This window comes from Pelomonas baiyunensis (assembly GCF_043555935.1).
Classification (GTDB): domain Bacteria; phylum Pseudomonadota; class Gammaproteobacteria; order Burkholderiales; family Burkholderiaceae_C; genus Pelomonas; species Pelomonas baiyunensis.
On sequence record NZ_JBIGIB010000003.1, the window covers coordinates 1 to 55255 of the forward strand.

Sequence of the window (55255 nt, forward strand, 5' to 3'; positions counted from 1 at the left end):
GAGCGTTTAAAGTCCGAAGGACCGTCATCAGTCACCTGACAACATCACTTCGCCTCAAACGCCCACGCTTATCGGCTGCTAATTCTTAAAGAACATCCGCATCACTCAGAACTTGCGCCCTTCGTTTCGCGTCGCTGACTTCGTTTTGTCGTCATCAGCGCAGAAGCGAGATTCTAATACGATTTTCGCTTCGTCGTCAACAGTTTTTAAAAATTAATTTCAAACTCTGTTTTGACGTCTTTGCTGTTGGTTTCCGTCGCGTTCGCGTTGGTGGTCAGCAGCAAAGAGATGGGATTCTAGGCGGGTTTTTACGGGGTCGTCAACACTTCTTTGAAAAAAGTTTTGAAGGCCCCGCTTCCCGCGGGGAAGCGCACCGCCGCCGTGGGGCTCAGCGCGGGCGCGCAGTGGAGGTCTCTATATATAGAGGCGGCGTGCGCCCCCGTTCACCGGGCGGGGCCTTGGCGGGACATCACGCGCTGCACGGCGCAGAACACGAACAGCAGGGCGCCGATGACGATCTTGGTCCACCAGGAGCTGAGCGTGCCGTCGAAGGCGATCAGCGTCTGGATCAACCCCAGCACCAGCACACCAGACAACGCGCCGGCCACGTAGCCCGCGCCGCCGGTCAGCACCGTGCCGCCAATCACCACCGCGGCGATGGCGTCCAGCTCCACACCTTGCGCATGCTGGCCATAGCCGCTGAGCATGTAGAACGAGAACAGCAGGCCGGCCAACGAAGCACAGAAGCCGCTCAGCGCGTACACCGCCACCTTGGTGCGGCCGACCGCCAAGCCCATCATCAGCGCGGAGGTCTCGTTGCCCCCGAGCGCGTAGACGGTGCGGCCGAACGTCGTGCTGTGCGCCACCCACAGGCCCACGCCCAGCACAGCCAGCGCGATGACTGCGCCGGGCGACAGGAAGGCGCCCCCAGGCAACCCAAGCTGCGTCTGGGACAGCAACACGAACCACGGCGCGTCGATGGTGATGCTGTCCACACTGATCAGGAAGCACAGCCCGCGTGCCAGGAACATGCCGGCCAGCGTGACGATGAACGCCTGCAGCTTGAACACGTGAATCGCCACGCCTTGCAGCGCGCCAAATGCGGCGCCGCCCACCAGCACCACGGCGACGACCCCGGCCGCCGGCCAGTGCGCCACCTGCAGCAGCCAGGCGGCCACCATGGTAGTGAGCGCCAGCACCGAGCCCACCGACAGGTCAATGCCGCCCGACAGGATGACGAAGCTCATGCCCACCGCGATGACGAGCAGGAAGGCGTTGTCGATGAGCAGGTTGAGCACCACCTGCGCGGAGCCGAAGCCGGTGTAGCTCACCGCGCCGGCGAGGAACAGCAGCACCATCAGCGCGACGCTGACCCAGGCGGTGAACGATGGCGCGGCCATTGCGGAACGAAGTGACTTCATGCCTTCCTCCAGGTGGCCCAGGCGGACGACTGCGAAATGCAGACCGCGAACACGACGACGGCCTTGACGACCATGGTGACCTGCGGCGGCACGCCCAAGGCGTAGATGGTGGAGGTCAGCGTCTGGATGATGAGCGCGCCGATGAGGCTGCCAGCCAGGCTGAACTTGCCGCCGCTCAACTGACCGCCGCCCAACGTGACGGCCAGGATGGCGTCCAGCTCCAGCAGCAGGCCGGCGTTGTTGGCGTCGGCGCTCTTGATGTTGGACGCGATCAGCAGCCCGCCCAGGCCGGCGCTGAGGCTGCAGTACAGATAGACGAAGAACACGATGGCCGCCGTGCGCACGCCCGCCAGCCGCGCAGCCACCGGGTTGATGCCCACGGTCTGGATGAACAGGCCTAAAGCGGTGCGCTTCATCAGCAGGCCCGTGAGGCCGGCCACCAGGGCAACGACGAACAACGACACCGGCAGGCCCAGCAAGTAGCCGCCGCCCAGCCAGAAGAAGCTGGCGGGTTCGTAGACGGTGAGGATCTGGCCGTCGGTGATGAGTTGCGCCAGGCCGCGGCCGGCCACCATCAGGATGAGCGTGGCGATGATGGGCTGCAGGCCCAAAGCGGAGACGAGCAGGCCGTTCCACAGGCCGCACAGCAGCGCGGCCCCCAAAGCGGCCGCGAAGGCGACAGCCACGCCGTGCGAGCCCACCAGCGCACAGGCCACCGTGCCGGCAATGGCCACCACCGCGCCCACCGACACGTCAATGCCGCGCGTGGCGATGACCAGCGTCATCCCCAAGGCGGCGAGCATCAAGGGGGCTGCCCGGTGCAGGATGTCGACCAGGTTGCCGTAGAGGTGGCCGTCCTTGATCTCCAAGTGCAGGAAGCCGGGCACGCAGACGGCGGCCACCGCCACCAGCAAGGCAAGCGCGGCCAGCGGGCGCACAAGGGGATGCTTCCAGGCGCGGGAGGGGGCGGCAGGGGCGCGGGGCGTGGACATGGCGAGGTTCGGGGTGTTCATGCGGCAACGGCGGTGGGCTCCGCGGCGATCACTTCAAGCACGCTGCGCTCGTCCAACTCACCGCGGCGGTAGACGCCTGCGGCGCGCCGGTCGCGCAGCACCAGCACGCGGTCGCTGCAATGCAGGACCTCGGGCAGTTCGGACGAGATGAAGAGGATGGACATGCCGCATTGACCGTTGTCGCCTGCCTTGTGCGCCAGGGCCCGCACCGCGTCCATCAAGTCCTCCTTGGCGCGCACATCGATGCCGCGCGTGGGTTCGTCCAAGATGAGCACGGCGGGCTCGGTGGCCAGCCAGCGGGCGAGCAGGGCCTTTTGCTGGTTGCCGCCGCTGAGTTGCCCGATGGGCGTGTCGGCGCTCGCCGTCTTGATGCCCAGGCGGCGGATGTAGTCGTCGGCCAGGGCCTGCTGCTGCGCCCGGCTCAGCGCCAAGCGCAGCCCGGTGCGGGCCTGCAAGGCCAGCAGGATGTTGTCGCGCACGGAAAGCTCCAGGATGGCGCCCTCGTGCTTGCGGTCTTCCGAGCAAAAGGCGATGCCGGCGGCGATGGCCTCGCGCGGCGAGCGCCACGGGCCGGCCCCGGCGGGGCGCCCCTCGACGCTGATGTGGCCGCCGTCCGCCGCGTCGGCGCCGAACAGCAGCCGCGCCGCCTCGGTGCGGCCGGAGCCCAGCAGGCCGGCCAAGCCCAGCACCTCGCCGCGCTTCAACTCAAGGTCCAGCGGGTGCAGCGCGCCACGGCGGCCCAGGCCCTCGGCCTTCAGCACGGTGGCGCCGGTGGTGGGCGCGGTGCTGCTCAGCCGTGTGGGCTGCTGGTCAGGCGGGGCGCCCACCATCTTGTTGACCAGGGCCAGGCGGCTGAGGTCGGCGGCCGGGTACTCGCCCTCGGTCTCGCCGTTGCGCATGACGGTGATGCGGTCAGCCAGCGCGTAGGTCTGGTCCAGGAAGTGGGTGACGAAGAGGATGGCCAGGCCCTGGTCACGCAGGCGACGCAGCACGGTGAAGAGTCGCTGCACGGCGGCGTCATCCAGGCTGGACGTGGGCTCGTCGAGGATGAGCACGCGGGCCGAGATGCGCAGCGCGCGGGCGATGGCCACCATCTGCTGGATAGACAACGAGTAGCGCGAGAGCGGGGCGGTGACGTCGATGTCGAGGTCCATCTGCGCCAGCACGCGGCGGGCTTCGGCGTTGACGGCGGCCCAGTCGATGCGGCCCCACTTCTTGGGAAAGCGCCCGGCGCAGATGTTCTCGGCCACGCTGAGGTTGGGGCAGAGGTTGACCTCTTGATAGACGGTGCGGATGCCGTGGGCCTGGGCGTCTTCGGTGCGCTTCGGTTGGATGGGTTGGCCGTCGAGCAAGATGGTGCCGGCGTCGGGTGTGTAGAGGCCGGTCAGCACCTTGATCAACGTGGACTTGCCGGCGCCGTTCTGACCCATCAGGGCGTGAACTTCGCCGGGGAAGAGGCGCAGGCTGACGTTGCTGAGGGCTTTGACGCCGGGGAAGGATTTGTGGAGGCCGGAGAGGGCCAGCACGGGGTGGGGGGTCATTGGCGACTTTCCTTTGCCGCGAGAGTGCGGTGCCGGGAGTTCGCCCCGGCGGGCGACCTACTTTCTTGTGTCGACAAGAAAGTAGGCAAAGAAGCGACCCCCGACCGCACCGCCCGCAGCAAGGCTGCGGGTGCCCTGCGCTGCTCAGGACTTGAAGCCCCGCGCAGAACTCGCTTCGCTACGCTCCGCTCAAACAGCTGCGCGGAATCAGTTCTTGAGGCGCGCTTTGCGCGCGGCTTCAAGTCCTTGCGCTGCTCGGCGGTGCTAAAGGGGGCAACCCGAACAGCCGGCGCCAGCCGGCTTGAGGGTTTGGCTGTTGGCTGTTCGGTTTTTAGCTGTTCCGGGGTTCCCCTTTGGAGGAGCCGAGAAGCGCAGGAGCCCGAGGCGTGCGCGAAGCGCACTTCAACCACTGACTCCGCGCAGTTGTCTGACCGCAGTGAGCGCAGCGAACGAAGGGAGTTCTGCGCGGGCCTCGGGCTCCGAGCATCGCAGGGCACCCCGCAGCGAAGCGAAGGGGCGACGGAACAGGGGCGCTTTCTTTGCCTACTTTCTTGCGCGCGCAAGAAAGTAGGTCGCCCGCCGGGGCGAACTCCCGGCATGGGCCTCACGCCACAACCTGCTCCCACGACAAGCGCGCCCAATGCCGCAAGCCAGGATCAGTACTTCCGATTCGGCAGCTCCTTCGCCGCCACCTCCGCCGGGAACACGCCCTCGTTGACCGTGATCCGCTTCTCCACCGCCTTCTTGGCCACCACCTCCTTGGCCAACGCCATCAACTGCGGCCCCAGCAGCGGGTTGCACTCCACGGTCACGTTCAGCTTGCCGGCCTTCATCGCCTCGAATGCGCCGCGCACCCCGTCGATGGAAATGATCACGATGTCCACGCCCGGCTTCAGCCCGGCCTCTTCAATCGCCTGGATCGCGCCAATCGCCATGTCGTCGTTGTGCGCGTAGAGCACGTCGATCTTCTTGTCGCGCTGCTTCAGGAAGGCTTCCATCACCTCCTTGCCCTTGGCACGCGTGAACTCGCCGGACTGGGAGCGGATGATCTGCAGCTTGGGGTTGGCCTTGATCACCTCTTCAAAGCCCCGCTTGCGGTCCAGCGCGGGAGCCGATCCCACCGTGCCCTGCAGCTCCACGATGTTCAGCGCGGCGCTGGGTGTCTTGGCTGCACGCTCCAGCAGCCAGCGGGCGGCCTTGCGGCCTTCCTCGACGAAGTCGGAGCCGATGAAGGTGACGTACAGCGATTCGTCGGCCACCTTCACGGCGCGGTCGGTCAGGATGACCGGGATGCCGGCGGCCTTGGCTTCCTTCAACACGGTGTCCCAGCCGCTTTCCACCACCGGCGAGAAGGCGATGACGTCCACCTTCTGCGCGATGTAGCTGCGGATGGCCTTGACCTGGTTCTCCTGCTTCTGCTGCGCGTCGGCGAACTTCAGCGTGACGCCGGCCTCCTTGGCCGCGGCCTTGATGGAGGCCGAGTTGGCGGTGCGCCATTCGCTCTCGGCACCCACCTGGCTGAAGCCCAGGGTCAGCGGGGCGGCCAGCGCGGTGAGGGCGGGCAGGGCCAGCGCGGCGGCCAGCAGTGTGCGGCGGGCAATACGGTTCATCATGGCTTGTCTCCTTGTGTGAATGGCTTGTCTAACGCAGCAACCGCAGGCCGTAGAGCCCGCCGGCGATGGAACCGGGATGGGCGACGAACTTCAGGTTCAGCTGGCCGCCGGCCGCACGCACCAGCTCGGGCGGCAGCGGGAACTCGCGGGTGTAGATCTCGCCCGGCGTGTCGGGCCGGCCCAGCTCAACCTCGGCAATGCGCTGGCCGTTGACGACGAGGTCGAAACGCCGGCCGGCGTCGCCCTTGGCCAAGCTCAGGCGCAGCACGCGGGCCTCGGCCTGGGGGTCGTTCAGGTCGTAGCTGAACCACTGCGTGGCGTGGCGCCAGCGGCCGGCGGGCGCGATGCCGGTGTCCACACCCTCGCCGCGGAAGCCGTGGTCGCTTTCGGGCTGCTGCTCGCCCGGGGCCACTTGGTCGATGGTCTGTGCGTCCAGCGCAAGGCGGGCTTGCTCGGCCTGGGCCAGCTCGGCACGCAGCAGGCTCTGCTGGGCGGGCGTGCTGCGCGGCCAATAGAGCATGTAGCGCGCGTCGTGCAAGCGGAAGAAGGGGATGAGCTGGAGCAGGTCGGCGTCTTTGCGGCCTTGAATCAACCCAGGCGCGGTGAAGGTCAGCGGCTGGCCGGGCACAGGCTTGAAGCGGCGGATGAAGTCGGCTCGGTCACTGACGAAGACCGGTGCCGCTTCTTGAGGGCAGACCGCGCCCTGCGCGATGTGGCCCATGCGGGAGCCATCGGCCTTGAAGGTCAGCGTCTCGCCCGGCTGAGGCGTCTTGGCGGCCAGCACGATGGGGCCGTGCAGCACGGCCACAAACGCCTTCAGGCCGGGCATGGGCTCCAGCGTCGTGCGCATGGGCAGCTCGACGTCCACCCGGTCGCCCGCCTGCCACGCGCGCCGCAGTTCGACCTGGCCGCCGGGTTTGGCCGTCACCCGGATGGGCTTGCCGTTGAGCTTGACCTTCAGCGCGCCGGGTGCGACCCAGCCGGGGTAGCGGACTTTCAGCGCGAAGGTGCCGGCCGTGTCCACCGTCAGCCGCGTGCGCGGCTCGTCAGGGAAGCGCGTGCTTTGCGTCAGGTGGATGCCACGCTCGCGCCAGTCCAGCGTGGAGGCGATGAAGAGGTTCACGTCAAGCGCATCGCCGTCGTGCGCGTAGATGAACTCGCCGTGGCGGGCATGGCTCTCCAGGCCCGAGCCCACGCAGCACCACATGCCTTCGTGCACCTGGGAGTACACGCGGTAGTGCTGGGGCCGCATCGGCGTGAAGTAAACGAAGCCGCCCTCGCCCGGGTGCTGAGACGCCAGGATGTGGTTGTAGAGCGTGCGCTCGTAATAGTCGGCGTACTGGCCCTGCGCCGGCGACGCCTGCGCCAGCAGCGCCGTCAGCTTCAGCAGGTTGACGCTGTTGCAGGTCTCCGGGCCTTCCACCTCGTTGAGCATGGGCCGGAAGTCGTCGGTCGGGTGGAAGTGCTCCTTCACGCTGTTGCCGCCGATGGCGACCGTGCGCTGCCCGGTGACCGTCTTCCAGAAGAACTCGGCGGCGCGTCGGCCTTCCGCGTCGCCGGTGAGGTGCGCGATGCGCGCGAAGCCGATGACCTTGGGGATTTGCGTGTTGGCGTGCAGGCCGGTCAGCGTGTCCTGCCGGCGCGCCAGCGGCTGCAGCACGGCCTGGTGGCTGAAGCGGCGGGCCAGCGCCAGGTAGCGCGAGTCGCCGGTGATTTGCGCCACGTCGGCCAGCACCTCGTTCATGCCGCCGTGTTCGGCGCGCAGCATGTCCTGCATCTGCGCGTCCGACAGCGGCGTGGTCAGGCGCAGCGCCCAGTCGCTCATGCGGATCAGCATGGCCTTGGCGTCGGCGTGGCCGGCGTGCACCCAGGCGTCGCGCAGGCCGGCCATCGTCTTGTGCAGGTTGTACCAAGGCACCCAGCGGCCGTTGACGGAGAAGTTGTCGACCTGAAGCTCCCCCGCCGCCACCTGGGCCCACGCCTTGGCCCCCTCGGGAATGCCGCCGAGGTAGCCCGTGCCGATGGCATCCTGGCAGCGCTTGAGTTCGGCAACGACATGGTCCAGCCGCTGCTTCACTTGCGCATCACCGGTGGACGCCCACATCAGCGCCAGGGCCGACAGGTAGTGGCCAGCCATGTGGCCGTCCAGGCCCGAGGATTCCCAGTTGCCGTAGCTGGGCACCGGCACGGCCACCCCCGCCTCGCGGCGGAAGGGCGCGAGCAGGCGCTCGGGGTCCAGCGCCATCAGGTAGCGCTGGTCGGTGGCCTGGGCGTCCAGGAAGGGGCCGTCCAGCAGGCGCACCCGGTCGAGCGCAAACGCCTGCGTCGCCGCGCCCGCGCCCTGCACGCACAGCGCGAGGCCCAGAGCGGCCAGCCGGCGTCGCATGGTCAGGCGCCGGTGCGAATGGCCCAGAGCGCCACGCCGCCCGACGACAGCGCCGAGAAGCACACCCCGAAGGCGCCCGCGTTGGGGTTCCACTGCCGCGACAGCACACCCGCGTAGGTGGTGCCGCCGCTGACCAGGCTGACCCGGTTGCTGCCGGCGTGCGTCCACGTGCCGGTGAGGCCACCGGTCACGGTGCCATCGGCGTTCAGCGTCACGTTGACGGACGCCTTGATCGTGGCCGTGATGTCCTTGCCGTGGTTGACCAGCTTGTAGCTGCCGGCCGCCTGCGCCGCGGTGACCTCGGCGGTCTGCGCCGGCGTGGCCAGGCTGAGCGGCGCGTAGCGCAGCGGCGCGACGACGGGCCAGCCGTCGGCATTGAGGTGCATCTCGTGCACGCGCACCTCGTGCAGTTCGCCCGTGCCGGGAAAGCGCGTGTGGAACAGGATGAAGAGCTGCCCGGTGGTGGCGTCCACGCAGGCCGAGTTGTGGCCCGGGGACACGTAGCCCAGGGCCGCGCCACTCTCGCCCGTGGCGACAGCGAACTGGTGCCCACCCATGAGCTTCATCGCATGCGGCGTGATGCTCGCGTCGTCGAACAGCGTGCCGGCGGCGCCCTTGACGGTGGCCATGTCGGTGCCGGCACCGTCCAGGTAGGGCCCATCGGGGTTGCGCGACCGGGCCACCCGCACGTTGTAGCCGCCGTTGGCGTCCAGCCCACCGAACGACACGAAGAGGTAGTAGTACTGCGTCTGCGCGCTGTAGAGCACGTAGGCGCCCTCAATGCGCGCGTGGTTCCCGCCCATCAAGTGGGTGCCATAGCCCTGGTTGGGCAGCGGCAGGCCGGTGGCGGCGTCCAGCTTCAGGATGAAGATGCCGCCGGAGTAGGAGCCGTAAACCATCCAGCCCTGGCCCGCGGTGTCTTTGAACACGGCGGGGTCGACCACATTCGGGTGCTTGGTGGCGTCGTAGACGCTGCCGTCTTCACTCGGCAGGCCCCACTGGCCGGACTTGAGCAGGATCTGCTTGTGGACGTACGGGCCGTCCACCTTGTCGGCCACCGCCAGGCCCAGGGCCGAGCGGGGCGAGTCGCCCTTGCAGGCGCAGTAGTACATGTAGAACTTGCCGTCGGCCCCGCGCGCCACGTCGGGTGCCCACAGGTCGGTCACCTGCGCCCAGGTGAAGGTTTCGGCCAGCGCCGTGGTGACGTTGGTGAACAGCGGGTTGACGTTGTTCACCCCGTCGGCCACGCGGGTCCAGTTCATCAGGTCGGTCGTCTTGGCCGCGGCCAGGTGCGAGCCGAACACGTAGGCCGTGCCGTCCACGCGAATGACCGAGGGGTCGTGCACCGACACGTTCGCAAAGCTCACCGGCGCCTGGCTGGGTGCCGGAGCCGGCGCTGGCGTGGGCGCTGGGGCCGGAGCGGGAGCCGGTGCCGGCGTGGGAGCCGGGGAGGGCGCCGGGCTGGGCGCACTGCTGGTGCCACCCCCGCCACCACCACCACAGGCCGTCAACGCGAGCGCAGCGCCGCCCGCGAGGATTTCGCGTCGAGTCGGTGCCGCCATGGCTCAGCCCTCGATGGCCACGACCACGATGGACTTGGCCGGCAGCTTGAGCGTGAGCTTGCCGTCCACCGCCTGGGCTTCAAAGGCCTGCGGCACCACCTGCGCGGGCTTGCCCAGTTCGTTCTGGGCGTCCATGGCCCCGGCGGTCAGCAGTTGCCCCTTGACCGACTTCGGGGCCGAAGTGCCCACCTGCAGGGTCAGCTCAGCCGGCTGGTTCGCATTCGAGTTGACCAGGCCCACGTAGAGCTTGCCATCCTTGCCGCGGCCGGCGGTGGCCGACAGGCCCGGCATCTCGGTGGCACCCACCTTGTAGACCGGGTTGTTCTCGATGCGGGCGGGCAGCGAGGTGGCGTCCTGGAAGGGCGTGTAGAGCTTGAACGCGTGGTAGGTCGGCGTCAGCACCAGCTTGTCCTTGCTGGTGAGGATCATGGCCTGCAGCACGTTGACCATCTGCGCCACGTTGCTCATCTTCACGCGCTCGGCGTGGGCGTGGAACACGTGGAAGTGCAGCGCCGCCAGCAGCGCGTCCCGCAGCGTGTTGCGCTGGACGAGGAAGCCCGGGTTGCTGCCGGGTTCGGGGTCGTACCAGCTGCCCCATTCGTCGAAGTACACCTCCAGGCGCTTGGCGGGGTCGTTCTTGTCGAGGATGACGCGGCTCTTGGCCAGCGTGTCATCGATCTTCTTGACCTGCGACAGCATGGAGATCCAGTCGCTTTCCGGGAAACCCGCAGCCGGGCCCTTGCCTTCGAAGCGGCCGGTGGGGAAGGTGTAGGCGTGGTGAGCGATGCCGTCGAAGTTGTGGCGGATGTTCTTGCTCAGCACGTCCGTCCACGTGGTGTCGGTGTCGTTGCCGCCGCTGGCGATGAACTTGGGCCGGTTGTGCGCCGGCGTCTTCAGGAAGGTGGCCCAGTGCCGATAGAGGTCGGCGTAGTACTCGGGGCGCATGTTGCCGCCGCAGCCCCAGGTTTCGTTGCCCAGCGCGTAGTAGTGGATGCGGAAGGGCTTGTCGCGGCCGTTCTTGCGGCGCTGCTCGACGATGGTGGCGTTGCCCTCGCCTGTCATGTACTCCAGCCACTCGGCAGCTTCCTGTGGCGAGCCGGTGCCCATGTTGGCGTTCACGTAGGCCTCGGCGCCCAGCTGCTCGACCAGGTCAAAGAACTCGTGCGTGCCCACGGCGTTGTTCTCGGGCACGCCACCCCAGTGGGTGTTGACCTTGACCGGGCGCTTGCTGCGCGGGCCGATGCCGTCACGCCAGTGGTACTCATCGGCAAAGCAGCCGCCGGGCCAGCGCACCAGCGGCACCTTCAGGTCCTTCAGCGCGGCCACCACGTCCTTGCGCCAGCCGCGCACGTTGGGGATCTTGCTCTCCGGGCCCACCCACATGCCTTCGTAGATGCCGGTGCCCAGGTGCTCGGCGAACTGGCCATAGATGTTGCGGTGGATGACGGGGCCGGGCTGGTCGGCGCTGACCACGACCTTGACGTCGGCGGCCAGGGCTTGAACGCCCACCACCAGGGTCGCCGCGAGGGCGAGCAGTTGCTTCTTCATGTTGCTTGTCTCCTTGGTTGTCTATCGGGCCTCTTCGGGCCGAGTGCCGGGTCGAGTGCCGGGCCGCCCCAAGCCGGCCCGCCTTGGCGATGTGCGGGCCGGTCGATCCGGCCTGCGTCGCCGTCCCCTCGGGGGAGCGTCCAGGGCCAAGCCCTGGACGAGGGGCTTCAGTTCCGGGTCAGCACCCCATCGCGGCGGCGCCACACCCCGCGCTCGTTGGGCTCGCGCAGCACGGCGGGCAGCAGCGCGCGCGGCAGGTTCTGGTAGCTCACCGGGCGCAGGAAGCGCTGGATGGCGGCCGTGCCGACCGAGCTGCTGCGGCCGTCGCTCGTGGCCGGGAACGGGCCGCCGTGCACCATGGCGGTGGACACCTCCACGCCGGTGGGAAAGCCGTTGGCCAGGATGCGGCCGACCTTGCGCTCCAGCGCCGGCAGCAGCGCGCGGGCGGCGGCGAGGTCGGCCTCGTCGTCGTCCTGCAGTTGCAGCGTGGCGGTGAGCTGGCCCTCCAGGCCCTCGATGACGGCCAGCAGTTCGGCTTCGTCCTGGCAGGCCACCAGCAGCGACGCAGGGCCGAAGATCTCGGCGGACATCTGGTGGTTGGCCCGGAAGGCCGCGCCCGTGGTCTTGAACAGGCTGGGCGCACCCTGGCAGCCGGCAGAGGTGCCGCGCAACAGCGCGTCAACCTGGCCCTGCGCGGCCAGCGTGTCCTCGCCACGCTGGTAGGCACTGGCGATGCCGGGGGTGAGCATGGTGGCGGCGGGCACGGGCTTCAGCGCCTCGGCAGCAGCCGCGGCGAAGCGGTCGAAGTCCGCCCCCGCCAGGCCCAGCACCAGGCCGGGATTGGTGCAGAACTGACCCACGCCCATCGTCAGCGACGCCGCAAAGCCCGTGGCGATCTCGGCGCCCCGCGCCTTCAGAGCGCCGGGCAGCAGAACGACCGGGTTGATGCTGCTCATCTCCGCATAGACCGGGATGGGTTGCGGCCGGGCTGCGGCCGCGGCCATCAGCGCCGTGCCCCCGCTGCGCGACCCGGTGAAGCCCACGGCCTGGATGGCCGGGTGGCGCACCAGCGTGTCGCCAATGCCGTGGCCGCTGCCGGTCAGCAGCGCGAACACGCCGGCCGGCAGGTTGGATTGCTTCACGGCCTCCACCACCGCGCGGCCGACGAGTTCCGACGTGCCCGGGTGGGCCGAGTGCGCCTTCACGACGACGGGGCAGCCGGCAGCCAGCGCCGCGGCGGTGTCGCCCCCGGCCACCGAGAAGGCCAGCGGGAAGTTGCTGGCGCCGAACACAGCCACCGGGCCCACGCCAACAAAGCGCAGGCGCAGGTCCGGCCGCGGCGGGGTGCGCGTGGGCAGGGCGGTGTCAATGCGGGCGTCCTGCCAGCTGCCTTCACGCAGCAGTTCGGCGAACAGCTTGAGCTGGTTCATCGTGCGGCCGCGCTCGCCTTCCAGGCGGGCACGCGGCAGGCCGGTCTCGGCCATGGCGCGCACGATCAAGTCGTCACCGATCGCCAGGATCTGTGCGGCGATGCGGTCCAGGAAGTCGGCGCGCTCGTGGTCGGACGTTGCGCGGAAGGCGTCAAAGGCGGCGCCGGCCAGCTGGCAGGCCTGCTCGACCTGGGCCACGTCGACGGCATTGAAGTCAGGTCCGAGGGCTTCGTTCTTGCCCGGGTCGAACGCCTGGAAGGGCTTGCCGTGGCCGCGCACGGCCTCGCCGCCGATCAGGGCCAGGCCTTGGATCGTGTTGCTCATGGTTCTTACCTCTTACGGAGTTGTCGGGCCGAGCGCCGGGCCGCCCCAAGCCGGCCCGGGTTGGCGATGTGTTCGCGGCTCGATGCCGCGAACATCGCCGTCCCCTCGGGGGATCGACCGGACTTGCGCGCGTTCAGCGACGCGAGGGCGGGCGAGGGGCATGTCAATGGGAGTGGCGCGGGACAGCCGAGCCGCGGCAGCCGCGCAGGAAGTCGAAGTCGCAGCCCTCGTCGGCTTGCAGCACGTGGTTCACGTACAGGTGGCGGTAGCCGGTGGCGTCGGCCGGGTCCACGGTTTGCGCGGCGGCCCAGGCTTGCAGGCGCTCGGCCAGTTCTTCGTCGGGCACGTCCAGGTGCAGGCGGCCAGCGGCGCAGTCCAGCTCGATGAAGTCTCCTTCCTGCACCACCGCCAGCGGGCCGCCGGCGCGCGCCTCGGGCGACACATGCAGCACGACGGTGCCGTAGGCGGTGCCGCTCATGCGGGCGTCGGAGATGCGCACCATGTCCTTCACGCCGGTGGCGAGGATCTTGGGCGGCAGGCCCATGTTGCCCACCTCGGCCATGCCGGGGTAGCCCTTGGGGCCGCAGTTCTTCATGACGAGGATGCAGCTGGCGTCGACGTCCAGGTCGGGGTCGGCGATGCGGGCTTTGTAGTCGTCGAAGTTCTCGAACACGACGGCACGGCCGCGGTGCTTCATCAGCTCGGGCGTGGCCGCGGAAGGCTTGAGCACGGCGCCGCGCGGCGCGAGGTTGCCGCGCAGGATGCAGATGCCGCCGTCTTCGATCAGCGGCTTGCTGAGCGGGCGGATGACCTCGTCGTCGTAGATGGGCGCGTCCAGGCAGTTGTCCCACAGGCTCTTGCCGTTGACGGTCAGCGCGCCGGGGTTGGGCAGCAGGTTGGCCTCGCCCAGGCGGCGGATGACGCCCGGCAGACCGCCGGCGTAATAGAACTCCTCCATCAGGAAGCGGCCCGAGGGCAGCAGGTCCACGACGGTGGGCGTGCCGCGGCCGATGCGGGTCCAGTCTTCCAGTTCCAGGTCCACACCGATCCGGCCGGCAATCGCCTTCAGGTGGATGACGGCGTTGGTGGAGCCGCCGATGGCCGCGTTGACGCGGATGGCGTTCTCGAACGCTGCCTTGGTGAGCACCTTGGACAGGCGCAGGTCTTCCCACACCATGTCGACGATGCGCATGCCGGACAGGTGGGCCAGCACATAACGGCGCGCATCGACGGCAGGAATGGCGGCGTTGTGCGGCAGGGACGTGCCCAGCGACTCGGCCATGCAGGCCATGGTGCTGGCCGTGCCCATGGTGTTGCAGGTGCCGGCGGAGCGCGAGTGGCCGGCCTCGGCGGCCAGGAAGTCGTGCATCTTGATCTCGCCGGCTTTCACCTGCTCGTGCAGCTGCCACACGGCCGTGCCCGAGCCGATGTTTTTGCCGTTGAGCTTGCCGTTGAGCATCGGGCCGCCGGTGACGACGATGGCCGGCACGTCGCAGCTGGCCGCGCCCATCAGCAGCGCGGGGGTGGTCTTGTCGCAGCCGGTCAGCAGCACGACGGCGTCGATGGGGTTGCCGCGGATGCTCTCCTCCACGTCCATGCTGGCCAGGTTGCGCGTGAGCATGGCGGTGGGGCGCAGGTTGCTCTCGCCGTTGGAGAACACCGGGAACTCGACCGGCCAGCCGCCGGCTTCGAGGATGCCCTTCTTCACATGCTCGGCGAGCTTGCGGAAGTGAGCGTTGCAGGGGGTGAGCTCGCTCCAGGTGTTGCAAATGCCGATGATGGGCTTGCCCTGGAACTCGTGGTCCGGAATGCCCTGGTTCTTCATCCAGGAGCGGTACATGAACCCGTTCTTGTCCTGGGTGCCGAACCATTCGGCGGAACGCAGCTTGACCTGGCTCTTCTTGTCGTCAGTCGTCATGTCTTGTCTCGATGTCGTTCTTCGGGGCCATCCAGCCGCTCGAAACCGATGCTAGGCAGCGGGGGATATGCAATCCAATCAATTCCTGCGGCGTACCGATACCGAAACCGGCATCAGTCGCGGCGGGAGGGCCGGCCGAACCGCGGCATGCCGTCGGCCGACCAGCGCAGCGGCTTCACGAAGGTGTGGCGGTCGGGGTTCCACAGCGGGTCGTCCTCGATCTCGGTGTAGGTGCGGGCGTGGTAGACCAGCAGCACTTCGTCTGGCGTGGCGCCCTCGGTGAAGCTGTTGTGGCCGGGGCCGAACACGCGGTCTTCGGCGGCGCTGCGCATCACCGGCGTGGGCGACTTGTGCCAGGCGGCCGGATCCAGCAGGTCGGCGTGCTCGTCGGCCCACAGCAGGCCCATGGCGTAGTTCTCGTCGGTGGCGCTGGCCGAGTAGCTGATGAAGACGCGGCCGTGGCGCTGCAGCACCGACGGCCCCTCGTTCACGAGAAAGCCCCGGCATTCCCAGTCGAACTCGGGTTGGCTCAGCCGCACCGGCGCGCCGGCCAGCTGCCAGGGCGTCTTCATCGGTGCGAGGTAGAGGTTGGAGTTGCCGGCAATGGCCGGGTCTTTCTGGGCCCACAGGTAATACAGCTGGCCGCGGTGGGTGAAGGTGGTCGCGTCCAGGCAGAAGCTGTCGATGCCCGTGTCGACCTGGCCCAGGAACTCCCACGCGCCGGTGAACGGGTCGGCGGCGGTGTTCCGGATCGCAAACATGCGGTGCTGGAACATGCCCAGTGCGTCCAGCGCCCGGGTGGGGGCCGCAGCGAAGTAGACGTACCAGGCGCCCTGGTTGAAGTGCAGTTCGGGCGCCCAGATGAGTTCGGAATACGGCCCGGTGTCGGGCTTGCGCCAAGCGACGAAGGCCGGGGCGTGGGCCAGGCCTTCCACCGTGGCGGCGCGGCGCAACTCGATGCGGTCGTACTGCGGCACCGAGGCCGTGAAGTAGTAGGCCTCGCCGTGGCGGGAGATGTGGGGGTCGGCACGCTGCAGGATCAGCGGCTGGATCAGGTCAGACGAGGAAGCAGACATGGCAACGGGCAGGCAATGAAAAAGGGCGTTGCCGGGAGGCCCCCCGCAACGCCCTGCGAGCTGAGCGCTCGGGTTACAGCTTCCAGCGCACGGACACGCCCACCGTGCGGTCGTAGTAGCGCACGTCGCGCACCAGCGCCGGGGTCTGGTCGAAGTAGTCGTGGTAGGCCTGGTTCAACAGGTTGGTCACGTCCACCGAGAGGGTGAGCTGCTTGCTGAGGCTGTAGCCGAAGGACGCGTCCAGCGTGCGCAGCGGTGCCACCCACAACTCACGGCCGGTGCTGCGGTACGGCTTTTCGGCCAGGAACTTGGAACGCCAGTTGTAGGCCAGGCGGCCATAGATCGGACCCTGCTCGTACAACGCCACCAGGTTGTAGGCCGACTTGGATTGGCCCAGGAAGGGGCCTTCCACTCCGGTGTTCGGGTCGGTCTGCTTGCCCGTCATGTAGGTGTAGTTGGCTTCCAGGCCAAACCCACTCAGCCAGCCCGGCAAGAAGTCGTAGAACTGGCGGTAGCTCAGTTCGTAACCATGCAGGTTGGCGTTGCTCACGTTGACCGGCTGCGTCACGTTGTACTTGACGCCATTGATGGTGGTCGAGACGGTTTGGTCGAACACGCGGTTCTTGAACTTGTGCTCGAACAGCGTGCCGGTCAAAGACCCGGTGCGGGCGAAGTAGTACTCCAGCGCCGCGTCCACGTTGGTGGACTCGGTCGGCTTCAAGTCGGGGTTGCCGCCGAAGATGGTGCCGAAGGTGACGCCGCCCCCGGGCGGGGTGATGGTCTGGCCAGGGTTGTACGCGTTGAAGCCCGGGCGCTCCAGCGTCTTGCCGGTGATGAGGCGGCCGATCAGCTGCGGGCTGAACTCGGCCTTGAGCGACAGCATCGGCAGTGCGTCGGTGCGCGACGTGTCCTTGTTGACCGGCGTGATCACACCCGTGGCTGCGTTGCGCGAGTTGCCCATCAGCGCCTGGTCGGTCTGCACCACGCGCAGGCCGAACACACCACTCACTGGCACACCTGCGGCGCTGAAGCCGAACTTCAGGCGGCCATAGACGGCCTTGGTCGTCTCGGTGTCGTCGAACAGCGTCATCGGGTCATAGGCCGTGAGCGCGCCGTTGCCGTTGGTCAGCAGCTTGCGGAAGGCCTCGCCGTTGTTCAGCAGCCAGTCGCGGTCGGCGTAAACGTATTGCTTCACGCCGTAGTCGCCCCAGGTCGCGGGCGAGACCGAGAAGATGTCGGCCACGCTGGCATCGGCAGCCGAGCGGCCCACGGCAGAGAAGCCGGTCTGCCAGGGCATGTTCGTGTTGATCGACATGGCCGAACGGCGGGCCAGGCGCACGCCGCCAGTGACTTCGCGGAAGAAGCCGTCGCCGATGTCGTAGCTCGCGTCCGCACGCCAGTCGGTGCTGTGGCCTTCGCGCTCGCCGCGCACGTCCACGCCGCCATTGATCCGGAAGTTGGCCTTGTTGGTCAGGTCCAGCTTGGGATAGTCGATGTAGCCGCCGCCGTCCTGCACCTTGGCGATGGTGCTGGTGGGCGTGTAGCCGCTGTCCAGGATGCGGTTGACCCAGTCGATCTGGCTGTTGGTGCGGGCCAGCTCGGTGGACAGACGCAGGCGGTCGGTCAGATCCCAGTGGCCGCCGAGGGCCACCTGGGCATTGGTGACCTGATCGCGCTTGGCCTGCGTGGAGGTGAAGCCCCAGCCCACGTAGTTCGCATTGGTCACCGTGTCCATGAAGTTGGTGCCCGGCTTGACGGTCACCGTCGACGTGGGCTCGAACACCGGCGCGCCCGCCACCAGGAAAGATTGCTGATAGCGGTGGTCGATGCTGGTGCCGAAGCCTTCCAGGTAGACCTCCTTGTCGGCGCTGGGCTTCCACTGCAGCGCGAAGTTGCCAGCCAGACGCTTGCGGTCGCCCAGGTCGAGCACGCGGCCGACGGCGTCGGAGCCGACGATGCTGCGGCCGGCGTTCGTGAAAGTCAGCGGATCGCCCACCCAGGCGCGCTCGTCGTGGTACTTGCCGCGCTGGTAGGACAGGCCGAACAGCGCCCCCACCTCACCGAGGTCGGTCTTCCAGCGGCTGGACGCCATGCCGGACAAGTCGGGGTTGTTCACATCGGCCTTGTCGCGATGCTCCATGCGACCGTTGATGACGAGCTGCGTGTCCTTGAAGTCAAAGGGGCGGTTGGTGCGCACGTCGATGACGCCGGCGGTGCCCCCCTCGGGCAGCGTGGCCTCCTGGGTCTTGAAGACGTCGATGCGCTTGAGCATGGTGGCGGGCACATCGGCCAGGTACAGGCTGCGGCCGGCGTCCGAGAAGAACTCGCGGCCGTTCAGCAGCGTGACGATGCCGCCCAGGCCGCGCACGATGACCGTGCCCGCCTCGCCGTTGCCACGCTGGATTTGCACGCCGGTCACGCGGCCCAGCAGTTCAGCCACGTTCTTGTCAGGGAACTTGCCGATGTCTTCGGCCACGATGGAATCCACCACCTGGTCGGCGTTCTTCTTGATGGCCTGGGCTGTTTCGGCCGAGGCGCGAGCGCCGGTCACCACCACGGTGCCCAGTTGCTGGTTCTCGCCAGCGGCTTGCTGCGCCAGCGCAGGCAAGCCCAAGGCGGTCAACGCGGCGGCGGCCGTCAGGCGAAGGGCAAAGCAGGAAGCAGAGGCGGCCGCGCGCTGCGGCACCCGGACGGGTTGGTTCATCGTGTCTCCGTGATCGTTATGAAGTTCGGCCGGCCCACCCGAACAGCCTCTGAACGGGCCTGGGGTGGGGGTCTGAATTCATGCTAGGGGGCCGATCGATCCACGACTAATCACATTTTTGGCCGCTTCGATGCTGCTTTTTGCATCCTCACCTCGGGTTACCCCGGAACCCTCTCCCGAGAGACGAGGGGCCACCGCCGCGGCAGGCGTGGCCCCGGTCGGCGATGCGCCCTGCGGCCTGCACGCCACAGCAGGCGTGGGCCACCGCACCGGTCCGTCCGGCTCAGCCGTGGATCTTCAGGGCCGCCTGGTGCAGCCGGACCATGTGGTACGGGTCGGGCTGCTGGTCGCGGCAGCCGCCGCTCTTGCAGGGCAGCGCGTCCGCCAGACGCCAGCCGCCCTGTTCGGCGTCCACCAGCTGCTCCTTGATGAGCGTGAGCGTTTGCTCGTAGCGGCGCCACAGGTCGTTGCGGCTGGTGGCCTGGGCGCCCACCATCAGCGCGTGCAGGCACTCGGCCTGCTGCCACCAGCCCTTGCGCAGGTCGGGCGCACCGCCGTCCGGGAAGCGGCGCAGGTAGCAGCCGCCGTCGTTCTCGTCGTAGCCTGCCGCCAGCGCGTAGGCCAGCAGCCGCTCGGCCACCTGGCTGTAGATGGGCGAAATCACCGCGCCCCGGGTCAGCAGGTGGCTCCACTCGAACTGGTGGCCCAGGTCGATGTAGCCGCCGGCCTGGCGGGTGGGCAGGGGCTTCCACTGCTCGTCGTACCACTCAGGCACGTGGGCGCCGCCGTCGGCCAGGCCTTGCATCAGCTTGTTGGCCACGAAGTCGCCCAGCCGGCGCGCCCCCTGCTCGGCCTGGATGTCGCCGCAGGCGTGGTGCACCGCCAGCAGCGCCTCGAACATGTGCATCACCGGGTTTTGCGTGCGCGCCCCCGCCATGGGTTGCCAGTCGCGCTGGCACTCGTTGTAGAGGCCGCCGGCCGGGTCCAGGAAGCGCAGCTGCACCTCGTGCCAGATCTGCAGCGCCGCGTCGCGGTAGCGCACGTCGCCGCCCACGCGGTACACCTCGGCCAGGGCCAGCATGGCGAAGGCGTGGTCGTAGGCCCGCTTGATCTGCGCGCGGGGCTCGCCGTCGGGGCCCACGCTGTGCACGTAGCCGCCGTGCACCGGGTCGCGGAAGCGCTCGAGCAGGAAGTTCGCCGCCCGCCGCGCGGTTTTCAGGTAACCCGCGTCCGGAAAGAACTCGTGCCCCGCGGCGAAGGCGTACACCAGCCGCGCCTGCCCGGTGAGCTCCAGCTCGGGCTGGGCCAAGGGGCGCCAGCTGCGGTCCATCGCCAGCTGGAAGCTGCCATCCGGCCGCACGGCGTGGCTGTGCCAGCGCAGCAGCAGGGCTTCCAGGTCGTCCCGGTGCCAGCCGGTGTCCACGCGGTTGCGGTAGCTGGCGTCGGGGTCGCTGCAGCCGGCCAGCAGGCCCAGCAACAGCAGGCCGCGCCGCGAGACCCCCGTCGCGCCGGTCACACCCACCCCCGCCACGTCAACGCCCATGCGGCCAGACGGCCTTCTTCGTCGGGCCCTTGCTCGTCTTGCCGCGCGCGGCCCAGGTTTTGTAGGCCGCGGGGGTGAGTTCACGCTTGAGCAGGGCCACCAGCTCGCCATGGCCGATGCCATGCATCAGCAGCACCTTGTTGTAAGGCGGCACGTCTTCGAACGCGGTGGCGATGACGCGCTGCACGTCATCGGGGCTGAGTTTGGGGGCGGACTTGGCCATCCGCGCATTCTGTCAGCCGGTGGGCCGCGCGCACCAGGCAGCCGCACCCCCGGCCAGGGTGCTGACAAAGACGCCCCAGGCCACATCGGCCCAGGCCAGGCTCAAGGGCCAGTGCTGCAGCGTCGCGCGGTTGGTGAGGTCGTACACCCCATAGGCCACCAGGCCCACCAGCGCCGCGCGCAGCACCTGGTGCAGCAGCGGCTGCCCCGCCGGCCACAGCGCCAGCACCACCAGCGCGGCCGGGTAGCCCAGGTAGAACAGCAGCGCCGGCAGCCAGCGCACTTTGTCCGCCATCTGCGCGCCGATGCCCTGTCGGTAGAAGTCACGGGCCAGCCAGCCCAGCCACAGCGCGTCCAGCACACCCAGCACCAGCAGGGCCACGAGGTAGGGTTTGATCAGCGTCTTCATGGCTGCCGCAGTGTGCCGGGTCCGGCGCACCCGCGGTGTCAGCCCCGGCCTCACGCCGCGGGCAGACGCCGCCGACGCCGGACGTCCTACGCGCAAGGCACCGGCCGGCTGGCACGCAAGGCCGGGGCCGCCGGCCAGCATGGGGCCCTGTGTTCCACGGCCCTTGCGCCCCACCCGCCATGACCACGACACCCCACACCGTCACCCACACCGTCACCCACACCGTGCCCCCGCGCAGCCGCGCCCCGGCCACCCGGGCCTTCGCTCCAGCACGGGTGCCCGACGCCGCCGCACCGTCCGGCCACCGCCGCCCGGCCTGGTCGCTGCTGGCGTCCGAGCCGCTGCGTGCGGCGGTGGAGGCCGTGCAGCACTTCGCTGAGCCCGACGCCGCGCTGGCCTGCCCGGGCGGCGGCCACACGGTGGTGCTGTTTCCGGGCCTGGCTTCCGACGGGCTGGCGCTGTGGCCGCTGCGGCGCCACCTGCAGCGCGCCGGCTTTCGGGCGCTGGACTGGGGCGACGGCCTGAACACCGGCCCGCAGGGGGACGTGCACGCCTGGCTGGACGGCCTGGCCGAGCGCATCCAGCAGCGGGCCGCACCCGCGCGCACGCTGAGCCTGGTGGGCTGGAGCCTGGGCGGCCTGTACGCCCGCGAACTGGCCAAGCGCTGGCCGCAGCGGGTGCGGCAGGTGGTGACGCTGGGCACGCCGTTCAACGGCAGCGTGGACGACACGCACGTGGGCTGGCTGTTCCGCCTGCTCAACGGCCAGCCGGCGCCGGACGAAGCCCAGCTGCGCGACCGCCTGGCCGAGCCGCCGCCGGTGCCCACGGTGTCGCTGTACAGCCGGCGCGACGGTGTGGTGGCCTGGCAGGCCTGCCAGCACGACCGGCCCGGGCCGCTGTGCCGCGACATCGAAGTGCAGGCCAGCCATCTGGGCATGGGCTGGGCGCCGGAGGTGCTGAGCCGCGTGACCGCGCTGCTGGCACACCCGGCGCTGCGCGCGGAGGCTGCCCGATGACGCACGCGACGACACCGCCGCCGGCACCCCAACCCGAGCCATCCCCAACGCCGACGCCTTCCCCTGCGCCGCCCCCCGTTCGGGAGGCACCGGCCCCAGCCGGCACGCACGCGCCGATGCAGCTCAGCCGGCGGCGCCGCCGCCCAGTTCCTGCAAGAGGCCGCCCAGCGCGCGTTGCACCGGGCTGGTTTCCGCCAGCTCGGTGGCCAGGCCTTCGCTGCGCAGCCGCTTGAGGGCGCGCCGCGTCATCGAGTGCATGCCGCCGGCCAGGTTGCTGGTGAACATGAAGAACGCGCCGTTGTCGCTGACCCAGGCCAGCTGCGCCGTGGCCCACACGCCTTGCAGGTGCAGCTTGCAGCGCAGCCCGGGGCGCAGCGCGTCGATCCAGCTGCCGGCGGCGTCCTCGCGGCTCGGGTCGTCCAGGCCCATGGGCACGGTGGGCAGGGCGCCGATGTGGGTGTCGCGCGCCTCCCAGCCCGACGCGGGCCGGCTGTCGCGGGCATCGTCTTCGTCGTCGTCATCAAACCAGCCGGGCGCGGCGGCCGGGCGGCTGGCCGGGGCCTCGGCAGGCTCCGAGCGGGCCGAGGGCCGGGCGGCGGCGGGCTCGGGCACGGCCCGGGGCGCCAGTGGCTCAGTAGGTCGGGGGCGGGACGGCGTAGTGCCCGCTGCGTCCGCCTGAGGCGCCGCTGCGGGCACGGAAGCCGGCGTGGGCGCGGCCTCGCTGCGTTCCGCCAGGTGCCGCCGGTGGGTTTGCATCAGCTCGGCCAGCACCCGGGTGCGGTGCTGCTGGGGAAGGTCGATCAGCGCCATGCCCTGTTGCACGCGGCCGATCAGGCCGGGCAGGCGGCGGCGCAGGTCCGCACGGGCCGCCGGCGTTTCCGGGCGCTCCAGGCTGGCCAGCAGTTCGTCCACCGTGCCCACCAGCGCCTGCGACTCGGGCGACTCGGCACCCTCGGCGGCCATCACCTTGGTCAGCACCTCAATCCACGGGCCGCGCAGGAAGGTCTGCACGATGGGGCTCACGTCCGGCGTCTTGGCCAGCTGCGCCTCGACCTGGTCGCGCATCAGCGGCAGCAAGCGCCGCTCGGCCTCGCGCTGGCCCAGCGCATCCATGGCCGGGCGGCTGCGCTCGATCTGCTGCTGCTGTTCGTCGTCGATGAACGACTCCACCGCCTCCAGCGCGGCCGCATAGGCCTCGGGCTGCTGCGGCTGGCTGGTGCTGAGCTGGCTGACCAGCGGGTCCACAAAGCGCTGGAAGGCCGCGCCGCGCTCGGCGTCATGCGCGGGCAGGGCGCCGGAATGGCCGGCGATCTTGTTGATCAGCGCCCAGGCGGGGTGCTGGTCGGAGCTGAGCACGCCGGGGTCGTGCGCGGCCAGGGCCTGCACCGGGGCTTGCAGCTGCGCAATCGCGCCTCGCGCGGGGCTCGCCAGCTGCGGGTCGGCCAGCAGGCGCTCGAACAGGCGTGCCAGCAGCGCATGGCTGACGCCTGCATCCGCCACCGGGGCCGGCGCCGGCGCCGGCGCGGGCGCACCGGCCAGCGGCTCCAGCTGCAAGCGCAGCTCGGGGGCCAACGGGGACGGTGCCGCAGAGGACGCCGGTGGGGCCGAGGCCGCGCGGCCGGCCGCACCCGCCAGGCCCCGCTGCAGCAGCGGGATTTGTTGCAGCAGGGCTTGCAGTTGCTCGGCCGGCAAGGCGGCCAAGGCATGGCTCGCGGCACCGGTGGGCGCCGGGCCCTGCCACGCGGGGGCAACCCCGCCGGGCGGCTGGGCGAACGGTGCCGACGCGGCCGCCTGGGCCATCACGGCGCTGGAGTTGGGCGCGAGGATGGTGCGGTAGCGCGGCGCCTGCACGCCTTCGTCGCGCAGCCGGGCACTCACGGTGCCCAGCAACTGGCGCAGCGGCGCCACCAGCGTTTGCGTGGCCACGCGCATCCACACGGCCTGCTGCTCGGGTTCCAGCACCTGTTCGTACACGGTCTGGCTGATGGCCCGGGCAAACAGCGCCGGGCCGCAGGCGGTGGGGTCTTCGCCGCGCGGCGGGTCGGTCAGCAGGTTGCTGGCCAGGCCTTGCAGCTCGCGCAGCTCCCATTCCAGCTGCAGGTCGGCCAGCTGCACCACGCGCGAGATTTCAATGTCTTTCTCGGCCTGGGCTTCGTCGACCAGCGTGAGCTCGTCGATGTCGAACCCGCTCAAGGCCGATGCGGCCGCGCCCCGGCCCAGCAGGCGGGCTTCGGCGCCTTCAAAGCCGCGCAGCAGGTGGCCGCTCAGGCATTCGGCGATGTGCATGCGCAGCGGCTCGGTGGTCAGCAGCAGGCCGCTCAGGGCCTTGCGGTCCACCGCGCCCAGGCCGGCGTCCACCGGGTCGCGCATCGCCTGCAACATGGCCTCGACCCAGTGGCTGGCGAAGGGCTGCGCCTGGGCTTCCAGGAAGCGCACATGGCGGTCGAACGGCTGGGAGGCTTGCATGGCCGGCGTGGGGTTCCTACTCACGGAACCCCACTCTAGCCGCAGCCTGACGGGCCACGGGCGAGACGTGCCGGGTCAGGCGCCGCGCGTGATGGGCATGGAGATGCGGTCGGTGGGCAGCTTCATGTGGCGCGCCAGCTCCAGCTTGGCCAGCGAGTTGCGGTGCACCTCGTCCGGGCCGTCGGCCAGACGCAACGTGCGCTGGTGCGCCCACATCATGGCCAGTGGCGTGTCCTGGCTCACGCCGGCGCCGCCGAACACCTGGATGGCCCAGTCGATGACCTGCAGCGCCATGTTGGGCGCCACGATCTTGATCATCGCGATCTCGGCCTTGGCAACCTTGTTGCCCACGGTGTCCATCATGTAGGCGGCCTTGAGCGTCAGCAAGCGGGCCTGCTCGATGCTGCAACGCGCCTCGGCGATGCGCTCCTGCGTGACGGTCTGCTGCGCAATCGTCTTGCCGAAGGCGGTGCGGGCAATCGCACGCTCGCACAGCAGCTGCAACGCCCGCTCGGCCGCGCCGATGCTGCGCATGCAGTGGTGGATGCGCCCCGGGCCCAGGCGGCCTTGGGCGATCTCGAAGCCCCGGCCCTCGCCCAGCAGGATGTTGCTGGCCGGCACGCGCACGTTCTTCAGCTCCACCTCCATGTGGCCGTGGGGCGCGTCGTCGTAGCCGAACACGCTCAAGGGGCGGATGACGGTGATGCCCGGCGTGTCGGCCGGCACCACGATCATGGATTGCTGCTCGTGCTTGCCCGCCTCGGGGTTGGTCTTGCCCATGACGATGTAGACGGCGCAGCGCGGGTCACCGGCGCCGGAACTCCACCACTTGCGGCCGTTGATGACGTAGTCGTCGCCATCGCGCTCGATGCGGCACTCGATGTTGGTGGCGTCGCTGGACGCCACGGCCGGCTCGGTCATCAGGAAGGCCGAGCGGATCTCGCCCTTGAGCAGCGGCTCCAGCCAGCGGTCCTTCAGCGCCTCGGACGCGTAACGCTCCAGCGTCTCCATGTTGCCGGTGTCCGGTGCCGAGCAGTTGAAGACCTCAGGCGCCCAGAACACCCGGCCCATGATTTCGCACAGCGGCGCGTATTCCAGGTTGCTCAGCCCTTCCGGCGCGCGGCTGCTCTTGGGCAGGAACAGGTTCCACAGCCCGGCCGCGCGGGCCTTGGGCTTGAGTTCCTCGATCACCTGCGTGGCCTGCCACACGTTGCCGGCGCGGCGGTTGGCTTCGACTTCTTCGAGGTAGCGACGCTCGTTGGGGTAGATGTGCTCGTCGAAGAAAGCGAGCAGGCGTTCGCGCATCTGCGCGACCTTGGGGCTGTAGTCGAAGTTCATGACGCGGCGGGGCTGGTGAGGTGCTGCGAGTGTGGCGCAGCCGGCCTCGGGTACTTGTCACCGAGGCGGCAGCCCGAACGAGACGATGCGCTGCCTACACTGCGCCGCGCCGCAGCAGCGGCCCCTTGTTCCCCGTCAACGCCTGAACCTCGGAGCCCATGAAGCACTACCTCTGGTTGAAAGTCATCGCCGGCCTGATCGGCCTGAGCGCCCTGCTGTACGGCATCCACATCCTCGACGCCGACCCCACGCTGCGCGTGATGCAGCAGGTCAGCATGGCCGACATCGAAGCCGGCCGCGTCCCGCGCGACGGCCAGAAGGTCACCGTGACCGACGTGTGGCTGTTGCCCACCTGGGTGGTGGAGACCTCGCACAGCCGCAAGCGCGGGGACCATGCCCACGTGCATGTGGCCGTGGGCTCGCGCGCCGCGTTCGAGGCGGCCGCCGCCGGCCAGCCGGTGGACATCAAGCTGTGGATGCGCCTGCCGCAAGACTTCCGCACCCGCGAGGGCGCCACCGCCGCGATGAACGCGCAAGACCTGTACGGTCGCCCCCAAGCCCACGAGGGTGTGTTCAACGAACTGCCGCAGCGCGTGCGCGAGCAGTTCACCGCCGACAGCCCTTGGCGCTCGCAAGCCAGCATGCGGCTGGAAGAGGGCGCCACGCCCAGCAGCGCGGGCGACGGCGCCGGCTTCCTGGCCGCCGGCGTGCTCGTCCTGGCCCTGGTGGGCGCCTGGCTGGCCGCCGACCGCCTGACCGAGCAATGGCTGCGCGGCGTGCAGGCCGCGGGTGAATCCGCCTTCCAAGGCACCTCGCCCTGGCTGCTGGGCTTCGGCCTGGCGCTGCTGGTGGCGCCGATGCTGGTGTTCCACGACGCCGGCACCTGGGTGGACGAGCACGAACTCGACGTCGCCCTGGTGGGCGGGCTGGCCGCACTGCTGGCGCTGGCCGCCTTCTCGCTGTGGCGCAACCGCGTGGGTTGGCTGGTGACGCCCGAAGGCCTGGTCCGCGCCGGGCGCGCCGGCCGCCAGCTGCTCGTGAAATGGACCGAAGTGCAGGCGCTGACCCTGGCCGAGCGCCACTTCCGCGGCAACGTGGCCGTGACCTACACGCTGCTGGCCGGCCCGCGCAAGGTGAAGCTGGGCGACGGCCTGTTCGTGGGCGGCGTGGCCCAACAGGCTGCGCTGGGCCAGGCCCTGCGCGAGGCCGTCAACGCCCAGGTGGCGCCGGCTCTGCTGCAGCGCCTGGAACGCGGCGAGCGCGTCGCCTTCGGCGCCCTGGGCGCGCACCGCGACGGGCTGGTCAAGGGCAAGCTGGAAACCGGCGAGCTGCTGCCCTGGGCCGAGATCGAATCCACCACGCTCAAGCAAGGCAAGCTGCGCATCAAGCGCCGCGGCAAGCTGCTGGCCTGGGAGAACCTGGCGCTGGGCAAGCTGCACAACCCAGACGTGCTGCTGAACCTGATCCAGCACCACGGGCCGGCGGCGGCCTGAAGCAACGACTGAAGTGCAAGCGGGGCGTGCTGCCCCGCCTGCTCGGCTAGAACAGCCGCTTGAGGCGCAGCTGGCCTTCGCGGCGGGTGAGTTCCCCCCGCTGACGCTGCGTGAAGCTGCCCACCAGCGTCCAGTCGCGGCCGAGGTACTTGGCCTGCGTCCACTGGAACTCGCGCACTGTGCGTCCCTCGCCCAGGCCGTTGTTCACGGCGCTGAGCGTGATCACCGCCTTCATGTCGAACACCTGGCGCAACACCAGGCCCACGCTGGGCTGCACAAAGACATAGGCCCCATGGCGCACGCCCACACCGGCCGACGCCATGGCGAACAGGTCCAGATCGCGGCCCACGCGCTCGGTCAGCCCGAGGCCCCCCTCCACGCGCAAGCTACCCCGGCTGCTCAGGTCGGCCCCCACCTGGGCTTCGTGGCCGATCTTGAACCGGCCGGACCAGCCGCCCGTGAACCGGTCACGCGGCAGCAGCGACTCCACGGCGTACACGGTCGCCCGCTCCACCCGCGCGCCGCGCCCGTGCATCGACTGCGTGAGGGCGATGTCGAACAGCCGCAGCGAGCTCTCGCTGAAGTACATGTCGTTGCGGTCTTCCAGCCGATGGGAGGCCGGCAGGAACTCCAGCAGCAACGCGTCATCCCCGTCGCGCCGCATCACGCCCACGCTGAGCTGGGAGTCCGGCGGTGCCGCCGCCGGGCTGAACGCGGGGCTGCTGGTCAGGGCCAGGTCGGCCTGCGCGGCGTCTTGCAAACGGCGCTGGTAGGTCGCTGCCACGTCGGGTGACCGTCGGCCGCTTTGCACCACGTGCTGGTTGAGCGCCAAGGCCGCCTGCTGGCGCAGGAAGCTGCGGGCTGCCTGCGGCGCGGCAGCCGGGAGCGACTGCGTGGCCACGGCCTCCTGCACGGCGGCCACATCGGCGGCGTCGAGCGCGCCGTCCAGCAAATGCAGCGTCCAGCGCGGGGCACTCAGCGAGCGCGCCGGCTCCAGCACGCCGGCCGACTGCGCCGCGCGCACCACATCCTTGGGCGTGGTCCAGAGGTCCGGCGTGTCCAGCACCGCCGGCTGCACCACCGCCAGCACCTGCTTCACAAGCGTGGCGCAGTTGTAGCGCTGGAAGTAGTAGGTGAACTGCACCGGGCGCAGTTCCATCAGGTGGGCCTGCAGCAGGCGGCGCTGGCTTGCGTCCACCCGCAGCGGGTGTTCCCACAGGCTGCGGCCCTCGCGGCCGATGTAGCCCTGCACCTGCTCGGCATAGGGGCTCAGCGTGAAGTACCCGGGCATGCCCGCCACCAAGCTGCGCCAGAACAGGCGCGGCAGGTTCCAAGTCACCGGCTCGGTGAAGAACGAGATCGCGTGCTCGCGCGGCTGGCCGGTGGCGTCGCGCCCGCTGAGCTTCAGGAACACGTGGCCCATCATGCTCGAGGGCTGGCTCAGTGTTTCTGAGGCGAACACGAGCGCCACCTCGTCCATGGGCGCCCGGGCATTGAATTCGGTGAGGTCGGCGCAGTGCGCGAGCGAGCGCTCGGGCAACACGCCCTGGCTGTGCAGCCAGATGTAGCGAGCCGGAAAGCGGCACACCGCCTGGGGGTCGGGGCCCTGCAGCAGGGCCAGCGTGGCCTGCAACTCGGCTTGCAAGGAAAACTGCGACAGCGTCAGCAGGAACGCAGGGTCGCGCACCATGGGCTCGCCATCTCGCACATGCAGCAGCGCTGCCCAGGCGGGATGGGTGGCGACCTCGTTCACGTCGGCCACGTCGGCCATGGCCACAGGGGCTGCGGCCACACACAGCCATGCAAAAGCGGCCCGAAGGCCGCTTTGCATGCGCAAGCGCAGGCGCTGGATCACTGGCAGCTGACGACCACCGAGTCCGCGTACTTCCACATGCGTTCGGTCGAGTAGTCGGTCGTGGAGCCGAAGGCGCCGCCGCTCAGGATGTTGATGAAGAACTTGGAGTCCACGGTGCTGGCCACGGTGGTGTTCTTGGCGCAACCGGCGGTGTCGACGGTCACGATCTTGTCGCCCTTGGCGCGGGTGAAGGGCACCACGGCCGGTGCGGTGAAGGCCTTGCCGTCCACCGAGCCGGTGATGGGCTTGCCCGTGGACGAGGTGATGTTCACCGATTGGGTGGGCTCGTTGAGGATGGACGCGCAGCCGGTGGACAGGACAGCGATGGCAGCCAGAGCGGCAGCGTTGAAAAGCTTCATGGTTCTGAATCGTTAGGTTGAATGAACACGGGCCGGCCGTTGCCACCGCCTTCGGGAACGCCAACGCCCGGCGCATGGCTGGCGCCATGCAACCCCGGTGCGTGTGTTTTCCTCCCTGCAGGCCGTTGTGCCACGGCTGGACGCGGCGCACTGTAGCGGTGCGTTTGTCGTGGCCAGCCAACATTTCCTGGGCAACAACCCCTACGCCGCGGGGGGAGTAATCACCTGGGCTCACACCCCGGCCGCGGGCCTGGACGGTCAGCCCACCAGCAGCTTTTTCTCGGCCAGCGCCAGCGCGGCTGGCGTGCCGCTGATCACCAGCGTGTCGCCGCCGGCCAGCACGGTGCTCGACTCCACGAACACGCCCTTGCCGCTGGCGCGGCGCAGCGACACCACGGCCACGCCCAGGGCGTGCAGGGCGAGGTCGTCCAGCAGCTCGCCGGCATGGGCGCTGGCGGTGGGCAGGGTGACGGAACTCAGGCGGGCTTGCTCAACCTCGTCGGCGGTGTCGTCATCGGCGCCGTGGAAGTAGCCGCGCAGCAGGCCGTAGCGCTTGTCGCGCGCGTCGCGGGTGATGCGGATCACGCGGCGCATGGGCACGCCCACCAGCGCCAGCGCGTGCGAGGCCAGCATCAGGCTGCCCTCAATCGCCTCGGGCACCACCTCGGTGGCGCCGGCGCCCTTGAGCTTTTCCAGGTCACCGTCGTCGATGGTGCGCACCACCACCGGCACGCGCGGCGCGTGCGTCTGCACGAGGTTCAGGATCTTCAGCGCCGAGGGGGTGTCGTGGTAGGTCACCACCACGGCGCTGGCCCGCGCCAGGCCCGCCGCCATCAGGCTTTGCACCTTGGCCGCGTCCCCGAACACCACACTCTGGCCGGCGGCGGCGGCCTGGCGCACGCGGTCGGGGTCCAGGTCCAGCGCCATGTACGGAATGTGCTCGCCCTCCAGCAGCCGCGCCAGGTTCTGGCCCGAGCGGCCGTAGCCGCAGATGATCACGTGGGCCTCGCTCTTGATGCTTTTCTTGGCGATGGTGGTGAGCTGCACCGACTGCATCAGCCAGTCGCTGCTGGAGAGCTTCATCACGATGCGGTTGCTGTACATCACCAACAGCGGCGTGGCGAGCATGGACATCACCATGCTGGCCAGCACGGGGCTCACCCACTGCTCGGCAATCAGCCGCTGCTGCGCGCCCAGCGTGAGCAGCACGAAACCAAACTCGCCGGCCTGCGCCAGATACAGGCCGGTGCGCAGCGCCACCCCCGGCGGCGAGCGGAACAGCCGCGCCAGCCCGGCGATCAACGCGAACTTGGCCACGATGGGCATCACCGTCAGCAAGATCACCAGCCACCAGTGGTCCACCAAGGGGTGCCAGTCCAGCTTCATGCCGATGGTGATGAAGAACAGGCCCAGCAGCACATCGTGGAAAGGCCGGATGTCGGTCTCCACCTGGTGCTTGTATTCGGTTTCGGCAATCAGCATGCCAGCCACGAAAGCGCCCAGCGCCAGGCTCAGGCCCGCGTGCTCGGTCATCCAGGCCAGGCCCAGCGTCACGAGCAGCAGGTTCAGCATGAAGAGCTCGTCGCTCTTGCGCCGGGCCACCAGCGTGAGCCACCAGCGCATCAGCTTCTGGCCACCGTACAGCAGCAGCGTGAGCAGCACCGCCGCCTTGAGCCCGGCCCAGGCCAGCGCCTCGGCCATCTCGCCGCCGCTGCTGTTCAGCGCCGGAATCAGCACCAGCAGCGGCACCACGGCCAAGTCCTGGAACAGCAGCACGCCCATCACCAGCTTGCCGTGCGGGCTCTCCAGCTCCAGCCGCTCGGCCATCAGCTTCACGACGATGGCGGTGGAGCTCATGGCCATGGCCGCGCCCAGCACCAGGGCGCCTTCCCAGTTCAAGTCCCACGCGCGCCCGAGCGCGGCAAAGCCGGTCACCAGCAACGCGTTGCCCAGCACCGCGCCGCCCACCGTCAGCACCACCTGCGCCAGGCCGAGGCCGAACACCGCGGTCTTGAGCGCCCGCAGCTTGGGCAGGTTGAACTCCAGCCCGATGGCAAACATCAGGAACACCACGCCGAACTCGGCCAGGTACTGGATGCCCGCCGAGTCGTGCGCGAAGGCCAGCGCGTTCGGCCCGATCAGCACCCCCACCGCCAGGTAGCCCAGCATGGGCGGCAGCTTCAGCGAACGGCAGACGACCACACCCAGCACGGCGGCCACGAGATAGAGGAGGGCAAGGTCGAGCGAGGTCACCGGGCGATGGTATGCGGGCCGCTCAACGCCCCGGGCGGCGTGCCGGGACCCCGTGAATTTCGGCACGGGTCTGCGGGGGCCATGCACGGCTTGCATAAGCGCATGAGCACTTGGCTAGACAAGCTCTGGCAGCGAAGGGATGCTTCGCGATACCGTTCGCCCCACTCAAAGTTACGGAGCATTTCATGCCCAACCTGTCCTTCGTTTCGCCCACGCGCAACAGTCCGTGGGGAACGTACCTGTCGCAGATTGACGCGGTCGAGCCCTACCTGGGCCACCTGAGCAAGTGGGTCGAGACGCTGCGCCGCCCCAAGCGCGCGCTGATCGTGGACATCCCCATCGAGCTGGACAACGGCACCGTCGCCCACTTCGAGGGCTACCGTGTGCAGCACAGCCTGACGCGCGGCCCGGGCAAGGGCGGCGTGCGCTACCACCCGGACGTCACGCTGGAAGAAGTGATGGCCCTGTCGGCCTGGATGACGATCAAGAACGCCGCGGTGAACCTGCCCTACGGCGGCGCCAAGGGCGGCATCCGTGTCGATCCGTCGCTGCTGTCGATGAAGGAACTGGAAAAGGTTACGCGCCGGTACACCAGCGAGATCGGCATCATCATCGGCCCGACGCAAGACATCCCGGCGCCCGACGTGAACACCAACGGCAAGATCATGGCCTGGATGATGGACACGTACTCGATGAACGTCGGCGCCACGGCGACCGGCGTCGTCACCGGCAAGCCCATCGAACTGGGTGGCTCGCTGGGTCGCGTGGCCGCCACCGGCCGTGGCGTGTTCGTGGTGGGCCGTGAAGCCATGCGCCGCCTGAACATCGACATGGAAGGCGCCCGTGTGGCCGTGCAGGGCTTCGGCAACGTCGGCTCCATCGCCGCCAAGCTGTTCGCCGCCAACGGCGCCAAGGTGGTGTGCGTGCAAGACCACACCGGCACCATCCTGAACCAGAACGGCTTCGACATGGCCGACCTGCTGGACCACGTGGCCAAGACCCGTGGCGTGGCCGGCTTCAAGGGCGGCGACATGATCGCCAACGAAGACTTCTGGGGCGTGAAGAGCGACGTGCTGATCCCGGCCGCGCTGGAAGGCCAGATCACCGCCGAGCGCGCCCAGCGCCTGCAGACCCGCCTGGTGCTGGAAGGCGCCAACGGCCCGACCACGCCCGACGGCGAAGCCGTGCTGGCCGACCGCGGCATCGTGGTGGTGCCGGACGTGATCGCCAACGCCGGCGGCGTGACCGTGTCTTACTTCGAGTGGGTGCAAGACTTCTCGTCCTTCTTCTGGACGGAAGACGAGATCAACCTGCGCCTGGACAAGATCATGGTGGGCTCGTTCAAGCACATCTGGGAAACCGGCGAACAGCACAAGATTCCGCTGCGCACCGCCGCGTTCACCGTGGCTTGCACGCGCGTGCTGCAGGCCCGCGAAGAGCGTGGCCTCTATCCCTGATCCGCGTTCCGACGCTGCAAGACAAGCCCGCCTCGCGCGGGCTTTTTTGCGCCTGGGCGCCCGGGCCTCAGCCCTTCACCACCGCGCCGGTGCTGTCCAGCACGCGCAGCGTGACGGGAATCGCGGCGGCGATGCTTTGCGTCACGGTGCAGAAGTCTTCAAACGTGTCCAGCACCCGCTGCAGGTGCGCCAGGTCTGCCGCTGGCTGACCCAGGTGCAGATCCACCGCCAGCGCCTGCACGCGGTTGCGGCCGCGGTCGTTGCGGCCCACGGTGGCCTGCACCTCGGTGCGCAGGGGCGAGGGGTCGTCCTTGTACTTCTGGCAGGCAAACCACAGCGACGCACTCAGGCAGTGGCCCACGGCCGAGGCCAGCAGTTCCACCGGGTCCGGGCCCTGGCCGGTGCCCAGCGGCGGCGGCTCGTCGGCCAGCAGCACGGCATCGCGCGCGCCGTGCCGGTGCTCGAACAGGTAGTTCTGGCGTTGGGTGAGGGTGGCGGTGGGGTGGTCCATGTGGGTGCTCCGGGTCAGCGCAGGTCGTCGGTCTCGAAATACAGCTCGGCCACGCCGGGCGACTGGAAGGCGCGCTGCACCGCGGCGGTGGGGCGGGCCAGGCCGTTCAGGGGCACGGTCACGTCCTGATGCACGCCCGGCGGGGCCAGGCGCAGGATGTGGTCGAAGTCCGGCCGGCGGTCGATGCGCTTGAGCGCGAACCATTCCTCCCCCCGGCCCACCAGCAGGTAGCGGCCGGTGCCGCCGGTGCGCGGCTCGGGCTGCAGGCGGCTGAACAGCAGCACCTCGTCCACCACCACATGCTGGGTGCCGGGCTGCGGCTGGCCGCCGCGCTCGAAGTGGCCCTGGAAGAAGCGAGCGTCGAACTCGCGCAGCGGCTGGGCGTGCGCCGGGTTCAGGCGCAGCAGGTCGAAGGTTTCGGGGTCCAGCGTCCACAGGCGCGGCTCGCGGGCGAGGGTTTCGCGCAGGCGGCGGTCGGCGGCGGCGTCGGCCAGATGAAAGCGCAGCACGACCTGGCTGTCGTGCGGGGCGTGGAACATGGGCAGGTGCGAGGCATACAGGCCCTCGCGCCCGCCGAACACGGCCATGCCGTGCCCACCAATTGCAGTGGCGGTTGCAGTCGCAGGCGCGGTTGCAGTGGCCGGTGCGGTGGCCGGCGCGGCCGGCATCAAGCGGGCTGCCGGCGCCTTCGCTTGCGCCAGCACCGCGCACGGCAGCACGGCCAGGGCCAACGCGCAGGCCCGCATACAGAGGTGAAGGGCAGTCATGCGGGCATTCTCGGCCGCGGTGGGGCCGGGCGCCGGGCTGGGGGCTTGGGCGGCGCGGGTTCTCCCGGTCAGCGCGGTGCCGCCATCGCGCGTTGCAGCACGCCGCGCAGCGCAACAAAAGCGCGACACGACGACGGAATAATCCCGCCATGCCTCGCATCTGCACCCTGCTCCTCGCGCCCCTGCTTGCCGCCCTGCTGGCCGGCTGCAGCGCCCTGCCTTCGCTGCCCGAGAAGCCGCCCAAGGCCGTGTACCAAGGCGAGAAGTTCACCGCCGAAGAAACCTTTTCGCGGCTGTTCGACGCCAACGTGGACGACACCTGCGAAGCCGCCCGCCGGGCGCTGCTGAGCCAGGGCTACGTCATCAGCAAAGCCGGCGGCGGCATGGTGCAGGGCGCCAAGCGCTTCCAGCCCGAGGGCGAAGTGCACGTGGAGATCGCCTTCAACGTGGTGTGCGTGGGCGAGGGCGCCAAGCAGCAGGTGGCCACGGCCTACGTGAGCGCGCTGCAAGACCGCTACGTCATCAAGAAAAGCTCGCAGGCCGCCAGCCTGGGCGTGAGCGCGCTGGGCTCCATCTCGGTACCGCTGTCGTCCACACAAGACTCGATGGTGAAGGTGGCCTCCGAAACCATTCCCGCCGGCGGCTTTTACGACCGCTTCTTCACCCTGATGCAACGCATGCTGCGCGAAAGCGCCGCCGACCGCTGATGCGCCGACTCCCTTGGCCGCTGGCCCTGCTGGCGCTGCTGGCCAGCCCCACCCTGCACGCCGCCCCGCGCGCACCCGACCTCACCACCCACGCCGAGCGCAGCGGCTTCACGCAAACCGGCCGCTACGACGAAGTGGACCGCCTGTGCCACGGCTTCGCCCGCGCCCACCCGCGTGAGGTGCGCTGCACGCGCTTCGGCACCACGCCGCAGGGCCGGCCGATGTGGGCGCTGGTGGCCAGCCAGTCCGGCGCGCTCACGCCCGAGGCGGCCCACCGCCGCGGCCTGCCGGTGACGCTGGTGCAGGGCGGCATCCATGCGGGCGAGATTGAAGGCAAGGACGCCGGCTTCCTGGCCCTGCGCGAGCAGCTCGCCCGGCCCGGCGCCTTGAAGCAGCAGGTGCTGGTGTTCGTGCCCGTGTTCAACGTGGACGGCCACGAACGCTTCGGCGCCTGGAACCGCCCCAACCAGCGCGGCCCCGAGCAGATGGGCTGGCGCACCACCGCCCAGAACCTCAACCTCAACCGCGACTACGCCAAGGCCGACGCGCCCGAGATGCAGGCCATGCTGGGCCTGGTGCGCACCTGGGACCCGCTGGTGGCCGTGGACCTGCACACCACCGACGGCGCGCAGTTCCAGCACGACATTGCCGTGATGGTGGAGCCCGTGCAGTCGGGCGACGAGGCCCTGCGCACCGCCGGCCGTGCCTGGCGCGACGGCGTGATCGAGCAACTGCGCGCCCAGGGCGGCCTGCCGCTGCCGTTCTACCCGTCGTTCGTGGAGGCCGACAACCCGGCCAGCGGCTTCAAGGACTCGGTGTCCACCCCGCGCTTTTCCACCGGCTACTTCGTGCTGCGCAACCGGCTGGGCATGCTGGTGGAAACGCACTCCTGGCGCCCCTACCCCCACCGCGTGCGCCAAACCCGCCAAACCGTGGACGCCGTGCTCAACCTCGTGGCCACCCACGGCCGCCAGTGGTTGGCGCAAGCGCACGAGGCTGACGCCCGCGCCGCGCAGCTCACTGAACTGCCGCTGGCCTGGCGCACGCTGGACGACGCCCGCACCATCGACTTCCTCGGCTACGCCTACACCCGCACGCCCAGCGACATCTCCGGCGCGCTGATGACGCGCTACGACGAAACCCGCCCCGAGGTGTGGAAGCTGCCGCTGCGCGACCGCATCGTGCCCGACCGCCTGCGCGCCGCGCCCCGCGCCGGCTACCTGGTGCCGGCCGAACACGCCGGCTGGGTGGGCGAGAAGCTGGCGCAGCACGGCATTCGCTTCGAGCGGCTGACCGCCGGCCACGACGCGCTGGCTGTGCAAGCCTTTCGCGCCACCGCCGTGAAGCGCAGCGCCCCCAGCGTGGAAGGCCGCCCACGTGCGGACCTGGCCGGCGACTGGGCCACCGAGACCCGCGCCCTGCCCGCCGGCAGCCTGTTCGTGCCCATTGCCCAACCGCTGGCGCGCCTCGTGATGAACCTGCTGGAGCCCGACGCGCCCGACGCCCTGGCCGCCTGGGGCCGGTTCGACGCCGCCTTCGAGCAAAAGGAATACATGGAGCCCTACGTGGCCGAGCAGGTGGCCCGCGAGCAACTGGCCGCCAGCCCGGCGCTGGCCGAGGAATTCCAAACCCGGCTGCGCACCGACCCCGCCTTTGCCGCCAGCGCCGAGCAGCGCCTGGCCTTCTTCCACCGCCGCCACCCGAGCTGGGACGAGCGCTTCAACCTCTACCCCGTGCTGCGCGTGGACGCGCGCCCCACGCCCTGAGCCACGATGCATCGCCATGAATCGCCTTGAGTCCCAACTCCAGCGCCTGTACCGGCTGCCCGCTGCCACGCCGGGCGAGGCCCTGATCAGCGCCCAGGGTGAGGTGCGAGCCCTGGTGCTGGAACTGGCCAGGCCGGCCGACTGGGCGGCGCTGTCGCCCGTCTGGCGCGGCGTGCAGGCCGACCTGCAGCTGCCGGCCCCGGCCATTGCCGTGTCGGGCACCGACGGGCTGCAGCTGTGGTTCTCGCTGCAGCAGCCGGTCAGCAGCACACGCGCTGCGGCCTTCCTGGCGCAACTGCGGGCGCAGTACCTGCCGGGCATTGCCCCGTCGCGGGTGCGGGCCATGCCGACAAGCACGGGGCCAACCTGGCAGGCCCCGCTGGTGCCAGCACCGCAGGCTGGCACCGAGAACTGGTCGGCCTTCGTTGCGCCGGACCTCGCGCCGGTGTTCGCCGACACGCCCTGGCTGGACATCCCGCCCAGCGCCGAGGGGCAGGCCGACCTGCTGGCGCCGTTGCAAAGCATCAAGCCGGCCGCCCTGGACACAGCGATGCAGCGCCTGCCCGCCGGTGTGCCCGCACCGGCAGCGCCAGCAGCGCCAGCAGCGCCAGCGTTACCAGCATTACCAGCCGTTGAGCCCCCGGCGGCCGGCGCTGCTGGCACCACACCCGACGTGAGCCCGCGGCACTTTCTGCAACGCGTGCTGAACGACGAGACGGTGGCACTGGCCCTGCGCGTCGCGGCGGCCACCGCCCTGCTGAAACATCCCTGAGCGCCCCCCGGGCGGTCAGCCCAGGAGCCCACAGCGGCGGCGCGCGGCCAGCGTGCTGAGCAAGATGCTTTCGTTCAACTGACAACCTTGCACTTCGTTTGCAACGCGCCGTGGTCCGCGCGGCATTCGCACCACGGTGGGGCTGCCGCGCTCCGGTACAAACGCACGGCCCGCGCGCGCAGCCAAAGGGCCACCGTTGCAAGTGCAGAGGGTTGTCGGAACACTCCGGCGCCGGAGCTCTTGCGCCGTCAGGCCCAAGCGAGCCTCGCGGCACATGGCTTGGTGCCGCTGATATCGATCGGCATCGGCGGTTCAGCGGTGCCACCACCCTGCGCCCTGCGCCCTGCCCCTGCGCCTTTTTCTGACCTGTCATCCCGCCATGCCAAACCCCTCTGCCCCGCGCGCCATCGCCAGCTCCAACCCCTCAAGCACGCCCCTGTGGGCCCGCCTCGGCGTGTCGTGGTTTCGCACGATGCGCTTCCCGTCCAAGGCGGCGGTGATCCTGGCGTTCCTGCTGGCGCCCATCCTGGTGACCGTGGGGCTGCTGGTGTCAGACCGACGGGCCGAGCTCGCAGCCACCCAGATGGAGCGCCGCGGGCTCAGCGCGATCGAGCTGATGGTGCCGGTCATGGAGGCCACGCAGCTGCTGCGCCGCGCGCTGGTGGACCAGGCCAACGGCGTGGACCGGCCCGATGTGGGCGACCTGCGCAGCCGCTTCAAGGCAGCCATGGACCGGCTGGCCAAGGAAGGCAAGCCGCTGCTGGACGCCCTGCCCAACCCCGGCACCGAGCACTGGCAGGCGCTCACGGCCGCCCACCGGGCGGCAGACCAGCAGCCCGGCGGGCTCAGTGCCGCCGAGGTGCGCAAGCCCTACGTCGAACTCAGCCTGCAACTGGGCGAACTCATCCAGCACTGCGTCGACGAAAGCGGCCTGGCGCTGGACCCGGAAGGTGACACCTACTACCTGATGCTCATCTCCACCGTGAACCTGCCGGAACTGCTGGAAAGCTTTGGCCTGACGCGCGCCGCATTGGCCAACCTGGCCGCAGACCCGCAGAACGGCAAGCTCACGGCCAAGGCGGCCGCCCAACTCGCCGTGGACAAGCGCGCGCTGACGCTCATTCAAGAAGACCTGCAACGCACCGCCGAGTTCAACGCCTCGCTGCCGCTGGCCCCGCTCAAGGCCAAGCTGGACACCGCCAAGGCCTTCGTGGCGCAGATGGAGCCGCTGGTGATGCAGCAATCGGCCGAAATGCCGGCGCCGGCCGACATCGTCAAGCAGAGCACTGCGGCCGTGCTGGCGCTGGGGGAGATGCAGAAGTCGGTGGCCAAGATGCTGGACCAGCTGCTGGAAGCTCGGGAATCGCGCCTGCGCGGCCGCATCGTTGCCGTGGCCACCGTGGTCACGCTGCTGGTGCTGGGCGGGGTGTACTTCTTCTACTGCTTCTACCTGTCCATGCAGTCGGGCATGCGCACCCTCACCAAGCGCATGAAAGCCATGGCAGCGGGCGACCTGACCGACACGCTGCTGCCCAAAGGCAAGGACGAAACCGCCGACCTGCTGCGCTCCCTGGCCGAAATGCAAACCTCGCTGCGCGGCACCGTGCGCGACGTGCGCGAGGCGGCCGACGCCATCATCCTGTCGTCACAAGAAGTGGCCGCCGGCAGCATGGACCTGTCCCAACGCACCGAGCAGGCCGCTGCCAACCTGGAGGAAACCGCCTCCGCGATGGAAGAGATCAGCGCCACCGTGGCCAGCACCACCGACGGCGCCACCCAGGCCGCCAGCACCGCCACCAGCAACGTGCAACTGGCCAACCGCGGCGGCGAAGTGATCGAGCAGGTGGTGGGCACCATGTCCGGCATCGAAGCGTCCAGCCGGCGCATCGGCGAAATCATCGGCGTCATCGACAGCATTGCCTTCCAGACCAACATCCTGGCCCTCAACGCCGCCGTGGAAGCGGCGCGCGCAGGCGAACAAGGCCGCGGCTTTGCCGTGGTGGCCAGCGAGGTGCGGGCGCTGGCGCAGCGCAGCGCCGAGGCGGCGCGTGAGATCAAGCAGCTGATCCTGGAAAGCGGCGAACGCGTGGACAACGGCCAGAAGATCGTGGCCGAGGCCGGCACCACCATCCGCGCCATCGTGGACAGCACCCGCCAGGTGGGCGACCTGCTGCACGCCATCTCCAACGGTGCGCGCGAGCAGGCGCAAGGCATCGCCCAGGTGGGCGGTGCCATCCACGAGCTGGACCAGATGACCCAGCAAAACGCCGCCCTGGTGGAAGAAACGGCCGCCGCCTCCAGCGCCATGCGCCAGCACGCCGAACAACTCGCCCAGGCCGTGGGCGCCTTCCGCCTGCCCTGAGGCCGGGCACCAGCAGACGAAGGCGGGCGCGGCTCAGTGCACGGGCCGCGCAGCGCGCTGCAGCGGCAATGCCCGCTGCACGGGGTGTTCCGTCAAGTCAGCGGTTGGTGCTGCGGGTGAGCGCGCAGAACTCCAACGACGTCATTTGTCCTGCTCTTTCATCTTCTTGGCCTTCTCCTGTTTTTCTCGGTCGTAGTGCCACTTGATGGCGAAAAACATGCCCGTGCCGAACACGATCGCTTTGAAGGCCAAGAGGCCCACGGGTATCCATTCCATGGTGGGGAGCTTTCAGGGGTGAAGAGGCGGGGCCACCTGATCCAGGCGGCACACCCATGAGCGCGACCGACGCCGCCGCGCTGAGGTTGAACGGGCTGCACACCCCGGCGCCGGTGCGAAGCATTCGGCACAGCGCTGCTGTGAGCCGCGCAGTGGACATCCTACGGACGCACCGCCGTTCAGCAACTGGACAAATCGTCCCAGCCCGCGGCGCTGCACCGTGCGGTTAGCGGGGCGCTGGCATCACCAGGCCCGCTGAGGCCAGGGCAGAGAGCAAGGTGGCCACGCCCTGCGCATCGTCAGGCCAGCCCTGGAACTTGTTCAGCAGCCGCCCGGCACGCACCACGTAGAAGGTGGGCGTGGCCCAGTCGTCGATGAAGGCCCAGGGCGCCAACCCGTCAACGTAGGTGAACGCGGTGGACGGGTGCTGGCGGTTCCAGGCCCGCACCTCGCTGAAATGCAGCGGCCCGGGCTCCACGATCCAGGTGCTGTGCTCGCGCATCGCTTGCCGCAACGCCGGGTGGGCCTCGATGGCATCGGCCGCACGGCGGCTGAACGCGCAGCCGATGAAGCTCACCACCACCAGATGCGGCGCATCGCCCAGGCTTAGGGGCTCGCGGCGCAGCACGCCGTATTCGGCATCCACCCGCAGCACGGTGGCCGCTGCAGCCTCAGCGCCAGCCGCCGTCTCCACCGGGGGCAGGTCTTCCAGCGGCGTGTCCATCTCGGCGGCCACCGCACGCGCCGTGTCGAAGTCGCGGAACCCCACCCACGCCGACACCAGCCGCGCGCGCAAGGCCAGCGGCGGCACCATGCCCCGGCGCGCGTACGCCTGCCGCAGCTGCGCGAGCGGGCCCAGCAACGCCCGGTCGTGATGGGTGGCGTAGACCACGAAGCCGAGCAGCCGCCCCCATTCGCCCAAGGTCTCAGCCGACGCGGTGGACAGGTCACTCAGCGCCGCCGCGTGTCGGGCTTGGAACGCCTGAAACGCCGCCCGGATGGCCGATTCCTTGGCCGCGGGCGACAGGGTGGTGTCCCGATCCAAAGCCACGATCCGGTCCACTGCCTGGGGCTCCAGCGCCTCTGCGCGAGCCGCGCTGGCCAGGCCCCCAACCCACGCTGCCGCCAGGGCGGCCACAAACCAGCGACGGGAGAAGGTGGGCATGCAGGAACGAACGGGTTTTGGAGGCCAAGAAGCGCCGCAGGATACGCGGGAAGACGGCATTCCACGCCGCGCTGCGGCGCGAATGCGAACGGCACGATTCACTGGCGCCACACTTGCCACTCAACGGACGTTTCAACCGGCTGTCCGACGCTACGAAGCGCACGGCGGGAGCGAGTGCCCGGTCATGCAGGGCGGGGCATGATCTGACCCACGGCTGGCAATGAGTTTGTGCAGCTTGTCGCGCGGCACCGCCGGAGGGTTCCGTTCGGCTTGGCCAGCCTCGTTGACGCCGTGAACCGAAAAAACGTTCTTGGCGAGCTCAACACCCACGGTCAGAATCGTTAGGAAATTCCCCTTCCGAACGAGTTGACGAGCAGTCGCACTTCCCATCGTGGCTCTCGGTTGCCTTTTGCCGCAGCGCGGCTGGCTCGGGAGGAGAAAGTGCCCTCTGTTCGATAAGCCCAACAAATGCGATTCTCTGCACGCTACGCACGCAAGACCGGGGAGCAGGCGCTGGTCCTCGAAGACGCTCCGAAGCCCACCCGCATCGGGTACATCAAAGGCGTACTGAGCGACTTTGTCACAACCTCCGGAAGGTATGGCCGACGCACAGAACGCCTCGATATCCATGAGACCCACGAGAAGTTCTGTGCACTGATACGGGACGAGGCCGATCCCTCGGACTATGACAACGAAAGTCCATGGGCCGCACTGACGGCTCATCTAAAGGACTGCACTTGGCTCGAGTTCTACGACTTTGTGGAAATGGTCGGCAAACTGATTCTTGAGATCGACGACGATCCGTTCGCCACGTCGAAGCAATTCTGGTTCAAGGCTTACCAGACGCGCCTCAACGCCCTGCTCGAAGAGGACGGAATCGGATGGAGCCTCAACGAAGCGAGTGAGCTTCATCGTCAGATTCCCAAAGCCCTCGCAGATCGAGTCAGTGCGACTGCAACCGGGATTTCAGGCCGATACGACGCCGCACGCGGGCACTACCAAAAGGCGCTGGCCTACCTCTACCAGCATCCGATTGACGAGGCGAACGCAGTCAAGGAGATGGTGAGTGCGCTTGAAAGCGTCGCCAAGGTCGTAGCACCAGGATCGGCTACTCTCGGTGACGCTATCAAAGCACTGCGCAAGCGCCCGGATGTACCGAAGCACCTGATGGATTCTGTAGAGAAGCTTTACGTCTACTCCAACGCAACGCCAATGGTTCGGCATGGGCACGTCACAACCAACAAGCTGCATGTCGCCGAAGCAGAGCTCGCCGTCCATATCGGAGTAGCTTTCATTCGGTACCTCATCGACACAGAGGCCAAGCGGGTCTAACCGGAAATCTGCAACGGTTTGACAACCACCCGACGCGCCGCTGCTCAATTCCCCAACCTCCCCGCCCTCTCCACCAGCATCTGCCGCTGCACCTCGTTGTCCGTCAGCTCCGCCGCACGCAGGTAGGCGGCGCGCGCTTCGCTCGGGCGGCCCAGGCGTTCCAGCACGTCGGCTTGGGCGCCGGACAGGAAGGGGTAGCGCTGCAGTTGGGGCTCGGCGGCCAGCGCGTTCAGCAGGGGCAGGGCCACGGCGGGGCCGTGGGCGAAGCTCACTGCCACGGCGCGGTTCAGTGCGATGACGGGGGAGGGGTTCAGGGCCAGCAAGCGGTCGTAGCCGGCCACGATGGCGGGCCAGTCGGTGTCCTGCGCCCGCGCGGCGCGGGCGTGGCAGGCGGCGATGCTGGCCTGCAGCGCGTAGGGGCCGGGCTCGCCCAGGGCCAGCGCGCGGTCCAGCGCTATCAGGCCGCGGCGAATGAGCAGGGCGTCCCACTTGCGGCGGTCTTGCTCGGGCAGCAGCACGGGGCGGCCTTGCGCATCCAGCCGCGCGGGCAGGCGGGAGGCCTGGATCTCCAGCAGCGCGGCCAGGCCGTGCACCTCGGCGTCGTGCGGCAGCAGGTGTTGCAGCTGGCGGGCCAGGCGCAGGGCTTCGTCGCACAGCGCGGGGCGCAGCAGCGTGGCGCCGCTGCCGGCGCTGTGGCCTTCGTTGAAGATCAGGTACACCACGGCCAGCACCGCGCCCAGGCGCTGCGTGCGCTCGGCCGGGCCGGGCAGTTCGTAGCTTTGCCCGTTCAGCGCCTTCTTGGCGCGCACGATGCGCTGGGCCACGGTGGCCTCGGGCTGCAAAAAGGCGCGGGCGATCTCGGCCGTTTCCAGCCCGCCGAGCAGGCGCAGCGTGAGCGCCACCTGGGCTTCGCGCGGCAGCACGGGGTGGCAGGCGATGAAGATGAGGCGCAGCAGTTCGTCGCCGATCTCGGCCTGGTCACGTGCGGCGTCGAGCTGGTCGGTGAAGTCGGGCACGACGTGGGTGCCGCTGGCGACGTCATCCGCAGCGAGGTGTTCGTGCTCGCGCTCCAGCATGGCGCGGCGGCGCAGGCGGTCCAGAGCCTTGTGGCGGGTGGCGGTCATGAGCCAGGCGGCCGGGTTGGCGGGCGTGCCGTCGCGCGGCCAGGTGTCAATGGCGGCAATGAGGGCGTCTTGCGCGCAGTCTTCGGCTTCGTCCAGGTCGTGCAGCAGCTTGGCGGCCGCGCCCACCAGCCGGCTGCGCTCCAGGCGCCACGCGGTGGCAGCGGCCTCGGCCGGGCTCACGCGGCGGGCGCGGCGAGCAGGGCCGCCAGCCGGTCGAGGTTTTGCTCGTTGGCCGGGCGGCAGATGCCTTCCAAGCCCTGGCGCAGCGCGGCGGTCTCAAAGCACTGCGCCCAGTGCAGGCGGGTGCCGCTGCCTTCGGCGGCCAGCGTCAGGCTGAGCGTGAAGTGCGGCGCCACGGTGTGGGCCAGCGCCCAGTGGCGCTCGGGCTGCAGGGTGGTGAAGCGGCATTCGTTCCAGTAGCGCTGGCCGTCGGGCGCCACCATCCAGAAGTGCCAGGTGCCGCCCTCGCGCAGGTCGCAGTGCTGCACCTCGTTGCTGAAGCCGGCCGGGCCCCACCAGCGGGCCAGCTGGGCGGGGTCGGTCAGGGCCTGCCACACCTGCGCCGGGGCGGCGGGCAGCAGGCGCTGGGTGGCGAGGGTGCGGTCCGCAGCAGTCATGTCAGGGGCGGGGTCAGCGGTCATGTCGGCAGCCTTGCCAGTGGCCGTGCTGTCAGGCGCCGTCATAGGCGCGCTGCAGCGTGGCGATGTCGATCTTGCCCATGGCCCAGATGGCCTGGAACACGCGCTGCACGCGGGCAGCGTCGGGGTCGCGAATCATGTCCAGCCACACGGCGGGAATGATTTGCCAGGACACGCCCCAGGCGTCTTCCACCCAGCCGCAGGCTTTCTCGCGGCCGCCGCCGGCTTGCAGACCAGCCCAGAGGTGGTCCACCTCGGCCTGGTTGTCGCAGGCCACGGCCAGCGAGAAGGCCTCGTTGAGCTTGAAGTGCGGGCCGCCGTTGAAGGCGGTGAACTGCAGGCCCAGCAGCTCCACCTGCTGCAGCATCACGGTGCCGGCCTCGCCGGGGGCGTTTTCGCCCCAGCGCTGGGTGTGCAGCACGCGGCCGCTGCCGGGGCCGAACACGTGCAGGTAGTGGGCCACGGCGTCTTCGGCGCCGCGCTGGTACCAAACGAAGGGGGTGAGCTTGGTGGTGAAGCGCATGAAGGGGTCTCCGGGTCAGGTTTGGGGGGGCAGGCCGCGCATGTGCACGAGTTCCCAGTGGTGGCCGTCCAGGTCCTCAAACCCGTGGCCGTACATGAAGCCGTGGTCTTGCGCGGGCGTGGGCGTGGTGCCGCCGGCCGCCACGGCCTTGGCCACCAGGGCGTCCACCTCGGCGTCGCTGGCGCAGCTCAGGCACACCCAGCCGGTGGTGGCGGTGCGGGGGTCCACCAGGGTTTTGGACGTGAAGGTGCGGGCAAAGTCTTGCGCCAGCAGCATGGCGTAGAGGTTCTCGCCCAGCGGCATGCCGGCGCCCTGGTCGTTGGTGAACTGGGGGTTGAAGGTGTAGCCCAGGGCCTCGAAGAAGGCGCGGCTGGCGGCCAGGTCTTTGCAGGGCAGGTTGACGTAGATCTGCTGGTGCATGGCGGGCTTTCAGTGGGTGGACTCGGCCAGCGCCTGCAGGCGCTGCAGCGCGCGGGGCCAGGTGTCGTTCAAAAACGCGAGGAAACCGTCGTTCCAGGCCTGCAGCTGCACGGCCAGGTGCGTGCCGCCGCCGGGCGCGGGGGTGAAGGTGTAGGTCTCGCGGGCGGGGTGCTGGTGGAGGGGGCTGTCGGCCACGGGCCGGCCGTCCTGCAGCTCGCCCACCAGGCGCAGGCTCAGCCGCGTGTGGGGCGTGGCTTCGTCCACCACGGCTTCCATGCCAAAGCCTTGCGGGTCCAGAAAGCGCAGGCGGTGGCCAGTGGCCCAGTGGCCTTCAAAGTACGAGCCCTCGCAGAAGGCGCGCGTCCAGTCGCGGTAGGCGAGGGGGTCGAACATGCAGTCCCACACGCGGGCGGGCGGGGCGGCGATGTCGATGCTGAACTGCAGGTCGGTCATCGCGGCGCCTCCGCCAGTTCGCGCAGGTGCTGCAGGCCGGCCTCGAAGTCGCGGCCCACCATGGCGTCCATGTTGATGAACAGGCCCATCAGCTTGCTCATGAAGTTGGCGGGGCCGTGCATGGTCCAGCGCACCTCGGTGGCGCCGTCGGGCAGGGGTTGCAGCGCGAACTCGGCCTGGTTGTGGGCCTCGAAGGGCTGGATGAAGTCCAGCTTCATCTGCACCGCCCGGCCGGGCTGCTGGCCGGTGATTTCCAGGCTGCCGGTGCCCACTTCCTTGCTGGCCCAGTCGTAGCGCGAGCCCACGCCGCGCTCGGGGCCGCTGTAGGCGCCTTTGAGCATCGGGTCTTTGCGCTCGTAGGGGTTCCAGCGGTTGAAGGCGCGCAGCTCGCCAATCAGCGGCCACACCACTTCAGGCGGCGCCGCCAGGCGGGCACGGCGCTCCACGCGGAACTCGTCGGGCCGCGTGGCAGCCACCGCCAGCACGCCCACCACCGCCAGGCCCACGGCGCCCAGCGCGTACACCAGGGCGCTCATGCGGCACCGCCAGGCTGAACTTGTTGCGTGCCGGGGCCGGCCATGTCGCCGCCGGGGGCGAAGTCGGCCTCGTCGTACAGGCGGCGCACCTCCACCTCGCAGCCGCCGTGCGGGAAGGGCATGGGGAAGCGGCTGGCCCAGGCCTGGGCTTCGTCCACCGAGCGCACCTGGATCAGCGTGTAGCCGGCAATCAGCTCTTTGGTTTCAGCGAACGGGCCGTCGATGCGCTGCACGCTGCCGTCGGCCGCATAGCGCTGGCGCCAGCCGTCGCGGCTGGGGCGCAGGCCGGCGGCGTCCAGCAGCACGCCGGCGCGGGCCAGTTCCTCATGGAAGGCGCCCATGGCCTGGAAGATGGGCGCGAACTCGGGGCCGGGGGGGGCGCCGCGCTCGCTGGTGGCGGTGGCGCGAACCTGGATCATGAATCGCATGGTGGGTCTCTCCTGGGAAATGGCAGCGCTTGAGGCAGCACTTCGGGCTGCGTTCAAGTCCACGACGATCCAGCCCGGCCGATTTCGACAAACCCGGGGTGCCCCCCTTACCGCGGCGCCCCAAAGTGCGGGTCAGGTGTAGCAGGGCCCCACGCCGCGGATTTCCACCGTGGCCCACTCGGCCGCCGGGCAGCGTTCGGCCCACGCCTGCGCCACGGCGGCGTCGTCGGTGTCCAGCAAAAAGTAGCCACCCACCATTTCCTTGGCCTCGGCGAAGGGGCCGTCCAGCACCTGCACGGCGCCGTCGCGCTTGCTCAGGCGGCGGGCAGCGGTGCCCAGCGAGTTCACGCCCATCAGCAGGCCCTCGGCCTGCAGCTGGCCGGCGAAGTCCAGCATGCGCTGGTAGGCCGCCTCGCCGTCCACACGGCCGCGCTCGGCCCGCTGGCCGATGGGTTCGACGATGAGCAACATCTGAGGCATGGCGGCTTGATCCAGGGCAACAAAAGGGGTGATTCTGACCCTCGGCGCACAGCGAAGCGCTCCCGCACTTGGCAGTCCTGGGGACAACCCGTATAACCCCCCAACTGCGGAGGACTCCATGGACAACCTGGCCCACGTCGCGATGCTGACCGTTCGGCCCGTTTCGGGCCTGCCCATCGTGCAGGCCGCCTCCGGGCGGGCCGAGGTGCTAGGGCTGCCCACGGCCGCGCTGGCCGGCCGGCCCCTGGTGGCGCTGTGCCCGGCCGACGACCCGCCCCACAGCGGCGCGGCGCTGGAAGCCGCGGTGCACGCCCTGCGCCCCGGCCAGACCCAGCGGCTGCTGTGGCCCCTGACCGGCCGGGACGCCCGCCCTCGCCTGCACGAGCTGATGTTGCACCGCTCCCTCGCGGTGGACGACCCGGTCACCCTGTGCCTGGTGGACCTGACCCAGCTGTCGTTCACCAAAGCGCTGAGCGAGGGCGAGAACGAGTTGCTGCAGCTGGTGGCCAGCGGCGAACCGCTGCAAGGGGTGCTGAACCGGCTGACCGAGCTGATCGAGGCGCAGTTCGACGGGCTGTACTGCAGCGTGATGCTGCTGGACACCGACAGCCTGCGCATGCACCCCGGCGCCGGCCCGCGCATGCCGGCGGAGTACCTGCAGCTGCTGGACGGGCTGGCCATCGGCCCAGGCGTGGGCTCCTGCGGCACGGCCATGTTCCATGACCGCACGGTCATCGTGGAAGACATCGACTCCGACCCGCTGTGGGCGCCCTACAAGCACCTGGTGCCGCTGGGCTTCAAGGCCTGCTGGTCCGAGCCCATCCACGCCGCCGGGCAGGGCGTGATCGGCAGCTTTGCGATGTACTACCGCGAGCAACGCAGCCCCGGCCACGACGAGTTGACCGCGCTGCGCGTGGCGAGTCATCTGGCGGGCATCGCCATCGACCAGGCCCGCCGCGAGGAAGAGCGCCGCCGCGCCGCCGAGTGGCTGGAGACGCAGGTGCAGGCGCGCACGCGCGAGCTGCTGCAGGCGCAGGAAGAGCTCATCAGCAGCCGCAAGCTGGCGGCGCTGGGCCAGCTGCTGGCCGGCATTGCGCACGAGATGAACACGCCGCTGAGCAACGCCCTGCTGTCGGCCGACGTAGTGCGCGAACGCAGCCGCGTGGTGCAGGACAAACTCGCCAGCCACTGCGCCCTGCGCCGCCAGGAGCTGGCCGACTGGATGACCCAGGCCAGCCACGCGGCCTTGCTGGTGGAACAGAACGTGCAGCGGGCGCTGCAGCTCATCACCCGCTTCAAGCAACTCACCGAAGACGGCGGGCGCGCGGTGCGGCTGCCCTTCCGGCTGCGCGAGGCCGCGCTGCAGGCCTGGGCACGCGTGCAGGCCCGCATGTCGGTGCGGCATGTGCAGTTCATCTGTGACGTGCCCGACACCCTGGTGCTGGACGGCTACCGCGACGTGCTGATGCAGGTGCTGGAACAACTGTTCGAGAACGCCTGCGTGCACGGCTTCGAGGGCAGCGCCGGGCAGATCCGCGTGGGCACCACGCCCGCGGCGCTCGGCCACCTGGGCCTGGAGGTGCGCGACAACGGCAACGGCATGGACAGCCCACAGCTCAGCCGCGCGTTCGAGCCCTTCTTCACCACCCGCTTCGGGCAGGGCGGCAGCGGCCTGGGCCTGTTCGTGGTGCACAGCCTGGTGGAGAACCTGCTGGGCGGCGCCATCCGGCTGGAGAGCCAGCCCGGCCAAGGCACCGTGGCCCGGCTGGACCTGCCCGTGCCGGTGGCCGAGACCGAACCCCAAGCCGCGTGAGGGGCCAAGCCGGCGCGGCACGCCCGGCGCAACCGGCGGTTGCTATCCTGCCCGCTCCCTTTCCTTGCAAGGACTGACCCCATGAAACACGCCCTGATTGCCAGCGCCTGCCTGCTGGCCAGCAGCCTGAGCCTCGCGGCCGAAACCACGGTGGCCCTCACCACCGCCGAGAAGGCCGGCAGCGGCACCGCGGTGGGGTCGGTGCGCATCGTCGAAACACCGTACGGCCTGGCGTTCTACCCCACGCTGCAAGGCCTGCCGCCGGGCCTGCATGGCTTTCACGTGCATGAAAAGCCCTCGTGCGCCCCGGGCGACAACAACGGCACGCCCGTGCCTGCCGGTGCGGCCGGCGGCCACCTGGACCCGGCCGGCACCAAGAAGCACGGCGAGCCCTGGGGCGACGGCCACCTGGGCGACCTGCCCCCGCTGTTCGTGGCCGCCGACGGCACCGCCAGCGCCCCGGTGCTGGGCCCGCGCCTGAAGCTGGCCGATGTGAAGAACCGCGCGCTGATGGTGCACGCCGGCGGCGACAACCACGCCGACCACCCCGCCCCGCTGGGCGGTGGCGGCGCGCGCGTGGCGTGCGGCGTGATCGGCGGCTGAGGTCGGGCCCGAGCGGTCAGCCCCCGCTGACGAACCACACCTTCGCAATGCCCTGGGGCGTGACCTCGTAAATCGCCGCCACCTCCTGCGGGTGGGGCTCCACGCCGTGCACACGTTCGTGGTCGATCACCTTGTTGCCGAACACCATGCGGTTCACCAGCTCGGCGTGCAGCCCCGGCAGGTTGAAGCGGTGGTCGCGGTAGCGGGCGCCGAACGCGGCCTTGCCCACCAGCTGGGGCGTGGCGTCGGGCAGGCGGTAGGCCACCACGTCGTCGGTGTACTCGGCCAGAAAGCGATCCAGGTCGCGGGCGTTGTAGGCGTCCAGCTGGCGCTGGGCGAAGGCGGCGGGGTCAAAGCCCGCGGGGGTGGGGTCTGCCGGCTCGGTCATGCGCGCCAGCATAGGCTGGGGGCGGAAGAATCCTTCCGGCAAGCCCGGGGCGGGGCTGCCCATAATCGCCCGCCATGCCCCGCATTGCCGTCATTGAAGACGACCCCACCACCAGCGACCAGCTCGCCGGCTGGATTCGCGCCGCCCATGACGGCCTGGTGGTGGACCAGCACTTCGACCGCGCCAGCGCCGAAGCCGCGCTGCGCCGCGAGCGCTACGACCTGGTGGTGCTGGACATCGAGCTCGGCGCCGAGCGCCATGCCGGCGTGGCCCTCATCAACGAGATCAACAAGCAGGGCCTGGGCACGCCGGTGCTGGTGGTGTCGGCCATGCCGGCGGCGCTGTACCGCAGCATCATGCAGGCGCTGGACGCGTGGGACTACCTGCAAAAAACCACCTTCGAGCAGGCCGAGTTCGTGGCCACCTTCCTGGAGATCCTGCGCACCGCGCAGGCCCGCACGCCCCAGCCCGCCGCGGGCGAGCTGCAGCTGGACCCGCTCAAGCAACGCTCGCCCCTGTGGCGCGGCCAGCGCGTGAACCTGCCGCTCACGGCCCAGCGCATCCTGGCCACGCTGCACGCCCGCACCGGCGAGGTGGTGAGTTATGAAGAACTCTTCGACGTGGTGAAAAGCGGCCGCAACCGCGACAACGTGCGCAAGCACGTGGCCACCATCCGCGACGCCTTCCGCGACCTGGACCCCGCGTTCGACGGCATCGAGAACATCCCGATGCGCGGCTTCCGCTGGACCGGGGCCTGACCACCCCACGCACGTGAAGCTCGGCCCGGTCGACGTGACGCTGACCGCCATGCCGCGCCTGGGCGTGGCGGCGTTTCGCAACCGCATCGTCTTCCACCTCGTGTTCGTGGCCCTGGCCCTGGCCACGCTGGCCCTGGCCCTGGCGCTGCTGAACGAAGAGCGCCAGCGCAACGCCCAGCGTTACGCGCAGACGTTTGCCAAGTCCCTGGCCGAGGTGGTGGCCCAGCTGCGCCACCCCTCGGGCCAGCTGGCGCTGATGAACCCCGAGCCCTCGCAGGCCGAGCCCGGCTGGGTGGCGCCGCTGGTGCTGCCGTTTGGCGCCATCGACTTCGACGACGCCAACAAGGCCCGCCGCGCGGTGGAGATGGCCGGCTGCGGCCTGCAATACCCCGGCGGCGCCAGCCTGTGCGCCGCCGTGGGCAGCAACGCCTACGCCGGTGGCTTTGTGTACCTGGTGGCCAGCCTGGACGCCCCGCCCCTGGTGAGCCGCGAGCACGGCGCGCTGGACCTGAGCGACCTGCACCGCGTGCAGGTGCGGCTGCGCCACGGCAGCACCGAGCAGGTGTGGCTCGCCCCCGTGGAAATGCGCGACGCCCAGCGCGGCCAGCTGCCCGGCTTCACCGTGGCCGAGCCCGGCAACACCACCACGCTGCCGCCCCATGCCCGCCCGCAGCGCGACTTCCGCGGCTGGGTCTGGCGCGACGGCCCCTGCCTGACCGGCCCCGAGCCCTGCACGCGGCGCACCACCGTGTCGTTGCGGCTGCCGGTGGAGGCGTTCCGCGAGGCGCTGTTCCACCCGGGCGGCCCGCAGTGGCCCCCGGCCGACCTGGCCCGCACCGGCCTGCGGCTGAGCCTGCTGGGCCCCGGCGGCGCGCAGGTGTTTGACAGCGCCAGCCCGGGCGCCCAGCCCCCGCTGAGCCTGGCCAAGCTGGCCGCCGGCCTGGCCCCGGGCGAAACCCTGCGCGTGACCCACGGCACCAAGCTCATCGCGCTGCTGCAAGGCGACGACGACACCACCGCCCCCGCCTCGCCCTGGCTGATGACGTTGATTCAACAGCTGCCCGCCCCCAACACGCCGCGCACCCTCAGCGCGCACGACGCCGTCACCACGCCGGCCGGCCGGTTCGAGGTGACGCTGACCGGCGACCTGCACGGGCTGGACCGCTCCTTGAGCGCCAGCGCCGCGCGCCTGGGCTGGCCGGTGGCCGCCATGCTGGCTGCGCTGGCGGCGGCGTGGTTCATCATCGAAGTGGGCCTGATCCGCCGCGTGGCCACGCTCACGAAACGCGCGGCGGCGCTGTCGCACCAGATGCAGCGGGCCGGGGCGGGCGGTGGTGCAAACGCTGGCGCCGGTGCCCTGGGCACGCTGGAAGTGGCCGACCTGCGCGGGCGCGACGAACTCGGCATCTTGGCCGGCGCGCTGTCAGACCTGCTGCAGCAGGCCAAAGACAGCCTGCACCGCGAGCAACTGCGCGCCGAACGCGAGCACGACCAATGGCAGGCCGTGGGGCACGAAATCATGTCACCGCTGCAGTCGCTGATGCTGCTGCACGCCGCCGACACCGACCCCAGCCGCCGCTACGTGCAGCGCATGCAGCAGGCCGTGAAGGTGCTGTACGGCCAGGCCTCCCCGCGCGAGGCCCTGGCCGCCGCCACGCTGGCCGTGGGCCGGCTGGACCTGGATGCCTTTCTGCGCGGCGTGGCCGAAAACGCCGCCGACGCCGGCATTGCCCACGTGGCCTACACCCCCGCCGCCCAGCCCGTGTGGGTGCAGGCCGACGAATACCCGCTGGAAGACGCCCTCACCCACGTGCTCACCAACGCCGACCGCTACCGCGTGCCCGGCAGCCCCATCACGCTCACCCTGCGCCTGGACGCCGAACTGGCCACGCTGGAGGTGCACAACCCCGGCCCCCCCATCGCAGCCGACCAGCTCACGCGCATCTTTGACTACGGCGTCAGCGACGCGCCCCCCAACACCGGCCCCCGCCGCGGCCAGGGCCTGTTCGTGGCCAAGACCTACCTCGCCAAGATGGGCGGCCGGATCGCGGCGCGGAACGTGGCGGATGGGGTGGTGTTTGAGATTGGGTTGAGGCGCTAGGGCTGAGAGGGGCAGCACGGGGCATGAGGCCGAATGAATCAGCGGTAGCTACTGGATAACCCAACAATCTATTGCCACATGAACGCCGACGACCACTTAACCCGCCTCATCCCTCACCGCCTCGATGCACTTGCAATCCTTGCGTTGATTCTTGAACTGAGGCTGGGGTGGGAAGAGCCAAAACCCATGCAAATCCTCGTCGATGGTCGGGTTCAGTTCGAAGGGCTGACGAGCCTGTTCACAAACCCGATCATCGAAGTCGGCACGCTCCACATTCGGGCGCTGCTGGAATTCATTGGCCTCAAAGCCAAAGCAGGTGCCTTGGTAGCTGTGCTCCCAGGCCAGAGAAAGTCAGACGATGCAGGCATTGAGCTGCTCGAACTCAATGGAAAGCCGCTGCAACTCGTCACCCCTGTCCAAGCTCGAAATGCTCATCCGGAAAGCCCGGCGCTTGCAGAAGCAAGTTTGGTCGCAGCAATCAATGCTGCAAACAAAGGCATGGCGCATCTGTCCACGCACTATGCGAACAACCCGGTAGAGGCCGAACAGCTACTACTGGCGGCTCGCCTCACCCAGCAGCTTGTGGAAAGACATGTGTACCTGCCGCTGGGTCGTGAACGGCCGGCCATCCCAATTGAGGCAAAGCCACGCCTGTGACGGCCAGCTTCCACCCGAGGGGCATTCCCCGGCAAGCCGGGCCATGCCTCTCATGTCAAACGTCGCCCCCGCCAACTCACCCCCGCCGCACCCGCTCCAACACATCCCGCACCGCCAACTCCGACGCCAGCGACGCCTCCAGCGGTGCGCGCACCAGCCCGGCGTGGCCGTATTGCAGGTTCTCGTAGACCTCCGCCGCGGCAGGCAGGTGATCCAGCAGGGTGGGCAGGGCCTCGTGGCCCTGGTGCGTCAGCAGTTCGGCCGAGAGCTTGCGCACCAGCAGTTGGTACTGGTGCGGGTGGGCGGCGCGGCCCTGGCCTTCCAGGCCTTGCAGCAGCTGCGCCAGGCGGGCCAGAGACAACAGTTCGTGGGGAACGGTGAGTCGGACAACAGAAGCCATGGCTGGGAGATGATGGCCCGCGCCGGGCTTTCAAGACGGAGCCGGCGCGAACCCGGAGTGCGCGTGATGAAGTTCCTGCCCGACGAGACCTATGCCCTCTTGAACGCCACCGGCGGCATCCAGCCCCTGCCCGGCGGCGCCGCGTTCTGGGCGCAAGCGCCCGAGACGCTGGACGCGCTGGGCCGCGACTGGCTGGTGTCGGAGTTCAGCTGCGAGGCCGACTGGCCCAGCTGGGAAATGCACCCCGAAGGCGAGGAGTTGGTGTACCTGCTGGAGGGGGAGGTGGAGTTCGTGCTGGACCTGCCCACCGGGCGGACGGTGCAGCACCTGCAGGGACGCGGTGCGGTGGTGGTGCCGCGCGGGGTGTGGCACACGGCCCGGGTGCTGCAACCCAGCCGCATGTTCTTCATCACCCGCGGTGTGGGCACGCAGCACCGGCCGGCTTGAGCCCCCCGGGCCCGGCCGCACCTGCCCCTCGGCTGCCGGCCTTGAAAGCGCCCGGCACGGCGCCATCTGAGTCCGTTCCGCATCTGCTTCGGCCCTCCGATGAAATCTCTTGGCAAACGCGCCACCGGCCTCCGTCTTGAACGCATGCGGGCCTCGCCGCGCTACCGGGTGACGGACCAGGGCGAGGGCTTCTACAACGTCCACCCGGTGGACCCGACGCTGCGCGACCGCACCGAGCGGCCGTCGCTGAGCGAGTTCCTGTGCTCGGAAGGCCGGCGCACGCCGGGCGGCCCGCTGCCCGCGCACAACCCGCTGGACGCGTGGCTCAAGCCCAGCAGCAGCGGTCTGCGCACCACGTGGCTGGGGCACTCCACGGTGCTGATCGAGATCGACGGCCTGAGGGTGCTGACCGACCCGGTGTGGGCCAAGCGGGCCTCGCCCTCGCAGCTGGCCGGGCCGAAGCGCTTCCAGCCGGTGCCGCTGGCGCTGAAGGGGCTGCCGCCGCTGGACGCGGTGGTCATCTCGCACGACCACTACGACCACCTCGACATCGCCACCGTGCGCGAGCTGACCGCGCTGCAGAACGTGCCCTTCATCACCTCGCTGGGCGTGGGCGCGCACCTGCAGGCTTGGGGCGTGCCGCCGGAACGCATCGTGGAGCTGGACTGGTGGGAGCACTGGCAGCACCCGGCGGCGGAGCTGCGCATCCACGCCACGCCGTCACAGCACTTCTCGGGCCGCTCGTTGACCGACCGCAACGCCACGCTGTGGTCGTCTCTCGTCATCGAGACGCCCCGGCACCGCGTGTTTTTCAGCGGCGACACCGGGCTGACGAGCGAGTACGCCGCCATCCGCGAGCGCTTTGGCCGCTTTGATGTGGT

At 69.7% G+C, this 55255-nt stretch carries 48 protein-coding genes and 1 pseudogene (1 of these 49 cut by a window edge); 15 read left to right on the forward strand and 34 right to left on the reverse strand.

Annotated elements, in window-relative coordinates; translation table 11 throughout:
* Positions 1–443 precede the first annotated feature (443 nt).
* The 14 genes from yjfF to ACG01O_RS10540 form a co-directional block, all read right to left on the reverse strand.
* The gene (gene yjfF, locus ACG01O_RS10475) at positions 444–1421 is read right to left on the reverse strand and encodes a galactofuranose ABC transporter, permease protein YjfF (RefSeq protein ID WP_394384229.1); all 978 of its coding nucleotides are present in this window, start codon (positions 1419–1421) and stop codon (positions 444–446) included.
* Positions 1418–2413: an ABC transporter permease gene (locus ACG01O_RS10480; protein ID WP_394385646.1), complete on the reverse strand. Its 996-nt coding sequence runs from the start codon at positions 2411–2413 to the stop codon at positions 1418–1420. The genes yjfF and ACG01O_RS10480 overlap by 4 nt, the downstream gene beginning before the upstream one ends.
* 17 nt (positions 2414–2430) lie before the next feature.
* Positions 2431–3975: a sugar ABC transporter ATP-binding protein gene (locus ACG01O_RS10485; protein WP_394384231.1), complete on the reverse strand. Its 1545-nt coding sequence runs from the start codon at positions 3973–3975 to the stop codon at positions 2431–2433.
* Between the two features lie 656 nt (positions 3976–4631).
* Positions 4632–5588 carry an ABC transporter substrate-binding protein gene (locus tag ACG01O_RS10490; RefSeq protein WP_394384233.1) on the reverse strand — a complete coding sequence of 319 codons (957 nt, stop codon included), beginning with the start codon at positions 5586–5588 and terminating at the stop codon, positions 4632–4634.
* A 28-nt stretch (positions 5589–5616) separates the two neighbouring features.
* Positions 5617–7974 (reverse strand): beta-L-arabinofuranosidase domain-containing protein, encoded by a 2358-nt coding sequence (locus ACG01O_RS10495; RefSeq protein WP_394384235.1) that lies wholly within the window; start codon positions 7972–7974, stop codon positions 5617–5619.
* Positions 7975–7976: 2 nt separating this feature from the next.
* Positions 7977–9536, reverse strand: coding sequence for a glycoside hydrolase family 43 protein (locus tag ACG01O_RS10500; RefSeq protein ID WP_394384237.1), 1560 nt, complete (start codon positions 9534–9536; stop codon positions 7977–7979).
* Positions 9537–9539: 3 nt separating this feature from the next.
* Entirely contained in the window at positions 9540–11084 is a 1545-nt protein-coding gene (locus ACG01O_RS10505; RefSeq protein WP_394384239.1) for an alpha-N-arabinofuranosidase, read from the reverse strand.
* A 167-nt stretch (positions 11085–11251) separates the two neighbouring features.
* Positions 11252–12838, reverse strand: coding sequence for an aldehyde dehydrogenase (NADP(+)) (locus ACG01O_RS10510; protein WP_394384241.1), 1587 nt, complete (start codon positions 12836–12838; stop codon positions 11252–11254).
* Between the two features lie 163 nt (positions 12839–13001).
* The gene (locus ACG01O_RS10515; RefSeq protein ID WP_394384244.1) at positions 13002–14756 is read right to left on the reverse strand and encodes an IlvD/Edd family dehydratase; all 1755 of its coding nucleotides are present in this window, start codon (positions 14754–14756) and stop codon (positions 13002–13004) included.
* 113 nt (positions 14757–14869) lie between these two features.
* Entirely contained in the window at positions 14870–15832 is a 963-nt protein-coding gene (locus ACG01O_RS10520; protein WP_394384246.1) for a glycoside hydrolase family 43 protein, read from the reverse strand.
* Between the two features lie 73 nt (positions 15833–15905).
* Positions 15906–18536: a TonB-dependent receptor gene (locus ACG01O_RS10525; protein WP_394384248.1), complete on the reverse strand. Its 2631-nt coding sequence runs from the start codon at positions 18534–18536 to the stop codon at positions 15906–15908.
* 283 nt (positions 18537–18819) lie between these two features.
* Positions 18820–20079 (reverse strand): AGE family epimerase/isomerase, encoded by a 1260-nt coding sequence (locus ACG01O_RS10530; protein WP_394384250.1) that lies wholly within the window; start codon positions 20077–20079, stop codon positions 18820–18822.
* Positions 20069–20302, reverse strand: coding sequence for a DUF2805 domain-containing protein (locus tag ACG01O_RS10535; protein ID WP_394384252.1), 234 nt, complete (start codon positions 20300–20302; stop codon positions 20069–20071). The genes ACG01O_RS10530 and ACG01O_RS10535 overlap by 11 nt, the downstream gene beginning before the upstream one ends.
* A 12-nt stretch (positions 20303–20314) precedes the next feature.
* Positions 20315–20710 carry a DUF2177 family protein gene (locus tag ACG01O_RS10540; RefSeq protein ID WP_394384255.1) on the reverse strand — a complete coding sequence of 132 codons (396 nt, stop codon included), beginning with the start codon at positions 20708–20710 and terminating at the stop codon, positions 20315–20317.
* Positions 20711–20889: 179 nt separating this feature from the next.
* Here ACG01O_RS10540 and ACG01O_RS10545 point away from each other — a divergent pair, with 179 nt between their 5' ends.
* On the forward strand, positions 20890–21726 hold the full coding sequence (locus tag ACG01O_RS10545) for an alpha/beta fold hydrolase (RefSeq protein WP_394384256.1): 837 nt from the start codon (positions 20890–20892) through the stop codon (positions 21724–21726).
* 123 nt (positions 21727–21849) lie between these two features.
* Here the strand turns inward: ACG01O_RS10545 and ACG01O_RS10550 are convergent, their stop codons facing one another.
* Entirely contained in the window at positions 21850–24192 is a 2343-nt protein-coding gene (locus ACG01O_RS10550) for a DUF1631 family protein (RefSeq protein WP_394384258.1), read from the reverse strand.
* Positions 24193–24267: 75 nt separating this feature from the next.
* Entirely contained in the window at positions 24268–25530 is a 1263-nt protein-coding gene (locus ACG01O_RS10555) for an acyl-CoA dehydrogenase family protein (RefSeq protein ID WP_394384260.1), read from the reverse strand.
* Between the two features lie 158 nt (positions 25531–25688).
* Between ACG01O_RS10555 and ACG01O_RS10560 the strand changes: the two genes are divergently transcribed.
* Positions 25689–27023 carry a DUF6585 family protein gene (locus ACG01O_RS10560; RefSeq protein ID WP_394384262.1) on the forward strand — a complete coding sequence of 445 codons (1335 nt, stop codon included), beginning with the start codon at positions 25689–25691 and terminating at the stop codon, positions 27021–27023.
* Between the two features lie 46 nt (positions 27024–27069).
* Here ACG01O_RS10560 and ACG01O_RS10565 read toward each other — a convergent pair whose 3' ends face one another.
* The 3 genes from ACG01O_RS10565 to ACG01O_RS10575 all read right to left on the reverse strand — a co-directional run bounded on the left by ACG01O_RS10565 (position 27070) and on the right by ACG01O_RS10575 (position 31490).
* The gene (locus ACG01O_RS10565; protein WP_394384264.1) at positions 27070–28815 is read right to left on the reverse strand and encodes a lipoprotein N-acyltransferase Lnb domain-containing protein; all 1746 of its coding nucleotides are present in this window, start codon (positions 28813–28815) and stop codon (positions 27070–27072) included.
* A gap of 59 nt (positions 28816–28874) precedes the next feature.
* Complete coding sequence (locus ACG01O_RS10570; protein WP_394384266.1) at positions 28875–29237, reverse strand: hypothetical protein; 363 nt, start codon at positions 29235–29237, stop codon at positions 28875–28877.
* A gap of 258 nt (positions 29238–29495) precedes the next feature.
* Positions 29496–31490 (reverse strand): cation:proton antiporter, encoded by a 1995-nt coding sequence (locus ACG01O_RS10575; RefSeq protein ID WP_394384268.1) that lies wholly within the window; start codon positions 31488–31490, stop codon positions 29496–29498.
* Positions 31491–31675: 185 nt separating this feature from the next.
* On the opposite strand from ACG01O_RS10575, the gene ACG01O_RS10580 reads away from it, so the two are divergent.
* The gene (locus ACG01O_RS10580) at positions 31676–32947 is read left to right on the forward strand and encodes a Glu/Leu/Phe/Val family dehydrogenase (RefSeq protein WP_394384269.1); all 1272 of its coding nucleotides are present in this window, start codon (positions 31676–31678) and stop codon (positions 32945–32947) included.
* Between the two features lie 67 nt (positions 32948–33014).
* Here ACG01O_RS10580 and ACG01O_RS10585 read toward each other — a convergent pair whose 3' ends face one another.
* Complete coding sequence (locus ACG01O_RS10585) at positions 33015–33458, reverse strand: OsmC family protein (protein ID WP_394384271.1); 444 nt, start codon at positions 33456–33458, stop codon at positions 33015–33017.
* Between the two features lie 14 nt (positions 33459–33472).
* Complete coding sequence (locus ACG01O_RS10590) at positions 33473–34225, reverse strand: hypothetical protein (protein ID WP_394384274.1); 753 nt, start codon at positions 34223–34225, stop codon at positions 33473–33475.
* A 149-nt stretch (positions 34226–34374) separates the two neighbouring features.
* On the opposite strand from ACG01O_RS10590, the gene ACG01O_RS10595 reads away from it, so the two are divergent.
* The 4 genes from ACG01O_RS10595 (at position 34375) to ACG01O_RS10610 (ending at position 39832) form a co-directional block, all read left to right on the forward strand.
* The gene (locus ACG01O_RS10595) at positions 34375–34932 is read left to right on the forward strand and encodes a DUF2242 domain-containing protein (RefSeq protein ID WP_394384276.1); all 558 of its coding nucleotides are present in this window, start codon (positions 34375–34377) and stop codon (positions 34930–34932) included.
* Positions 34932–36698: a M14 family metallopeptidase gene (locus ACG01O_RS10600; protein ID WP_394384278.1), complete on the forward strand. Its 1767-nt coding sequence runs from the start codon at positions 34932–34934 to the stop codon at positions 36696–36698. Before ACG01O_RS10595 ends, ACG01O_RS10600 begins: the two co-directional genes overlap by 1 nt.
* 16 nt (positions 36699–36714) lie before the next feature.
* A complete protein-coding gene (locus ACG01O_RS10605; RefSeq protein WP_394384281.1) occupies positions 36715–37470 on the forward strand; it encodes a hypothetical protein in 756 nt (251 codons plus the stop codon).
* A gap of 379 nt (positions 37471–37849) precedes the next feature.
* A complete protein-coding gene (locus ACG01O_RS10610; RefSeq protein ID WP_394384282.1) occupies positions 37850–39832 on the forward strand; it encodes a methyl-accepting chemotaxis protein in 1983 nt (660 codons plus the stop codon).
* A 141-nt stretch (positions 39833–39973) separates the two neighbouring features.
* Here ACG01O_RS10610 and ACG01O_RS10615 read toward each other — a convergent pair whose 3' ends face one another.
* The 3 genes and pseudogenes from ACG01O_RS10615 to ACG01O_RS10625 form a co-directional block, all read right to left on the reverse strand.
* Entirely contained in the window at positions 39974–40108 is a 135-nt protein-coding gene (locus tag ACG01O_RS10615; RefSeq protein WP_394384285.1) for a hypothetical protein, read from the reverse strand.
* A gap of 226 nt (positions 40109–40334) precedes the next feature.
* Positions 40335–41273, reverse strand: a complete 939-nt coding sequence (locus ACG01O_RS10620; RefSeq protein WP_394384287.1) for a hypothetical protein — start codon at positions 41271–41273, stop codon at positions 40335–40337.
* A gap of 177 nt (positions 41274–41450) precedes the next feature.
* Positions 41451–41663 (reverse strand): annotated as a pseudogene (locus ACG01O_RS10625) (hypothetical protein); the annotation flags it as partial.
* Positions 41664–41741: 78 nt separating this feature from the next.
* Here ACG01O_RS10625 and ACG01O_RS10630 point away from each other — a divergent pair.
* Positions 41742–42605: an AbiJ-NTD4 domain-containing protein gene (locus ACG01O_RS10630; RefSeq protein WP_394384289.1), complete on the forward strand. Its 864-nt coding sequence runs from the start codon at positions 41742–41744 to the stop codon at positions 42603–42605.
* A gap of 44 nt (positions 42606–42649) precedes the next feature.
* On the opposite strand, the gene ACG01O_RS10635 is transcribed toward ACG01O_RS10630, so the two are convergent.
* The 8 genes from ACG01O_RS10635 to ACG01O_RS10670 form a co-directional block, all read right to left on the reverse strand.
* Positions 42650–43909, reverse strand: a complete 1260-nt coding sequence (locus tag ACG01O_RS10635) for an RNA polymerase sigma factor (RefSeq protein WP_394384292.1) — start codon at positions 43907–43909, stop codon at positions 42650–42652.
* Positions 43906–44370 (reverse strand): SRPBCC domain-containing protein, encoded by a 465-nt coding sequence (locus tag ACG01O_RS10640; RefSeq protein ID WP_394384295.1) that lies wholly within the window; start codon positions 44368–44370, stop codon positions 43906–43908. Before ACG01O_RS10640 ends, ACG01O_RS10635 begins: the two co-directional genes overlap by 4 nt.
* 28 nt (positions 44371–44398) lie before the next feature.
* The gene (locus tag ACG01O_RS10645; RefSeq protein WP_394384297.1) at positions 44399–44890 is read right to left on the reverse strand and encodes a VOC family protein; all 492 of its coding nucleotides are present in this window, start codon (positions 44888–44890) and stop codon (positions 44399–44401) included.
* Positions 44891–44905: 15 nt separating this feature from the next.
* A complete protein-coding gene (locus ACG01O_RS10650; RefSeq protein ID WP_394384299.1) occupies positions 44906–45310 on the reverse strand; it encodes a VOC family protein in 405 nt (134 codons plus the stop codon).
* A gap of 9 nt (positions 45311–45319) precedes the next feature.
* Entirely contained in the window at positions 45320–45763 is a 444-nt protein-coding gene (locus tag ACG01O_RS10655; protein ID WP_394384301.1) for an SRPBCC domain-containing protein, read from the reverse strand.
* Positions 45760–46299 (reverse strand): SRPBCC family protein, encoded by a 540-nt coding sequence (locus ACG01O_RS10660; protein ID WP_394384303.1) that lies wholly within the window; start codon positions 46297–46299, stop codon positions 45760–45762. The genes ACG01O_RS10655 and ACG01O_RS10660 overlap by 4 nt, the downstream gene beginning before the upstream one ends.
* A complete protein-coding gene (locus ACG01O_RS10665) occupies positions 46296–46727 on the reverse strand; it encodes a YciI family protein (RefSeq protein WP_394384305.1) in 432 nt (143 codons plus the stop codon). Before ACG01O_RS10665 ends, ACG01O_RS10660 begins: the two co-directional genes overlap by 4 nt.
* Before the next feature lie 132 nt (positions 46728–46859).
* Positions 46860–47207 (reverse strand): YciI family protein, encoded by a 348-nt coding sequence (locus ACG01O_RS10670; protein WP_394384306.1) that lies wholly within the window; start codon positions 47205–47207, stop codon positions 46860–46862.
* 118 nt (positions 47208–47325) lie between these two features.
* On the opposite strand from ACG01O_RS10670, the gene ACG01O_RS10675 reads away from it, so the two are divergent.
* Together ACG01O_RS10675 and sodC are read left to right on the forward strand one after the other, a co-directional pair.
* Positions 47326–49020: a GAF domain-containing sensor histidine kinase gene (locus tag ACG01O_RS10675; RefSeq protein WP_394384308.1), complete on the forward strand. Its 1695-nt coding sequence runs from the start codon at positions 47326–47328 to the stop codon at positions 49018–49020.
* A gap of 81 nt (positions 49021–49101) precedes the next feature.
* Complete coding sequence (gene sodC, locus ACG01O_RS10680) at positions 49102–49623, forward strand: superoxide dismutase [Cu-Zn] SodC (protein WP_394384310.1); 522 nt, start codon at positions 49102–49104, stop codon at positions 49621–49623.
* 16 nt (positions 49624–49639) lie between these two features.
* Here sodC and ACG01O_RS10685 read toward each other — a convergent pair whose 3' ends face one another.
* Positions 49640–50011, reverse strand: a complete 372-nt coding sequence (locus tag ACG01O_RS10685) for a nuclear transport factor 2 family protein (protein WP_394384312.1) — start codon at positions 50009–50011, stop codon at positions 49640–49642.
* Between the two features lie 74 nt (positions 50012–50085).
* Here ACG01O_RS10685 and ACG01O_RS10690 point away from each other — a divergent pair, with 74 nt between their 5' ends.
* From ACG01O_RS10690 to ACG01O_RS10700, 3 genes are all read left to right on the forward strand, one after another.
* Entirely contained in the window at positions 50086–50769 is a 684-nt protein-coding gene (locus ACG01O_RS10690; protein ID WP_394384314.1) for a response regulator transcription factor, read from the forward strand.
* A gap of 13 nt (positions 50770–50782) precedes the next feature.
* On the forward strand, positions 50783–52870 hold the full coding sequence (locus ACG01O_RS10695; RefSeq protein ID WP_394384317.1) for a sensor histidine kinase: 2088 nt from the start codon (positions 50783–50785) through the stop codon (positions 52868–52870).
* A gap of 78 nt (positions 52871–52948) precedes the next feature.
* Positions 52949–53527 (forward strand): hypothetical protein, encoded by a 579-nt coding sequence (locus tag ACG01O_RS10700; protein ID WP_394384319.1) that lies wholly within the window; start codon positions 52949–52951, stop codon positions 53525–53527.
* A 76-nt stretch (positions 53528–53603) separates the two neighbouring features.
* Here the strand turns inward: ACG01O_RS10700 and ACG01O_RS10705 are convergent, their stop codons facing one another.
* Positions 53604–53927, reverse strand: coding sequence for a hypothetical protein (locus tag ACG01O_RS10705; protein WP_394384321.1), 324 nt, complete (start codon positions 53925–53927; stop codon positions 53604–53606).
* Positions 53928–53993: 66 nt separating this feature from the next.
* Here ACG01O_RS10705 and ACG01O_RS10710 point away from each other — a divergent pair, with 66 nt between their 5' ends.
* Positions 53994–54374 (forward strand): cupin domain-containing protein, encoded by a 381-nt coding sequence (locus ACG01O_RS10710; RefSeq protein WP_394384323.1) that lies wholly within the window; start codon positions 53994–53996, stop codon positions 54372–54374.
* A 144-nt stretch (positions 54375–54518) separates the two neighbouring features.
* Positions 54519–55255, forward strand: the 5' portion of a protein-coding gene (locus tag ACG01O_RS10715) for an MBL fold metallo-hydrolase (RefSeq protein WP_394384325.1). It continues 373 nt past the right edge of the window; only the first 737 of its 1110 coding nucleotides appear in the window; the start codon lies at positions 54519–54521; its stop codon lies beyond the right edge, outside the window.

What these genes read in the sequence shown, in the direction of transcription:
- yjfF (WP_394384229.1), bottom strand. Translation starts at nt 1,421, where the DNA reads ATGAAGTCACTTCGTTCCGCAATGGCCGCGCCATCGTTCACCGCCTGG.
- ACG01O_RS10480 (WP_394385646.1), bottom strand. Translation starts at nt 2,413, where the DNA reads ATGTCCACGCCCCGCGCCCCTGCCGCCCCCTCCCGCGCCTGGAAGCAT.
- ACG01O_RS10485 (WP_394384231.1), bottom strand. Translation starts at nt 3,975, where the DNA reads ATGACCCCCCACCCCGTGCTGGCCCTCTCCGGCCTCCACAAATCCTTC.
- ACG01O_RS10490 (WP_394384233.1), bottom strand. Translation starts at nt 5,588, where the DNA reads ATGATGAACCGTATTGCCCGCCGCACACTGCTGGCCGCCGCGCTGGCC.
- ACG01O_RS10495 (WP_394384235.1), bottom strand. Translation starts at nt 7,974, where the DNA reads ATGCGACGCCGGCTGGCCGCTCTGGGCCTCGCGCTGTGCGTGCAGGGC.
- ACG01O_RS10500 (WP_394384237.1), bottom strand. Translation starts at nt 9,536, where the DNA reads ATGGCGGCACCGACTCGACGCGAAATCCTCGCGGGCGGCGCTGCGCTC.
- ACG01O_RS10505 (WP_394384239.1), bottom strand. Translation starts at nt 11,084, where the DNA reads ATGAAGAAGCAACTGCTCGCCCTCGCGGCGACCCTGGTGGTGGGCGTT.
- ACG01O_RS10510 (WP_394384241.1), bottom strand. Translation starts at nt 12,838, where the DNA reads ATGAGCAACACGATCCAAGGCCTGGCCCTGATCGGCGGCGAGGCCGTG.
- ACG01O_RS10515 (WP_394384244.1), bottom strand. Translation starts at nt 14,756, where the DNA reads ATGACGACTGACGACAAGAAGAGCCAGGTCAAGCTGCGTTCCGCCGAA.
- ACG01O_RS10520 (WP_394384246.1), bottom strand. Translation starts at nt 15,832, where the DNA reads ATGTCTGCTTCCTCGTCTGACCTGATCCAGCCGCTGATCCTGCAGCGT.
- ACG01O_RS10525 (WP_394384248.1), bottom strand. Translation starts at nt 18,536, where the DNA reads ATGAACCAACCCGTCCGGGTGCCGCAGCGCGCGGCCGCCTCTGCTTCC.
- ACG01O_RS10530 (WP_394384250.1), bottom strand. Translation starts at nt 20,079, where the DNA reads ATGGGCGTTGACGTGGCGGGGGTGGGTGTGACCGGCGCGACGGGGGTC.
- ACG01O_RS10535 (WP_394384252.1), bottom strand. Translation starts at nt 20,302, where the DNA reads ATGGCCAAGTCCGCCCCCAAACTCAGCCCCGATGACGTGCAGCGCGTC.
- ACG01O_RS10540 (WP_394384255.1), bottom strand. Translation starts at nt 20,710, where the DNA reads ATGAAGACGCTGATCAAACCCTACCTCGTGGCCCTGCTGGTGCTGGGT.
- ACG01O_RS10545 (WP_394384256.1), top strand. Translation starts at nt 20,890, where the DNA reads ATGACCACGACACCCCACACCGTCACCCACACCGTCACCCACACCGTG.
- ACG01O_RS10550 (WP_394384258.1), bottom strand. Translation starts at nt 24,192, where the DNA reads ATGCAAGCCTCCCAGCCGTTCGACCGCCATGTGCGCTTCCTGGAAGCC.
- ACG01O_RS10555 (WP_394384260.1), bottom strand. Translation starts at nt 25,530, where the DNA reads ATGAACTTCGACTACAGCCCCAAGGTCGCGCAGATGCGCGAACGCCTG.
- ACG01O_RS10560 (WP_394384262.1), top strand. Translation starts at nt 25,689, where the DNA reads ATGAAGCACTACCTCTGGTTGAAAGTCATCGCCGGCCTGATCGGCCTG.
- ACG01O_RS10570 (WP_394384266.1), bottom strand. Translation starts at nt 29,237, where the DNA reads ATGAAGCTTTTCAACGCTGCCGCTCTGGCTGCCATCGCTGTCCTGTCC.
- ACG01O_RS10580 (WP_394384269.1), top strand. Translation starts at nt 31,676, where the DNA reads ATGCCCAACCTGTCCTTCGTTTCGCCCACGCGCAACAGTCCGTGGGGA.
- ACG01O_RS10585 (WP_394384271.1), bottom strand. Translation starts at nt 33,458, where the DNA reads ATGGACCACCCCACCGCCACCCTCACCCAACGCCAGAACTACCTGTTC.
- ACG01O_RS10590 (WP_394384274.1), bottom strand. Translation starts at nt 34,225, where the DNA reads ATGACTGCCCTTCACCTCTGTATGCGGGCCTGCGCGTTGGCCCTGGCC.
- ACG01O_RS10595 (WP_394384276.1), top strand. Translation starts at nt 34,375, where the DNA reads ATGCCTCGCATCTGCACCCTGCTCCTCGCGCCCCTGCTTGCCGCCCTG.
- ACG01O_RS10600 (WP_394384278.1), top strand. Translation starts at nt 34,932, where the DNA reads ATGCGCCGACTCCCTTGGCCGCTGGCCCTGCTGGCGCTGCTGGCCAGC.
- ACG01O_RS10605 (WP_394384281.1), top strand. Translation starts at nt 36,715, where the DNA reads ATGAATCGCCTTGAGTCCCAACTCCAGCGCCTGTACCGGCTGCCCGCT.
- ACG01O_RS10610 (WP_394384282.1), top strand. Translation starts at nt 37,850, where the DNA reads ATGCCAAACCCCTCTGCCCCGCGCGCCATCGCCAGCTCCAACCCCTCA.
- ACG01O_RS10615 (WP_394384285.1), bottom strand. Translation starts at nt 40,108, where the DNA reads ATGGAATGGATACCCGTGGGCCTCTTGGCCTTCAAAGCGATCGTGTTC.
- ACG01O_RS10620 (WP_394384287.1), bottom strand. Translation starts at nt 41,273, where the DNA reads ATGCCCACCTTCTCCCGTCGCTGGTTTGTGGCCGCCCTGGCGGCAGCG.
- ACG01O_RS10630 (WP_394384289.1), top strand. Translation starts at nt 41,742, where the DNA reads ATGCGATTCTCTGCACGCTACGCACGCAAGACCGGGGAGCAGGCGCTG.
- ACG01O_RS10640 (WP_394384295.1), bottom strand. Translation starts at nt 44,370, where the DNA reads ATGACCGCTGACCCCGCCCCTGACATGACTGCTGCGGACCGCACCCTC.
- ACG01O_RS10645 (WP_394384297.1), bottom strand. Translation starts at nt 44,890, where the DNA reads ATGCGCTTCACCACCAAGCTCACCCCCTTCGTTTGGTACCAGCGCGGC.
- ACG01O_RS10650 (WP_394384299.1), bottom strand. Translation starts at nt 45,310, where the DNA reads ATGCACCAGCAGATCTACGTCAACCTGCCCTGCAAAGACCTGGCCGCC.
- ACG01O_RS10655 (WP_394384301.1), bottom strand. Translation starts at nt 45,763, where the DNA reads ATGACCGACCTGCAGTTCAGCATCGACATCGCCGCCCCGCCCGCCCGC.
- ACG01O_RS10660 (WP_394384303.1), bottom strand. Translation starts at nt 46,299, where the DNA reads ATGAGCGCCCTGGTGTACGCGCTGGGCGCCGTGGGCCTGGCGGTGGTG.
- ACG01O_RS10665 (WP_394384305.1), bottom strand. Translation starts at nt 46,727, where the DNA reads ATGCGATTCATGATCCAGGTTCGCGCCACCGCCACCAGCGAGCGCGGC.
- ACG01O_RS10670 (WP_394384306.1), bottom strand. Translation starts at nt 47,207, where the DNA reads ATGCCTCAGATGTTGCTCATCGTCGAACCCATCGGCCAGCGGGCCGAG.
- ACG01O_RS10675 (WP_394384308.1), top strand. Translation starts at nt 47,326, where the DNA reads ATGGACAACCTGGCCCACGTCGCGATGCTGACCGTTCGGCCCGTTTCG.
- sodC (WP_394384310.1), top strand. Translation starts at nt 49,102, where the DNA reads ATGAAACACGCCCTGATTGCCAGCGCCTGCCTGCTGGCCAGCAGCCTG.
- ACG01O_RS10685 (WP_394384312.1), bottom strand. Translation starts at nt 50,011, where the DNA reads ATGACCGAGCCGGCAGACCCCACCCCCGCGGGCTTTGACCCCGCCGCC.
- ACG01O_RS10690 (WP_394384314.1), top strand. Translation starts at nt 50,086, where the DNA reads ATGCCCCGCATTGCCGTCATTGAAGACGACCCCACCACCAGCGACCAG.
- ACG01O_RS10700 (WP_394384319.1), top strand. Translation starts at nt 52,949, where the DNA reads ATGAACGCCGACGACCACTTAACCCGCCTCATCCCTCACCGCCTCGAT.
- ACG01O_RS10705 (WP_394384321.1), bottom strand. Translation starts at nt 53,927, where the DNA reads ATGGCTTCTGTTGTCCGACTCACCGTTCCCCACGAACTGTTGTCTCTG.
- ACG01O_RS10710 (WP_394384323.1), top strand. Translation starts at nt 53,994, where the DNA reads ATGAAGTTCCTGCCCGACGAGACCTATGCCCTCTTGAACGCCACCGGC.